The following is a 57,671-nucleotide window of genomic DNA, read 5'->3' on the forward strand; positions in this document are numbered from 1 at the left end:
TTCTTCAGCGGCTTCGTCTTTTCGGCGGCCTGCTGACGGCGCTGGGCGTCGTTGCGCTTTTGTTCGGGTGAGCGGTTGGGCTCGATGGCCTTTTTCCCTGCGGCCGGTGCCGCAGCGGCGGAGCTTGCGCTGGCAGCCGGGGCCCGGTTCTGCTCGCGCTGTTCCTGGCGCTGCGCCTCGCGCGATTGTTTGGCCATGTCCAGCAGATAGCGCTGGTAGTCGTCGAGGTCGCCGTCGAACGGTTCGATGCCGCCGCGCGAGACCAGCCAGAACTCGTCGCACACGGCACGCAGCAGGGACCGGTCGTGGCTGACCAGCATGACCGTGCCTTCGAATTCGTTGAGTGCCACCGACAAGGCCTCGCGCGTGGCGAGGTCCAGGTGGTTGGTGGGTTCGTCAAGCAGCAGCAGGTTGGGGCGCTGCCAGACGATCATGCACAGCACCAGGCGCGCTTTTTCACCGCCGCTCATGCTGCCCACGGCCTGCTTGACCTGGTCGCCGGTGAAGTTGAAGTTGCCGAGGAAACTGCGCAGATCCTGCTCGCGCGTGGGCTGGCCACTCAGGCGGCCTTGTGCGGTGCAGTCGCGCACCAGCTTGATCATGTGCTCCAGCGGCGTATCGGCAGGGCGCAGCACGTCGAGTTCCTGCTGCGCGAAGTAGCCGATGTTGAGGCCCTTGCCTTCGGTGATCTGGCCGGCAATCGGCTGCAGGTCGCGTGCGATGGTCTTGACCACGGTGGACTTGCCCTGGCCGTTGGCGCCCAGGATGCCGATGCGTTGCCCGGCGAGCACCGAGCGGCTGATGTTGCGCACGATCACGGTGGGCTCGTCGCCCTCAATGGCTGGCGGGTAGCCGAAGCTCGCATCGCTCATTGCCAGCATCGGGTTGGGCAGGTTCTGCGGCTCGGTGAACTCGAACGTGAACTCGGCGTCGGCCAGCACCGGGCCGATCTTCTCCATGCGCTCCAGCGCCTTCACGCGGCTCTGCGCCTGCTTGGCCTTGCTGGCCTTGGCCTTGAAGCGGTCGATGAACTTCTGCAGGTGCGCCATCTTGTCCTGCTGGCGCGCGTAGGCGGTGGCCTGCAGCGCCATCTGCTCGGCGCGCATGTCTTCGAAGCGGCTGTAGTTGCCGCCGTAGCGCGTGAGCTGGGCCGCGTGGATGTGGATGGTGACGTCGGTCACCGCATCCAGGAATTCGCGGTCGTGGCTGATCACGAGCATGGTGCCTTCGTAGCGCTTGAGCCAGGCTTCCAGCCAGACCAGGGCGTCCAGGTCCAAGTGGTTGGTGGGTTCGTCGAGCAGCAGCAGTTCGCTCGGGCACATGAGGGCGCGCGCGAGTTGCAGGCGCATGCGCCAGCCACCCGAGAAGCTGTTGACCGGGCGTTCGAGTTCGTCGGTGCGGAAACCCAGGCCCAGGATCAGCGCCTGCGCGCGCGCCGGTGCGTCGTGCGCGCCGGCATCGTGCAGGGCCATGTAGGCATGTGCCATGCGCTCGCCATCACCGCTGTCTTCCGAGGCGGTCACTTCCTGCTGGGCCGCCAGCAGGGTGACGTCGCCTTCGATCACGAACTGCGTGGCCGACATCTCGGTTTCCGGCATGTCCTGCGCGACCTGCGCCATGCGCCACTGGGCGGGCACATAAAAGTCGCCCTTGTCTTCGTGCAGGCTGTGGTCGAGCAGGCGGAACAGGCTGGATTTGCCGGCGCCGTTGCGGCCGACCAGGCCGACTTTTTCGCCGGGGTTGATGGTGCAGGAAGCGCCATCGAGCAAGACCTTCGCACCGCGGCGAAGGACAACATTCTTCAGAGTGATCATGGGGCGGACGCCTGCGAGGAGGGCAGCAGCGTCAAAAGGGATTCAAGGGTGAGCAGCAGAACCTGGTCGTCGCCCGCGCTGGTGTCGAGCCACACGGCTTCGAGTTGGGGGAACGCGGCTTCAAAGTGGGTGCGCTCGTTGCCGATTTCGAGCACCAGCACGCCGTCGGGCCGCAGGCAGGCGGGCGCGTCGCGCAGCAGGGCGCGCACAAAGTCCATGCCGTCGCTGCTGCCGGCGGTGTTGCCGTCCAGCGCCAGGCCGGGCTCGGCCCGGTATTCGGGCGGCAGGCTGGCCATGCTCTGCGCGTTCACATAAGGCGGGTTGCACAGGATCAGGTCCCAGGGGCCGGGGCAGGCCGCAAGGCCGTCCGACTCGACCAGCTTCACGCGGTCTTGCAGGCCGTGGCGATCGACGTTGATGCGCGCCACCGCCAGGGCATCGGGCGAGATGTCCGCGCCGGTCACCTGCACCTCGGGGTAGGCCATGGCGGCCAGCACGGCGAGGCTGCCGTTGCCGGTGCACAGGTCGAGCACGTCGCGCGAGGCTTCGTCCAGCCAGGGGTCGATGGAGCCGTCGGCCAGCAGTTCGGCGATGAAGCTGCGCGGCACGATGCTGCGGCGGTCCACGTAGAACGGCACGCCCTGCAACCAGGCTTCACCGGTCAGGTAGGCCGCGGGTTCTCGGGTGTCAATGCGGCGCTGCATCAGGGCCAGCACGGCGGCTTGCTCTTCGGGTGTGATGGCGCGTTCGGCGAGCGCGTCCAGGTCGCTGTCGAGCGGCAGGCCGAGCTGCCACAGCAGCAGCCAAGCGGCTTCGTCGCGCGCATTGTTGGTGCCGTGCCCGTACGCGAGTTGCGCGGCCTCCAGGCGTTGGCCGGCGTCGGCGAGCAGTTGTTGCAGGTTCACGGGGAAAGGGGTTCAGGTGTTGGCGCGCACCTGGGCAGCGAGCTGCTCCAGCGTGCGGCGGTAAATGTTCTTCAGCGGCTCGATGTCGGCCACGGCCACGTGTTCGTCGATCTTGTGGATGGTGGCGTTGGGCGGGCCGAGTTCGATCACCTGCGGGCAGACCTGGGCGATGAAGCGCCCGTCGCTGGTGCCGCCGGTGGTCGAGAGCGTGGTTTCCACGCCGGTCTCGTCGCGGATAGCGGCGCGCACCGCGTCCACCAGCGTGCCCGGCGGGGTGAGGAAGGGGCGGCCGCCCAGCGTCCAGGCCAGATCAAAGTCGGTCTCGGGCGACAGGCCGTGGCGCTGCAGCAGCGCCACCACCTGCTGTTGCAGGCCTTCGGGCGTGGACTCGGTGGAGAAGCGGAAGTTGAAGTCGATCACCACCGTGCCCGGGATGACGTTGCTCGCACCGGTGCCGCCGTGGATGTTGCTGACCTGCCAGCTGGTGGGCGGGAAGAAGGCGTTGCCTTCGTCCCACACCGTGGCCGCGAGTTCGGCCAGTGCCGGGGCAGCCAGGTGGATGGGGTTCTTTGCCAGGTGCGGGTAGGCGATGTGGCCCTGGATGCCCTTCACCGTGAGCTTGCCGCTCATGGTGCCGCGGCGGCCGTTCTTGATCATGTCGCCGGTGCGCTCGACCGAGGTCGGCTCACCGACGATGCACCAGTCCAGGCGTTCACCGCGTTGCTGCAAGGCGTTGCAGACCACCACCGTGCCGTCGAGTGCAGGGCCTTCTTCGTCGCTGGTGAGCAGGAAGGCGATGTCGATCTCGGGCGCCGGGTTCGCGGCGACGAATTCCTCGCAGGCCACCACCATGGCGGCCAGCGAGGTCTTCATGTCGGCGGCACCACGGCCGAACAGCTTGCCGTCGCGGTGGCTCGGCACGAAGGGGTCGCTGGCCCAGGCGTTCAGCGGGCCGGTGGGCACCACGTCGGTGTGGCCGGCGAACACCAGCGTGGGCCGCTGGCCGCTGCCGAGGCGCGCCCAGAGGTTGGTCACGCGGAAGTCGGCCGGGCCGCTTTCAATGGTTTCGCAGGCAAAGCCCAGCGGTGCCAGCCGCGCCACGAGCATCGCCTGGCAACCTTCATCGCGAGGGGTGACGGAGGGGCAGGCGATGAGGGCTTCGGCCAGGCGGAGGGTGTCGGTCATGCGGGGCGGCGGGTCGGAATCAGAATTTGACGTCGAGGGTGAACTCGGTGAAGGTGGCGTTGTCGCCGCCGTCCTCTTCCTGGCTCTGCGCCGCTTCGCTCGCCTTGCTGGCGTTGAAGTCGTTCTGCAGGCGCCACAACAGGTTGTTCGGCGAGTCGGCGTGGGCCAGGCCTTCGTTGCGCGTGACCAGGCCGTCGTTGATCAGGCGCGCCAGGTCCTGCTCGAAACTCTGCGAGCCTTCGGCCAGCGACTTTTCCATCGCCTCGCGCACACCCGAGAAGTCGGCCTTCTGGATCAGGTCGGCCACCAGCGCGGTGTTGAGCATGACCTCCATCGCCGGCACGCGGCTGCCGGTGTGCGTGCGCAGCAGGCGCTGCGAAACGATGGCGCGCAGCGCGGCCGCCAGGTCGCCCAGCATGGTGGGGCGCACCTCCACCGGGTAGAAGCTCAGGATGCGGTTGAGCGCCTGGTAGCTGTTGTTGGCGTGCAGCGTGGCCAGGCAGAGGTGGCCTGATTGCGCGTAGGCGATGGCGGCCGACATGGTTTCACGGTCGCGGATTTCGCCGATCAGGATCACGTCGGGCGCCTGGCGCAAGGCGTTCTTCAGGGCGACCTGCAACGAGGCGGTGTCGGGCCCGATCTCGCGCTGGTTCACCACCGATTTCTTGTTGCGGTAGACGTATTCGATCGGGTCTTCGATGGTCAGCACATGGCCGGTGGCTTGCTCGTTGCGGTGGTCGATCATGGCCGCCAGCGTGGTGCTCTTGCCCGCGCCGGTGGCGCCGACCATCAGCACCAGGCCGCGTTTTTCCATCACCAGGTCGGCCAGCACGGGCGCAACGTTGAGCGAGTCCAGCGGCGGGATGTCGCCCGGCACGAAACGGATCACCACCGCCACGTGGCCGCGCTGGTGGAAGGCGCTGACGCGGAAGTTGCCCAAGGCTTCGAGCGGCACCGCCATGTTGAGCTCGCCGGTTTCCTGCAACTCCTCCATGCGGGTCGGTGGCAGGATTTCGGCCAGCAGGTTGCGCGGCGCGTCCGGTGGCAGCACCTGGCTGTTGATCGGGATGGTCTGGCCGTTGATCTTGATCATCGCCGGCGCATGCGCCGTCAAGAACACGTCCGAGGCCTTCTTGTCAGCCATCAGGCGCAGGATGCGTTCCATTGTTCCGCTGCTCATACCGAACCTTTCATGCCATCAAGTCAGTAGATATTCAACGAAGGAAAACCGCTCGCCGCCGCACGATGACTGCCATCCAGGGCACTCAAGGAGCCGGCTCCGCCGGTCCCGGAGTGCACCCCCTTGAGGGGGGGCGCGCAGAGCGCAGCGGGGGTGCTCATTCAATCACGCAGCAGGTCGTTCAGGCTGGTCTTGGAACGCGTCTGCGCGTCCACCGTCTTCACGATGATGGCGGCGTAGCTGCTGTAGTCCTTGCCGCCGGCGGTCTTCTTCGGCAGGCTGCCGCTGATGACCACGCTGCCGGCCGGCACGCGGCCGAAGGTGGTTTCGCCGGTGTCGCGGTTGAAGATCGGGGTGCTCTGGCCCAGGTACACGCCCATGCCCAGCACCGAGTTCTCTTCCACGATCACGCCTTCCACCACCTCGGAGCGGGCGCCGATGAAGCAGTTGTCTTCGATGATGGTCGGGTTGGCCTGCAGGGGTTCAAGCACGCCGCCCAGACCGACGCCGCCGGAGAGGTGCACGTTCTTGCCGACCTGCGCGCAGCTGCCCACCGTGGCCCAGGTGTCGACCATGGAACCTTCGCCCACGTAGGCACCGATGTTCACGTAGCTGGGCATCAGGATCGCGCCCTTGGCGATGTAGCTGCCGCGGCGCGCCACGGCGGGGGGCACCACGCGCACGCCGGTGGCCTTCAGTTCGGTTTCGCTCAGGTGGGCGAACTTGGTCTTGACCTTGTCGAAGAAGCCGAGGTCGCCGGCGCGCATCATTTCGTTGTCCTGCAGGCGGAACGACAGCAGCACCGCCTTCTTGATCCACTGGTGCACCGTCCACTGGCCGATGGCCTCGCGCGTGGCCACACGCAGCGAGCCGTTGTTGAGCCCTTCAATCACGTGTTCCACCGCGTCCACGATTTCCTTGGGGGCGGAAGCGGGGGCGAGGTCGGCACGGTTTTCCCAGGCGTTGTCGATCAGGGTTTGCAGTTGTTGGCTCATGTGTCTCAGGGCAATGGTGAAGAAAAAGGGACGCGCGCCGCTTCAGGCGCGGCGCGAGAGGAACTGGTGGATGCGGCGCGCGGCTTCCAGGCATTCGGCGGATTCGGCCACCAGGGCCATGCGCACGCGCCCGGTGCCGGGGTTCACGCCGCCAGCTTCGCGGGCGAGGTAGCTGCCGGGCAGCACCGTGACATTGTATTGAGCCAGCAGCGCCCGGGCGAAGGCTTCGTCGGCGCTCAGGCCGGCCGCGGCGTCGGCAAACGAGGCCGGCACGCCCGCCCAGAGGTAGAACGAGGCGTCGGGCAGGGCCACATCCAGCACCTCGGCCAGCACCGGCGTGACCTGCTCGAATTTCTCGCGGTACTGGCGGCGGTTGTCCACCACGTGCTCTTCGTCGCTCCAGGCCGCCACGCTGGCGGCCTGCACCACCGGGCTCATGGCGCCGCCGTGGTAGGTGCGGTAGAGCAGGAAGGGCTTGATCAGCGAGGCGTCGCCGGCCACGAAGCCGCTGCGCAGGCCGGGCACGTTGCTGCGTTTGGACAGGCTGGTGAAGATCACCAGCCGGCGGAAATCGCTGCGGCCCAGGCGCTGCGCGGCTTCCAGGCCGCCCAGCGGCGCTTCGTCGCGGAAGTAGATCTCGCTGTAGCACTCGTCGGAGGCGATCACGAAGCCGTGCCGGTCGCTCAGCTCGAACAGCATGCGCCACTCGTCCAGCGGCATCACCGCGCCGGCCGGGTTGCCGGGTGAACACACGAACAGCAGCTGCGTGCGCGCCCAGACCGCTTCGGGCACGCTGTCCCAGGCGGGGGCGAAGTTGCGCGCCGGGTCGCTCGCCACGTAGTGCGGCTCGGCCCCGCCCAGCAGGGCCGCGCCTTCGTAGATTTGATAGAACGGGTTGGGCATCACCACCGTGGCGCCTGTGCGTGTCGGGTCGATCACCGTCTGCGCGAACGCAAACAGCGCCTCGCGCGAGCCGTTGACCGGCAGCACCTGGGTGGCCGCGTCCAGCGCCACGCCATAACGCCGCTGCACCCAGCCGGCACAGGCTTCGCGCAGGGCCGGGGTGCCGGTGGTGGCCGGGTAGGCGCTCAGGCCGGTGTCGAGCGCGCTGGCCAGGGCCTGTTTCAGGAAATCGGGGGCGGCGTGTTTGGGTTCGCCGATGCCCAGGCTGATGGGCCGCAGGTCGGGGTTGGGGGTGACGTCGGCAAAGAGCTTGCGCAGCCGTTCGAAGGGATACGGCTGCAGGCGCGAGAGCAGGGGGTTCATGGCCGAGGATTATCGGGCTTGGCGCCGCCGGCCCGCGGCGCTGGCGCGGGAGGCTGGTGCGGCGGCCCTGCGCAACGCCTCGTGCCGACACGGCATGCGCTCGATGGGGGTGCGTGCGCGTTATCATCAAGCCCGTTCCCACCGCGCTCCCCGCGGTGAAAATGCCTTTGAATTCAATCACTTGGGCTTCCCAGCGTGCGTCTCAACTCGATCAAGCTCTCCGGCTTCAAGTCCTTCGCCGAACCCACCAACTTCATGCTGCCCGGGCAACTGGTCGGTGTGGTCGGCCCCAACGGTTGCGGCAAGTCCAACATCATGGATGCGGTGCGCTGGGTGCTGGGCGAGTCCAAGGCCTCCGAGCTGCGCGGCGAGTCCATGCAGGACGTGATCTTCAACGGCACCACCTCGCGCAAGCCGGCCAGCCGTTCCAGCGTCGAGCTGGTGTTCGACAACAGCGACCACCGCGCCGGCGGCCAGTGGGGCCAGTTCGGTGAGATCGCCGTCAAGCGCGTGCTCACGCGCGACGGCACCAGCAGCTACTACATCAACAACCAGCCGGTGCGCCGCCGCGACGTGCAGGACGTATTCCTCGGCACCGGCCTGGGCCCGCGCGCCTACGCCATCATCGGCCAGGGCACCATCAGCCGCATCATCGAGAGCAAGCCCGAAGAGCTGCGTCTGTTCCTCGAAGAAGCGGCCGGCGTGTCCAAATACAAGGAGCGCCGCCGCGAGACCGCGCACCGCCTGGCCGACACGCGCGAGAACCTCACGCGGGTGGAAGACATCCTGCGCGAACTCAACGCCAACCTCGACAAGCTGGAAAAGCAGGCCGAGGTGGCGGCGCGCTACAACACGCTGCAGGCCAGCGCCTCGCTAAAGCAGCATCAGCTGTGGTTCCTCAAACGCAGCGAGGCCGAGTCCGACCAGGTGAAGGTGAAGACCGACGCCGCGCAGGCGGTGAACGACCTGGAGTCGCGCACCGCCGACCTGCGCCGCATCGAGTCCGAACTCGAAACCATCCGCCAGGCGCACTACGCCGCGGGCGACCAGGTCAACCAGGCGCAGGGCAAGCTGTACGAAGCCAGTGCCGAAGTCGGCAAGCTGGAGGCCGAGATCCGTTTCGTGGTCGAAGGCCGCCAGCGCGTGGAGCAGCGCCTGGTGCAGCTCAAGGAACAGATCGCCTCCTGGGGCACGCGCAGCCAGGACGCCGCGGTCGAGCTGGAACAACTCGCCGAGTCCATGCTGCAGGCCGAAGACCAGTCGGTGGTGCTGGCCGCCCAGGGCGAAGAACAACAAGGGGCGCTGCCCACGCTGGAAGACAACCTGCGCCAGGCGCAGACGCGCGCCAACGAGCAGCGCGGCAGCGTCACGCAGGTGCAGCAGCAGATCCAGGTGCTGGCCGCCGAACAGCGCAACGTGGAAGAACAGAGCCGCTCGCTCAACCAGCGCCGCGAGCGCCTGATGACCGACCGCAACGCCCTGGCCGCGCCCGACGAGGCGCGCCTGCTCGACGCCCAGGCCCAGCTGGCCAGCGCACAGGAAACCGCCGAACTCAACGACGCCGTGCTGCTTGAACTGCAGGACAGCGTGCCGCAACTGGACGAGGCGCGCCGCGGTGCGCAGCAGTCGGTGAACAGCGAATCCGCCAAGCAGGCCGACCTCTCGGCCCGCATGGAGGCTCTCAAGGCCTTGCAGGAAAAGGTCAAGACCGACGGCAAGCTCAAGCCCTGGCTGGCCAAACACGGCCTCGACGGATTGCAGGGCCTGTGGAGCCGCATCCACATTGAAACCGGCTGGGAAAACGCGCTCGAAGCGGCGCTGCGCGAACGCATGGGTGCGCTGGAGGTGTCCCGGCTCGACATGGTGCGCGCCTTCGGCAACGACGCGCCGCCCGCCAAGCTCTCGTTCTACAGCCCACCCGCTGCGGCCGCCGCGGCGGGCAGCGCCTCCGGCCTGAAGCCGCTGGTGCAATGGCTGCGCCTGAGCGACGCCGGCCTGCAGGCCCTGTTGGCCGAATGGCTGCACGGTTGCCTGACGGCCAGCAACCTGGAGGAAGCGCTGGCCCAGCGCGCGCAGTTGCAGCCGGGTGAGGTGATCTTTGTCGCCAGCGGCCACGCCGTCACCGCGCACAGCGTCAGCTTCTACGCGCCCGACAGCGAGCAGGCCGGTCTGCTGGCGCGGGCGCAGGAAATCGAGAACATCGACAAACAGCTCAAGGGGCAGGTGCTCATCGCCGAGCAGGCGCGCACCGCGCTGATCCGCGCCGAAGCCGCCTACAGCGACGCCTCGCAGCGCCTGGTGAGCGCGCGCCGCGAAGCCGCCGAGTCGCGCAGCCGCGCGCACGAACTGCAGGTGGAGGCGCTGCGCCTGACGCAGCTGGCCGAGCAGACGCGCGCGCGCAGCCAGCAGATCGGGGCCGACCTGGCCGAGGTGGACGCCCAGCTCGAAGAACTGCAGGAGCGCCGCGTGACCGCCGAGGCACGCTTCGAAGAACTCGACATGCAACTGGCCGACAGCCAGGAGCGCCACGCCCAGCTGGACGACAAGGTGATCGAGGCCGAGCGTGCCTTGAACCAGGCGCGCGAACAGCAGCGCTCGCTGGAACGCACCGCGCAAGAAGCGGTGTTCGCCCTGCGCAGCCTGCAGGCGCGCCAGAGCGAGTTGCAGCGCGCCATGGAAACCGCGGCCACGCAGGAAAAGTCGCTGGCCGAAGAAGAGCAGCGCGCCGCCGATGAACTGGCACGCCTGAACGACGCCGCCGCACAGGCCGGCCTGCAGAACGCCCTGGCCATGAAGCTCGAACGTGAGCAGGCCCTGGGTGCGCTACGCAGCCAGTACGACGAACTCACCGCCAAGCTGCGCGCCAGCGACGAACGCCGCCTGCAGCTGGAACGTGAACTGGAGCCGCTGCGCAACCGCATCACCGACTTCCAGCTCAAGGAACAGGCCGCGCGCCTGGGCGTGGAGCAATACAGCCAGCTGCTTGAAGAAGCCCAGGCCGATCTGGCGGCGGTGGCGCAAAGCGTCACCGAAGGCAATGTGCGCCTGACCGGCCTGCAGGGCGAGATCGACCGCCTGCACCGCGAGATCCAGGGCCTGGGCGCGGTCAACCTGGCCGCGCTGGACGAACTCACCGCCGCGCGCGAGCGCAAGACCTTCCTGGACGCGCAGTCGGCCGACCTGGTCGAGGCCATGAACACGCTGGAAGACGCGATCAAGAAGATCGACAACGAAACCCGAGAGCTGCTCGGCAGCACCTTCGAGACCGTCAACACGCACTTCGGCCGCATGTTTCCCGAGCTGTTCGGCGGCGGCAACGCCAAGCTGGTGATGACCGGCGAGGAAATCCTGGACGCCGGCGTGCAGGTGATGGCACAGCCACCCGGCAAGAAGAACCAGACCATCCACCTGCTCTCGGGCGGCGAGAAGGCGTTGACCGCCATCGCCCTCGTGTTCGCCATCTTCCAGCTCAACCCGGCGCCGTTCTGCCTGCTGGACGAGGTGGATGCGCCGCTGGACGACGCCAACACCGAACGCTATGCGAAACTCGTGACCGCCATGTCCAAGGAAACCCAGTTCCTGTTCATCAGCCACAACAAGATCGCCATGGAAATGGCCAAGCAGTTGATCGGCGTGACCATGCAGGAGCAGGGCGTCTCGCGCATCGTCGCGGTGGACATGGAATCGGCCGCCGGCATGCTTGAACCCACCTGATCAGAACCCTCTCCATGAGCACACTGCAAATCGGTCTGGCCATCATCGGAGGGCTCGTGCTGGCGGGCGTCGTGGCCTACAACGCCTGGGTCACCAACAAGAGCGCTCCGCGCACCGTGCGCGAACGTGAACGCGGTGGCGAACCGCGCGACGAGCACACGGGCGACGAAACCTTGCCCTACACGCCGGCCGATCTGGCCGAGCACGAAGTCCAGCGCATCGACCCGGTGCTGGACGATGGCGACGGCCTGCCGGGCACCCCGGTCGCCACGCCCTTGCAGCCCGATCCCGCCGCGGTGGCGGTGGCCGCTGCGGCCGTCAGCCTCAACCCCCTGATGGCCCAGCCGCCCGAAAAACGCCCGGGCCTGGACGCGCTGATCGACGTCATCGCCCCCCTGTTGCTGGAGCACGAGGTGTCGGGCGACGCGCTGCTGGCCGCCTTGCCGGGCACCCGTCGCGTGGGCAGCAAACCGTTTGCGGTGGAAGGCCAGAGCGAAACCACCGGCGAGTGGGAAGCCCCGCGCCTGGGCCAGCGTTACCGCGCGTTGCAGGCCGGCGTGCAGCTGGCCAACCGCTCGGGCGCGCTCAACGACATCGAATTCTCCGAGTTCGTGGTCAAGGCCCAGGCCTTTGCCGACGCGGTGGGCGCCTCGCCCGACTTCCCGGAGATGCGCACCGAGGTCTCGCGCGCCCGCGAACTCGACGCATTTGCCAGCGGCCACGACGCCCAGCTCGGCTTCACCATCCGCGCGCGCCGCACCGCCTGGAGCCCGGGTTATGTGTCGCAGCACGCCGCCAAGCTCGGTTTTGTGGCCGGGGCCTTGCCCGGGCGCATGGTGCTCTCCGGCAGCCAGAGCGGCCAGGCACCCATCCTCAGCCTGCTGTTCGACCCGCAGGCCGCCATGGCCGAAGACCCGGAGCAGAGCGCGCTGCGCGAAGTCGCGCTGTCGCTCGAAGTCACCCACGTGCCGCGCAGCGAACAACCGTTCTTGCGCCTGCGCCAGGCCGCCGAGGCGCTGGCCGAAGCCATGGAAGGCGTCGTCACCGACGACGGCGGCCAGCCCCTGTCGACCGAGACCATGGACCGCATCGGTGCCGACCTTGAAAGCCTGTACGACGCCCTCGACAGCCGTGACCTCTCGGCGGGTTCCCCGCAGGCACGCCGCCTTTTTTCCTGAATGACCGAAGACCTTTTCGCCCAGCCGTCGCCCGCGCCGGCCGAGCGTGCTGCCGAGCTGCGTGCTCAGCTGCACCACCACGCCCACCGTTACTACACGCTCGACGAGCCCGAGATTCCCGACGCCGAGTACGACCGGCTGTTCCGCGAGCTGCAGGCCATCGAGGCCGAGCACCCCGAACTGCTCACGGCCGATTCGCCGACGCAGCGCGTGGGCAGCGCGATCCTCAAGGAGCTGGAGCCGGTGCGCCATGCCGTGCCCATGCTCAGCATCCGCACCGAGACCGACACCGAAGCCACCGGTGCGGTGGCCTTCGATGCGCGCGTGCGGCGCGAGCTCAAGCTCGACGACACGGCGCCACCGGTGGACTACCTGGCCGAACTCAAGTTCGACGGCCTGGCCATGAGCCTGCGCTACGAACACGGTGTGCTGGTGCGCGCCGCCACCCGCGGTGACGGCGAGACCGGCGAGGACGTGACGCACAACGTGCGCACCATCCGGCAGATTCCGCTGCGGCTGCCGCAGGACGTCGGTGTGCCCGAGGTGCTGGAGGTGCGCGGCGAGGTTTACATGCGGCGCGACCAGTTCGAGCAGCTCAACGAGCGCCAGCGCGCCAGGATCGCCGCCGGTGCCAAAGGCGAAAAGACCTTCGTCAACCCGCGCAACGCCGCCGCCGGCGCGGTGCGCCAGCTCGATTCCAAGATCACCCGCGAGCGGCCCCTGAGCTTCTTCGCCTATTCCTGGGGCGAGGTGCTGGGCGACGCCGCACCGCCCGAAACCCAGTACGACTGGCTCATGCGCCTCAAAGCCTGGGGCTTTCCGGTGGCCGAGCAGACCACACGCTGCCGCGGTGCCGACGACCTGGTGGCCTTTCACCGCCGCATCGGTGCACTGCGCGACACCCTGCCGTTCGACATCGACGGCGTGGTCTACAAGGTGGACTCGCTGGCCTTGCAGAAGCAGATGGGTTTCGTCACCCGCGAGCCGCGCTGGGCGGTGGCACACAAGTACCCGGCGCAGGAGCAGCTCACCACGGTGCAGGCCATCGACGTGCAGGTCGGCCGCACCGGCAAGCTCACGCCGGTGGCCAAGCTGGCGCCCGTGTTCGTGGGCGGTGTGACGGTGACCAACGCCACGCTGCACAACGAACTGGAGGCGCGCCGCAAGGACGTGCGCGTGGGCGACACCGTGGTGGTGCGCCGCGCCGGTGACGTGATTCCCGAGGTGGTGTCGGTGCTGCTGGACAAACGCGAAGGCGATCCACCACCGTTCACCATGCCCAGCCACTGCCCGGTGTGCGGCAGCGAAGCCGTTCGCGAAGAGGGCGAGGCCGACCACCGCTGCACCGGCGGCCTGTTCTGCGCCGCGCAGCGCAAGGAGGCCATCCTGCACTTCGCGCACCGCCGCGCGGTGGAGATCGAAGGCCTGGGCGACAAGCTGGTGGAGCAACTGGTGGACAGCGGCCTCATCAAGACCCTGCCCGATCTGTACAAGCTCGGCTTCGCGTCGCTGGCCGGGCTGGACCGCATGGCCGAGAAGTCGGCCAACAACATCGTGGCCGCGCTGGAAAAATCCAAGCAGACCACGCTGCCGCGTTTCCTGTTCGGCCTGGGCATCCGCCACGTGGGCGAGGCCACGGCCAAGGCGCTGGCGCGCCACTTCGGCCAGCTCGACCGCGTGATGGACGCCAGCGTGGAAGCGCTGGCCGAAGTGGACGACGTCGGCCCGGTGGTGGCGCAGAGCATCCACACCTTCTTCGAGCAGCCGCACAACCGCGAGGTGGTCGAGCAACTGCGCGCCTGCGGCCTGACCTGGGAAGAGGGCGAGCCCGCGGCGCGCGCACCGCAACCCCTGGCCGGCAAGACCTTCGTTCTCACCGGCACCTTCCCCACCCTCAGCCGCGACCAGGCCAAAGACCTGCTCGAAGCCGCCGGCGCCAAGGTGGCCGGTTCGGTGAGCAAGAAGACCGACTATGTGGTAGCCGGCACCGAAGCCGGCAGCAAGCTGGAGAAGGCGCAGACCCTGGGTGTGGCGGTGATCGACGAAGCCGCCATGCTCGCCCTGCTGGACGGCGGCGCCGCGGACTGAACGCAGCATGTGGTTCTCGGTCGGGCTGCTCAGCCTGTGCGTGATCCTGGCGTTTCAGTTCCGTTACCGCTGGCATCGGCCGTGGTTGGGGGAGCAGGCGTCGACCACAAAAGGCGTGCGGCACCGCTACACGCTGCTGACCTACAAGGATTCGGTGCGGGGCATCCAGTTCGGCGTCGATGTGCCGGATTTCTTCCGCTTCGAACTCAAGCGCGAAACCGCAGCCGACCGATTCTTCAAATGGGTCGGCCTGTCGGTGGAGCAACAGTTCGGCCATGACGGCTTTGACAGCCTGGTCTACGTCGCCTCCAACGACCAACACCTGCTCAACCGCGTGGCCGACAGCCCGGCGCTGCGCGAGGCGGCCCTGAAGCTGTTCACCCGCATCGCCGGCGGCTGCCCGGTGCGGCGTGTGTGGTGCGCGCACGGGCAGCTGGTGGTGCAGTTGCGCCGCCCGGGCCTGTTCTCGCGGAAGAAAGACGAGCACCACCTGAACCTGGCGCGCACCTCGGCGCTGCCGTTTCTCGAGCAGATGGCAAAGGCCTTGCGCGGCAGCCGGCAGCCCGATGCACCGGTAGGCCAGCGCGACCCTTACCTGCTGCCCGCCGTGGTGCTGCTCTCGATTTCGACAGCGCTGGCCATCAACGGCGCGGTGTTCCTGTCGCGCCCCTTGCTGTTCGACAACGCCTTTCTGGTCGACACCGCACCCCTCGTGCGCCTGACGCTGTGGGCCGGCAGCCTGCTGCTGCTGGGCTTGCTGGCGGCCCATGTGCTGCTGCTGGCGCGCAGCGCGCGCGCCCACCTGTTCCTGCTGGAGCTGTTGCTGGTCGGCTCCTTCGGTGCCTACAGCACCGCCGCCAGCGAACTGCGCGAGGCCAACATCGAATGGGATGTGTCGGCACCCACGCTGCGCGAGGCGCCGGTGCTGCGCAAGTCCACCAGCCGTTCGCGCCGCAGCGGCACGAGCTACCACCTGCACGTGCGCGACTGGCGCGATGCCTCGGTCAGCCGCAACATCAAGGTGTCGCGCGCGTTCTACGAATCCATCAACCCGGGCCGGACGCTGGTGTTCGAAGAGCGCGCCGGCTACTTCGACGCCGCCTGGGCGCGCCTGGTCGGCGCCAAGGTTCAGGACCCGTCCAGCCGGTAGCTCAGCGTGATGTGGGCGCGCCAGTCGCGCTCGGGGTTTTGCGGCGTGCGGTCGCCCGTGGGTCTGGACAGCGCCAGGTCCAGGTTGTAGTGGCGCAGGTTGCTCAGCCGCAGGCCCAGGCTCACCGAACGCAGCCGCTCGGGCGCGGGTGTGCCGACGCGGGTGTGCACGCGCGCCGCCTCGAACAGCAGGTACGGCTGCCACTGGCGCAGCCAGGTGCTGTCCAGGGTGAAGGTGCGGTTGAGTTCGGCGCCCACGCCCCAGCCCGAATCGCCCACGGCCACGCCGGGTGCGTAGCCGCTGGCGAAGCGGTTGCCGCCGAAGGAAATGCGTTCGCTGCTCGGCAGGCTGTGCGGGCTGTATTGCGCGGCCGACGAGAGCGCGATGCCGAAGTGGTTGGCAAAACGCCGCTGGTAGGCAGCTTCGGCCTGCAGGCGCGCAAACGCCAGCTTGGCGGTGCCGGGCCCCGACAGGCCGGGCACGTTGCTGGTGACGGCGGCCGAGGCGCCCAGGCCCGACATGCCGTGGCTGAGTTTCAGGTTCAGTTGCAGGGCGTCGTCGCTGCCCTGGCCGTTGAAGGCCAGCTGGGCGAACACGGCGCGTACCCGCGTCTCGTCGGTCAGCTCGGCACCGTTGGCCGGGTTGTGGATGTTCTCGCGCGTGTTCACCCCGTACAGGCCGCCGCTGGCCACCCAGTTCGCTTCGCGCGAGAGGCGCAGCGGCAGGCTGGCGGTGATCTCGGCGCGCTCCACCTCGGTCTGGCGCTGCAGGCCGCTGCTGTTGCGGATGCCCAGCTGTTCGTCCGGGTCGCCCCGGTATTGCGACACCGAGCCCTTGACCGACCAGCCCTGGTCGCCCAGCGCCTGCTCGACGTGCAAGGCGTTGAAGTGGTCGTTCTTCGCGGTGGACAGCAGGGTGGACACGCCGATCTGGCTGCCGGGCAGCAACAGGTTGTTGGCCACACCGGTCAGCACCGCGCGGGGTGTCGGCTTGCGCGTCTCCAGGCCCATGCTCACATCAAAAGCCTGGTGCTGCGCCTGGATCACCAGGGTGGTGGCACCGTCGGTGCTGGTCGGCACCGGCACCTGGGCCTGCACCGCCACGCCGGGCAGCCGCCCGAGCAAGCCGGTGACGTGTTCAAAGGTGCGGGTGCGCAGCGGCTTTTCGCTGCGGATCTGTTCGGCTATCTCGCGCAGCTTCGCCTCGGCCGGACCGGCGTTGCCTTCGATGCGCACCGTCTGCACATGGCCTTCCACCGCCACGATGCGCACCACACCGTGCTGGAAATCCTGCAGCGGCACGAAGAAGAAGGACAGCGCGTAACCACGCTGCTGGTACAGCGCCGTGGCCTGCTGGCTGCGCTCGACGAGCTCGGCCACCGTGAGCGACTGGCCCACGAGCGGCGCGAACAGCGCCGCCACGGTCTCGAAGGGGATGGACTTCACGCCCTCGATGTCGAACTTGCCCGGAGTGATGCGCGAGGCCAGCACCGCGGCGGCGGGCGCTGCGGGCTGCTCCACGTTCACCTGCACACCGGGGAGGGCGGGCGCGGGCAGGGCCGGACGTGGCAGGTTGTCCAGCGGGCTGCCCACGGGTGCGGCGCCTTGAGCGTTCGCCGCCGTGGCCACCCACCAGGCGGCTCCACACAGCAGAACCTGGCGGGTGATCGGGTGTCGCGGCATGGGGCAGGGCGGGCTCAGGGGCGCGACGCGCCGTTCACACCAACGCCGGCACCCACGCCAACGCCGATGCCAAGGCCGCCCGTGAGGCCACCCAAGGTGTTGCTCAGCGTATTGGTCACCGGGGCCAGGGCACCGGCACCGGCCGGCGCAGAGCCACCGGTGAGGGCGCCGACCGTGTTGAGCACCGGGGTGAGCACGGGCGCCAGCACAGCACCCGCACCTGCGCCCGGCGTGCCACCACCGGCGTTGCCGAGGCCACTGACCGCGCCCACCACCGGAGCCAGCACGCCCGTGGCACCGGCGCCGCCGCCGAGGCCACCGTTGGTGAGGCCGCCTACCAGGCCGGTGACCGGGGCCAGCACGCCGCCGGCACCCGTGCCGCTGCCGCCGCTGTTGCTGCCACCCAGTGCCGTGCCCAGGTTGGTGACGACACCGCCAACCAGGTTGGTGGTGTCGCCCACCACGTTGCCCAGGGGCTGTGGCGCACCGCCGGAGAGGCCGGCGCCGACTTGCTGCACGCCCGTGCCGGTGTTCACCAGCAGGTTGCCCAGTGGTGTGCCGACGCCGGTGGCCTGGTTGACCGGGTTTGCCACCAGGGCCGTGGCCGTGGTGATCGGCACGATCAGGCTGTTGACGGTGCCCGTGATCTGCTGCACCGGGCTGCCGCTGGCAGGTGCGCTCACCAGATTGCCCGTGTGCCCGAGGGTGTTGGCGGTGTTGCCGAGAATCTGGCCGACGCCCTGGGCACCCGGCGCGTTGCTGGCCGTCACGCGTTCACCGGCCTGGCCCAGTGTCTGCGCCACCGGTGCGAGCACGCGCCCCACCGGCGCACCCAGGCCGGTGACCGAGCCCACGGTTTGTGTGGTGCCGACCACGCCACCCTGCACCGTGTCCACCACCTTGCTGGCCGCACCCAGCAGCTGGCCGGTGGGGCCGGTGCCGATCTGGCCTTCCAGGGTTTCGCCGACACGGCTGACGCCGCTGCCCACGCGGTCCACCAGCGCACCGGCCACGTCCGTCACCGGGCGCAGGGCCGCGGTGGCGGGGTTGTGGCCGAGGCCGCTGACCACGCCACCCACGCTCGACACCGTGTTGCCCAGGCTGTCCACCGCGCCACCCAGTTGCGCGGCGCTGACGCCCAGCGGGTTGTCCACATTGCCCATCTGGCCCAAGCCGTTGGCCAGTGCGCTGCCGACGGCGCCGACCACACCACCGGCGTTGTCAACCACGCCACCCAGGGCCTGTGCCGACTGGCTGCCCACCAGCGGGGTGGTGGCGCTCGTCACGGTGCCATTGAGGGAAGACACCGTCTGGCCCACGGCGGTGACGCTGTTGGCCTGTTCTCGCACCACGGCGATCAGTGGCGTACTGTTGTCTGCGGGCGGGTCGTTGACGCTGCCGACGCCGGTGGGCACATCGCCACCCCCGCCGCCGCCACCCGCCCCGCTGCTCAACGAGCCCGAGCCCGAGCAGCCACCCAATGTCAGCAAGGCCATTGTCAGTACCGTCAAACCGGCCCGCTTGGAGCCGTGTGAATGTTTCGTGCTTGTCCGGTTCATGAATAGCCTCCTGTGGAAATGGATCAATAGCAATCAAAAGTACCCCGGGTCATGCCGGGGGTTACATCAACCGACCCATTGATTGACCATGAAATGAAATCAATCGATTGAATGGGTTGACGTGCTCCCGTTGCACAAAGAATCAATTTGATAGCAATAAATCCCTTGCACATCAACAGTTTAGGCCTGTTTTCCGTGAATTTTTGCAAAGCCGGAATCACTGAGATGGCAATGTGTGCGGGTTCTGTTTGCAGCCGTTTGGCGAAGGGAATATCCGATTTCAATAGGAAAATGCAGTCTTTCGCATCACGCGGGTGGCGCCAATGGTTGACGCAATTGGTATGGCCTATGCAGGCCAATGCACACCATTTTGGGATAGGCGAAAACCCTATTTGTGATTTTTTTCACGGGCGCGCGCATGGCAAACTCGGCGCCCGCACCGCAATACCCAAGCCCATGAGCATCCAGACCATCCTCAAGATGGGCGACCCGCGCCTGCTGCGCCACGCCCAGCCCGTCACCGCCTTCGACACACCCGAGCTGCACCAGCTGGTGCTGGACCTGCAGGACACCATGACAGCGGCCAACGGCGCCGGCCTGGCGGCGCCGCAGATCGGGGTGGATCTGCAGGTGGTGCTGTTCGGCAGCGGCCTGCCCAACCCGCGTTACCCCGAGGCCCCGCCGGTGCCGCGCACCGTGTTGATCAACCCCGTCATCACCCCGTTGGGCGACGAGGAGGAAGAGGACTGGGAGGGCTGCCTCTCGGTGCCCGGCATGCGCGGTGTCGTGCCGCGCTGGCGGCGCATCCGCTACACCGGCTTTGACGCGGCGGGGCACGCCATTGACCGTGAGGCCGAGGGTTTTCATGCGCGCGTGGTGCAGCACGAATGCGACCACCTGTGGGGCACGCTGTACCCGATGCGCGTGCGCGACTTCCGCCGTTTCGGTTTCACTGAAGTCTTGTTCCCGGGCCTGGCCGCGGCCGAAGACGACTGAGTTGCGGCTCTTTGGCGGGCCGGGTCCATGCCGTTACAAACCGCCGTTCAGGCGAAACGTTTTGACATATTCGGACACTGAGATCGTCTAGAGTCGGTGCCCTTACAGACATCGAGCGGGGGAGCCCTTTCATGAAGCGAATGCTTGCCGTGACGGTCAGCGCGCTGGTCCTGAGTGCGTGCAGTGTGAACAAACCACCTGCCGAGATCGCGGTGGAACTGCCCGCCCAGTGGTACGCACCACCCATGGCACACCAGGGCAGCACCGAAGCCCTCACCACCTGGTGGAGCCGGTTCGACGACCCGGTATTGACCAACTGGATTTCACGCGCCCAGGCGCAGAGCCCCAGCGTGGCCCAGGCACGGGCCCAGGTGTTTGCCGCCCGTGCCGCCCGGCTCGGTGCGGACACGCAGTACGGCCCGCAGGTCAACGCCGTGGCCAATGCCAGCCGGGGCCGCACCGACCCCAACATGCCGCTGGGTACCACCCTGAGCGCCGGCTTGCAGGCCTCGTGGGCGGTCGCGCTCTGGGGTGAGGCCGCCGCGTCGCGCAACGCCGCACAGGCGCAGCAGGAAGCGGCCGCCGCCGGTTGGCACGACGCCCGTGTGCTGGTGGCGTCCGAACTGGCGCAGCTGTATTTCGCCCGGCGCCTGTGTGCCGAGCAACTGGCGGTGGCGGGGCGCGACCGCGATTCGCGCGCCATCACCGCCGAGAACAACGCGGTGTCCGAACGCGCCGGCCTCACCGCACCCGCGGTGGCCGCGCTGGCCCGCGCCAGCGGCGCCGAAAGCGCGGCGCGTTACCGGCAGCAGGAAGAAGCCTGCGAGCGGCAGGTGAAATCACTCACCGCGCTCACCGGCGTGCCGGAGCCCGAACTGCGCCAGCAGCTCGCCAGTGCACCGGCCTGGCCGGCGCTGCTGCAGTCCGGCCGGCTCGACGCCATGTTGTCGGTGAACGTGGTGCCGGCCGAGGTGATCCGCCAGCGGCCCGACGTGTACCGCACCCAGCGCGAACTGGTGGCGGCAAGTGACGACGTGGGCGTGGCGCGCGCTGCCTTGCTGCCCGGCCTGTCGCTCTCTGGCAGTGTGCTGCGCAACCGATTTTCCGGCGGCGGCAGGGAAGGCACGTTCAACACCTGGTCGGCAGGGCCTCTGTCATTGAGCCTGCCGCTGCTGGGCCGGGGTGCCCTGCACGCGAACACCGACAGCGCGCTGGCGCGCTACGACGCGGCCGCCGTGGCCTACGCGGCCACGCTGCGCCAGGCGGTGTCCGAGGTCGAGCAGTCGCTGGTCACGCTGTCGAGCCTGCGCGAACGCGTGAGTGCCACCGAGACCGCCGTGGCCGGTTACGCCCAGTCGTTGCAGGGCACCGAGGCGCGTTACCGCGTCGGCCTGGCCAGCCTGAACGAGCTGGAAGAGGCGCGCCGCCTCAAGCTCAACGCCGACAGCAGCGCCGTGGCCTTGCAGCAGGAACGCATCAACGCCTGGATCCAGCTCTACGTCGCCCTCGGCGGCGGTTTCGATCCCCTGAACCCTCCCAACGCTCTCAAGAATCCATCATGAACGACGCACCCGCCCAACCGCGCAAACGCCGTCTCTGGCTGGTCATCGGCATCGCGCTGGTGCTGGTCCTGCTGCTTGTCTTCTGGCTGGTGCTGCGCCCGCCGGCAGACATCAAAGACGATGCCGCTGAGGCCGCGCCCCGGCCCGCGCTCACCGTCACCGTGGCCAAGCCGGTGCGCAGTGCGCTGCCGATCCGCCTGCAGGCCAATGGCAACATCACCGCTTGGCAGGAGGCCAGCGTGGGCGCGGAAGTCAATGGCCTGCGGATGGCGTCGGTGAACGTGAACGTGGGCGACGTGGTGCGCAAGGGCCAGGTGCTGGCGGTGTTTGCCAGCGAGACCACCAAGGCCGACAGCCTGCAGAGCCGGGCCAGCCTGGCGCAGGCCGAAGCGAGCTTTGAAAATGCCAAGGCCGATGCCGACCGCGCGCGCTCCATCCAGGACAGCGGCGCGCTGTCGAAGTCGCAGGTGGCGCAGTACCTCACGCAGGAGCGGGTGGCCAAGGCGCAGTTCGAGGCCGCCAAAGCCGCGTTCGGCGCGACCGAGGTGCGCCTGGGCAACACCCGCGTGCTGGCACCGGACGACGGTGTGATCTCCGCGCGCGAAGCCACCGTGGGCGCGGTGGTGGGTGCCGGGCAGGAGCTGTTCCGCATGGTGCGCCAGAGCCGCCTGGAATGGCGCGGCGAGGTCACGCCCAACGAGGTTGGGCGGGTGCGCATCGGCCAGTCGGTGGAAGTCACGGCGGCCAGTGGCCTGCAGGTGGCGGGCAAGGTGCGCGCGATTGCGCCTGGTGCCGATCCGCAGACGCGCAACATCCTGGTGTTCGTGGACCTGCCGCGCAACCCCGAGCTGAAGGCCGGCACCTTTGCGCGGGGCTTCTTCGATCTCGGCCAGAGCGACGCGCTCACCGTGCCAAGCCAGTCCATCGTGGTGCGCGACGGCAGCAACTACGTGTTCATCGTCGACGATCAGAACAAGGTCAGCCAGCGCAAGGTGCAGACCGGGCGCCGGGTGGACGAGCGCGTCGAGCTGTTGGAAGGCCTGAAGCCCGAGGAGGCGGTGGCGGTGCAGGGCGCCGGGTTCCTTAACGAGGGTGACCTCGTCAAGGTCGTTGAGTGAGGGCGGCCAGATGAACGTTTCCGCCTGGTCCATCAAGAACCCGATTCCGGCGGCGATGCTGTTCGTCATGCTCACGCTCGCCGGCCTGTTCTCCTTCAAGCAGATGAAGGTGCAGAACTTCCCCGACCTCGACCTGCCCACCATCACCGTGGTGGCGGTCCTGCCGGGCGCCTCGCCCAACCAGCTCGAGAACGATGTCGCCCGCATCATCGAGAACAGCCTGGCTTCGCTGCAGGGCCTGAAGCACATCTACACCAAGGTGCAGGACGGCACGGTGTCGCTGACGGTTGAGTTCCGCATCGAGAAGAACACGCAGGAGGCGCTGGACGACGTGCGCTCGGCGGTGGCCAAGGTGCGCAGCGCGCTGCCCACCGACCTGCGCGATCCGATCGTCAACAAGGTGGAGCTGGCCGGTGGTGCCGTGCTGGCCTACACCGTGTCGTCCGACAAGATGGACGCCGAGGCCCTGTCCTGGTTCGTCGACAACGACGTGTCCAAACAATTGCTGTCGGTGAACGGCGTGGGCGCGGTCAGCCGGGTGGGGGGCTCGAACCGCGAGGTGCAGGTGCAACTCGACCCGCTCAAGCTGCAGGCCCTGGGCACCACCGCCACCGACGTCTCGCGCCAGCTCGCGCGGGTGCAGATCGAAAGCGCGGGCGGCCGGGTAGACCTCGGTGGCAGCCAACAACCGCTGCGCACGTTGTCTCAGCTGGCCTCGGCCGAGGCGCTGTCAAAGATGGAGATTGCGCTCTCCGATGGCCGCCATGTGCGGCTGGAGCAAATCGCCGAAGTGCGCGACACGGTGGCCGAACCCACTGCCGCCGCGTTCCTGGACGGCCAGCCGGTGGTGGGCTTCGAGGTGGCGCGCAGCCGCGGCGCGAGTGAAATCGAAGTGGGTGATGGCGTGCGCGCGCGCCTCAAGGAGCTGCAGGCGGAACGGCCCGACCTGCACATCACCGAATCCTTCGACTTCGTGACGCCGGTGAAGGAAGAGTTCGACGCCTCCATGACGCTGCTCTACGAAGGCGCCTTGCTCGCGGTGCTGGTGGTCTGGCTGTTCCTGCGCGACATCCGCGCCACCTTCGTGTCCGCCGTGGCGCTGCCGCTGTCGGCCATTCCGGCCTTCATCGGCATGTACTACATGGGCTTCACCATCAACGTGGTGACGCTGCTGGCGCTCTCGCTGGTGATCGGCATCCTGGTGGACGACGCCATCGTCGAGGTGGAAAACATCGTGCGCCACATGCGCATGGGCAAGTCGCCGTACCAGGCGGCGATGGAAGCGGCCGACGAGATTGGCCTGGCGGTGATCGCCACCACCTTCACGCTGATCGCGGTGTTCCTGCCCACGGCCTTCATGGCCGGCATTCCAGGCAAGTTCTTCAAGCAGTTCGGCTGGACGGCCGCGCTCGCCGTGTTCGCCTCGCTGGTGGTGGCGCGCGCGCTCACGCCCATGATGGCGGCCTACATCCTCAAGCCCTTCATCCAGAAGGACATGCCGCGCTGGGCCGCCTCCAACCCCGTCACACGCGGTTTCTGGCGCTGGTCGCACAACCAGGAAGAACCGGCCTGGCTGAACCGTTACCAGGACTGGGCGCGCTGGTGCATCCGCCACCGCTGGGTCACCAGCCTCGGCGCCGGTCTGTTCTTCTTTGGTTCGCTGATGCTGATTCCGCTGCTGCCGCAGGGCTTCATTCCAGCGGACGACAACTCGCAGACCCAGGTGTTCCTGGAACTCTCGCCCGGCGCCACGCTGGAGCAGACGGTGGCCACGGCCGAGCGCGCGCGCCTGCTGGTGGCGGCAGTGCCGCACGTCAAGTCGGTCTACACCACCATCGGCTCAGGCACGGCTGGCTCCGACCCGTTCGCACCGGAGGGCGCGGCGGAGTCGCGCAAGGCGGCGCTGACGATCCAGCTCGCGCCGCGTGGCGAGCGCCCACGCAAGCAGGGCATCGAGAACCATATCCGCGAGGCCATGTCGAACCTGCCGGGTGTGCGCAGCAAGGTGGGCCTGGGTGGTTCGGGTGAGAAGTACATCCTGACGCTGACCGGCGCCGACCCCCACGCGCTGAGCACCGCGGCGCGCGCCATCGAGCGCGACCTGCGCACGATCCACGGCGTCGGCAGCGTGCAGTCCACCGCCGCGCTGGTGCGCACCGAGATCATCGTCACGCCCAACCTGGCGCGTGCCGCCGAACTCGGGGTCACCAGTTCCGCGATTGCCGAAACGCTGCGCATCGCCACCGTGGGCGACTACGACAACGCCTTGCCCAAGATGAACCTGCCGGAGCGGCAGATCCCCATCGTGGTCAAGCTCGCCGAGGGCGCGCGCCACGACCTGGACGTGCTGGGCCGGCTGGCGGTGCCCGGCAGCCGTGGCCCGGTGATGCTCGGCCAGGTGGCCGACCTGAGCTTTGGCGGCGGCCCGGCGGTGATCGACCGCTACGACCGCGCACGCAACATCAACTTCGAGGTCGAACTCGCCGGCATCGCGCTGGGCGACATGAAGCTGGCGGTGGAGAAGCTGCCGAGCCTGCGCAACCTGCCAACCGGGGTCTCGGTGCTGGAGATCGGTGACGCGGAAGTGCAGGGCGAACTGTTTGCCAGTTTCGGCCTGGCCATGCTCACGGGTGTGCTGTGCATCTACATCGTGCTGGTGCTGCTGTTCAAGGCCTTCCTGCATCCGGTGACCATCCTGGCCGCCTTGCCGCTGTCGCTGGGTGGCGCTTTCGTGGCGCTGCTGCTCACCGGCAAGAGTTTCTCCATGCCTTCGCTGATCGGCCTGATCATGCTGATGGGTGTGGCGACGAAGAACTCGATCCTGCTGGTGGAGTACGCCATCGAAGCGCGCCGGGTGCACGGCCTGTCGCGGCTGGACGCCATCCTCGACGCCTGCCACAAGCGCGCACGCCCGATCGTGATGACCACCATCGCCATGGGCGCCGGCATGATGCCCATTGCCATCGGCTGGGGCGCAGCCGACGGCAGCTTCCGCTCACCGATGGCGGTGGCGGTGATCGGCGGCCTGATCACCTCGACCTTCCTGAGCCTGCTGGTGATTCCGGCGGTGTTCACCATCGTGGACGATGTGTCGATCTGGTTCTCGGGTCTGTTCCGCCGCAAGGTGGCTCACACGGAGCCAGCGGAAACGGTTCGGGCTTGAGGACGGCTGCGGCCATTGCAGCCGCACTCCAATAGCCAGTAGCCAGCGGTGCAACGGCACCGCTGGCGTCTCCGGCGCCGCCCTGGCGCCGGGACTGTCAGGTCGGGCCTGACATCACGCGGCTCGTTTCAACGCGCGTCGCGCTTGGCCTGCGTGGCGCGGGTGCGCGAGCGTGCCGACGCGTGGATCTTCTTGTTCACCGGTTTCGCTTTCAGGGGGTTCAAGCGCTCGGTGCGTGGCGTGGTGTCGGTCGACGCCGCCTCCAGTGCCGCGTTGGCTGCGGCCTCGCCGGCCTTCGATTTGGCACTGGGCTTCTTCTTGGCCTTGGCCTTGGCCGGCGGTGGTGTTTCGGCGACAGCCTTGCGCACCGCCTTGACGATGTTCTGCAAGCGCTTGATGCCGGCCGCCACTTTGGCCTCGGCCGATGTGGAGGCTGCTTTCTTCGCCGGTGCCTTTTTGGCCGCCACCTTCTTGACCGCCGCGCGAACGGCCGGGGCCTTCTCGCTGCTGCGGGCCTTCACCACGGCTTCACCGGCGGTCTGCACCTCGCGGGTCTGGCGAGCCCTCTTGCGGGGTGTGCTGGCCGAGGCGCCGCGCATGGGCAGGTCCACGCCTGCTGGCGACTTGGTGGTCTTGCGCCGGGTCGTGCCCGATGCGGCGGTTTTCTTGGCCGCGGCGGCAGGTGCCTGGGCGCTGCGTTTGCGGGCCGGCGACGCGGCGCTTTCCTGCTGACGTTGCAGCTTGGCCTGCTGGGCTTCAAAGCGCTTGAGCACCTCGTCCATGATGTCGGCCTTGGTCTGGGTGCGTGTGTTCTCTCCACCCATGGGCTTGCGGCCCTTGGCATCGCCGGCGCGTGTCTGCACGGTCTGGCGTTGGTACACGTCGCGGTACTTGTCACGCAGCGCGCGTGACCGCTGGATCTTGCCGGCCAGTCGCGCCAGCGTGAACTCTTTCACCGCGCCCGCGCGGCTGGTCTGGAACAGCTCGAGCTCGGGCTTGGTGAGCAGCGGTTGAACCTGTCGAAGTGTGTAGCTCATCGGATCTCCTGTCGTAGTCAAAGGGCAGGTGCCGGGCAGTGCCGGCCAAACGAGCCCCGATCCTAGTCAGGAAGTGCGCGACGCGCTGTCGGACAAACCCCCGAAAGCAGCCTGCTTGTGCGCACATCGCGTGCGCCACGTGCATCGCGTGAAGCGGGCCCGGCGAGGTTGCGCGGACCCTGGCTTCAGCCTTCGAGCGTTTCGAGCAGCTCGGTCTCGATCTCGATCTGGCGCTTGTTCACCTGCAGCTGCGGGCCGCTGATGAGGAAGGTGTCTTCCACGCGCTCGCCCAGCGTGGTCACCTTGGCCAGTTGCACGTTGATGTCGTAACGCGCCAGCACCCGCGTGATGCCGTAGAGCAGGCCGGCGCGGTCGCTGGCCGACACCGACAGCAGCCAGCGCTGCGCCTTCTCGTCGGGCCGCAGGTCCACACGTGGTGTGACCGGGAAACTCTTGACGCGGCGCGACAGCCGGCCCTTGACCGGTTCGGGCAGGGCGCCGCGTTCGTCGATGGTGCGCGCGAGCTTGTTTTCCACCATGGCGATCAGCTCGCGGTAGTGGTCCGACATGGTGGGCGCGACCACCTGGAAGGTGTCGAGCGCGTGGCCGGTCAAGGTGGTGTGCACGCGCGCGTCGAGGATGCTGAAGTGCGAGCTGTCGAAGTAACCGCAGATGCGCACGAACAGGTCGGGCTGGTCGGGTGCGTACACCAGCACCTGCAGGCCTTCGGCCTCGGGCGAGATGCGGGCGCGCACGATGCATTTGTCGAGGGCCGGCACGGCACCGTCGATGGCCTTGGGGGCTGCCTTGGCCGCGGCCTGCGCGATTTCGCGCGAGAGCACGCGCGTGTGCCAGGCGATCTCGTCGGGCTCGTGGCGCATGAAGTAACTCACGTCCAGCGTGTCCCACAGCACCTTGTGCGCCTGGTGGGGCAGGGCGTGCAGGGCCAGCATCGACAGGGCCTCGCGCTTGCGCGCTTCGATCACCGCGCCGGGGTCGGGGGCGCGGCCGCCGAGTGCGCGCAGCGTGTAGCGGTACAGGTCTTCCAGCAACTTGCCCTTCCAGGCGTTCCACACTTTCGGGCTGGTGCCGCGGATGTCGGCCACGGTGAGCAGGTAGAGCGCGGTGAGGTAACGCTCGTTGCCCACGCGTTTGGCGAAAGCGTCGATCACGTCCGGGTCGCTCAGGTCTTCCTTCTGCGCCATGCGGCTCATGGTCAGGTGTTCGGCCACCAGGAACTGGATCAGCCGGGTGTCTTCACGCGCAATGCCGTGCTGGTGGCAGAAGGTGCGCACGTCGCGCGCGCCGAGGTCGGAGTGGTCGCCGCCTCGGCCCTTGGCGATGTCGTGGAACAGGGCTGCGATGTAGAGGATCCAGGGCTTGTCCCAGCCGGCGGCGAGCTGCGAACAGAACGGGTACTCGTGCGAGTGCTCGGCGATGAAGAAGCGGCGCATGTTGCGCAGCACCATCAGGATGTGCTGGTCCACTGTGTAGACGTGGAACAGGTCGTGCTGCATCTGCCCGACGATGTTGCGGAACACCCAGAGGTAGCGCCCCAGCACCGAGGTCTGGTTCATCAGCCGCATGGCGTGCGTGATGCCTTCGGGCGCCTGCAGCATCTGCAGGAACTGCGCACGGTTGACCGGGTCGGCGCGAAAGCGCGCGTTCATCACCGGCCGGGCGTTGTAGAGCGCACGCAGCGTGCGCGCCGACAGGCCCTTGATGCCGGTGGTGGTCTGGTAAAGGTGGAAGGTCTCCAGGATGGCGTGCGGCTGCTGGAAGTACAGGTTGTCGCTCGCCACCTCCAGCATGCCGCCCTTGTCGAAGAAACGTTCGTTGAGCGGGCGCAGCCGGTCCACGCCGGCCTCGTCGCTCTGCAGGCGTTCGTGGATGTTGAGCAGCAGGATCTGGTTGAGCTGGGTCACGGCCTTGGCGGCCCAGTAATAGCGCTTCATCAGCGCTTCGCTGGCGCGGCGTGTGCCCTTGGCGCCACCGCCAACCGGCGGCTGCGCCTTGAAGCCGAAGGACTCGGCCACGGCGGTCTGCAGGTCGAACACCAGGCGGTCTTCGCGCCGGTGGGCCAACAGGTGCAGGCGGGCGCGGATCAGGCTCAGCAGGGCCTCGTTGGCCTTGATCTGGCGCGCCTCCAGCGGCGTGGCCAGGCCCTTGCGGGCCAGCTCGTCCCAGCTGCGGCCCAGGCCGGCGGCCTTGGCCACCCACAGGATGATCTGCAGGTCGCGCAGCCCGCCGGGCGATTCCTTGCAGTTGGGTTCGAGCGAGTAGGGCGTGTTCTCGAACTTGGTGTGGCGCTGGCGCATCTCCAGCGTCTTGGCGACGAAGAAGGCCTTGGGGTCCATCGCCTCGCTGAGCTGGCTGACCAGGTTGGCAAAGGCCTTCTTGCTGCCGGCGATGAGGCGGCATTCGAGCAGCGAGGTCTGCACCGTGACGTCTTTCGCCGCCTCGTCCACGCAGTCGGTGATGGTGCGCACGCTGGAGCCGATCTCCAGGCCCACGTCCCAGCAGGCGCCGATGAAGCCTTCGAGCCGGGCCTTGAGCGCGGCATCGTCGTCGGGCCGGCTGCCGTCGGGCAGCAGCACCAGCACGTCAACGTCGGAATAGGGAAAGAGTTCACCGCGGCCGTAACCACCCACCGCCGCCAGCGAACATTCGCCACCAAAACCGGCGTTGGCCCAGAGTGCACGCAGGGTCTGGTCGGTCAGGCGCGAGAGCTGCTGCAGCGCCTTGCGCACGCCGCGCGTGGACGAACCCTGCACGCCAAGCTCTTCGAGCAGGCGGGCCTTGTGTTCGCGGTACTGGGTCCTCAGGCTGCCGAGGTCTTGCCCGGCGGCCAATGGCACGGGCGTGGTCACCTCAGGCCAACGCGGGCGCGGACGCGGTCACGAAGGCCGGTGCCGGCAGGCTGCCCGCCGACAGCGTGAGCACTTCGTAGCCTGTGTCGGTCACCAGCACCGTGTGCTCCCATTGCGCCGACAGGGAGCGGTCGCGCGTGACGATGGTCCAGCCGTCGCCCATCTCCTTGATGTCGCGCTTGCCGGCGTTGATCATGGGTTCGATGGTGAAGGTCATGCCGGGCTTGAGTTCTTCCAGCGTGCCCGGGCGGCCGTAGTGCAGCACCTGCGGGTCTTCGTGGAAACGCTGGCCGATGCCGTGGCCGCAGAACTCGCGCACCACCGAGAAACCATTGCCTTCGGCAAAGGTCTGGATCGCGTGGCCGATGTCACCCAGGCGGATGCCGGGGCGCACCATCACGATGCCTTTCCACATGGCTTCGTAGGTGACCTGCGTCAGCCGGCGCGCCTGCACCGAGCAGGCGGCTTCGCCACCGATCAGGAACATGCGGCTGTTGTCGCCGAACCAGCCGTCCTTGATCACCGTCACGTCCACGTTGAGGATGTCGCCCTTCTTGAGCGGTTTCTCGTTCGGGATGCCGTGGCAGACCACGTGGTTGATGGAGGTGCAGAGGTGGCCGGGGTAGGGCGGGTAACCGCTGGGCTGGTAGCCGATGGTGGCCGAGACCGTGCCCTGTTGTTTCATGTACTCGGCCGCGAGGCGGTCGATCTCCAGCGTGGTCACGCCCGGCTGGATCAATGGGGTGAGGTAGTCCAGCACTTCGGACGCAAGGCGGCACGCCGTGCGCATGCCCGCGATGCCGGCCTCGTCTTTGTAGGTGATGCTCATGGGGCGCAATTATCCCACCACGCCCCACCGGGGTGGCACCGCCTGCGGCCAATGCCATGGGGGCGGCCGGGTAAAATCCACGCTTTTCCACCCGGGCTTCCGGGTCAACGCACCTCAGGCTCCCAACGTGTCCCTGCACCTGCGCTTTTTTGAAGGCGGCAACGCCGTCAGCGACTTCAAAGTCCAGCAGCTCCTGCCCCGTCTCGCGGGCATTTCCGACAAGATCACCGGCCTCTCGGCCCGCTTCGTGCACCTCGCCGGCTTCGATGGCGAACCCGACGCGGCCACCGTGCAGCGCGTGGGTGAACTTCTGACTTACGGTGAACCCGCCAGCGCGGCCCATCTCAAACTGGATGAAGCCGGTGCGCCGGCCCTGCTGGTGATGCCGCGCCTGGGCACGGTCTCGCCCTGGGCCTCCAAGGCCACCGACATCGCCCACAACTGCGGCCTGGCCCTGCACCGGGTCGAGCGCCTGGTCGAGTTCCGCCTCGGCCTCAAGACGGGCCTGCTGGGCAAGAAGGCCAGCCTGTCCGAAGAGCAGTTGCGCGCCGTGGCCGAGCTGCTGCACGACCGCATGACGGAAAACGTCAGCCTCGACCGCAGCCAGGCACAGGCCCTGTTCACCGAACTGCACCCGGCTCCGATGGAGCAGGTTGACGTGCTGGGCGGCGGGCGCGCGGCGCTGGAGCAGGCCAACACCGCCTGGGGCCTGGCGCTGGCCGACGACGAAATCGACTACCTGGTGACCGCCTTCAACGGCCTGCAGCGCAACCCGACCGACGTCGAGCTGATGATGTTCGCGCAGGCCAACAGCGAACACTGCCGCCACAAGATATTCAACGCGCAGTTCACCATCGACGGCGTGGCGCAGGACAAAAGCCTGTTCGGCATGATCCGCCACACCCATCAGCAGGCCCCGCAACACACCGTGGTGGCCTACTCGGACAACGCCTCCATCATGGAAGGCAGCGTGGTGCAGCGCTTCGTGGCGCGCGCCGGTGGCGAAACCTCGCCGGCCTACAGCAGCGAAACCGCCACCCACCACGTGTTGATGAAGGTGGAAACGCACAACCACCCGACCGCCATCTCGCCGTTCCCCGGTGCCTCCACCGGTGCCGGTGGCGAAATCCGCGACGAGGGCGCCACCGGCCGCGGCTCCAAGCCCAAGGCGGGCCTCACCGGCTTCACCGTCGGCAAACTCTGGGGCGGCCTGAGCGACCAGCCGGGCGGCAAGCCCGAACACATCGCCAGCCCGCTGCAGATCATGACCGAGGGCCCGCTCGGTGGTGCGGCCTTCAACAACGAGTTCGGCCGGCCCAACCTGCTGGGTTACTTCCGCGAATACGAACTGGCGGTGGACGGCGTGCAACGCGGTTACCACAAGCCCATCATGATCGCCGGCGGTGTCGGCGTGATCGACGCCACGCAGACCCAGAAGATCCTGTTCCCGGCCGGCTCGTTGCTGATCCAGCTCGGTGGCCCGGGCATGAAGATCGGCATGGGCGGCAGCGCCGCCAGCTCGATGGCGACAGGCACCAACGCCGCCTCGCTCGACTTCGACTCCGTGCAGCGTGGCAACCCCGAGATCGAACGCCGCGCGCAAGAGGTCATCAACCACTGCTGGCAGCAGGGCGAGAACAACCCCATCCTGGCGATCCACGATGTGGGTGCCGGGGGCCTCTCGAACGCCTTCCCCGAACTCACCAACGACGCCGGCCGTGGCGCCCGTTTTGACCTGCGCGCCGTGCCGCTGGAAGAAAGCGGCCTGGCCCCGAAGGAAATCTGGTGCAACGAAAGCCAGGAGCGTTACGTGCTGGCCATCGCGCCCGAATCGCTGGCCACCTTCAAGGCCTTCTGCGAGCGCGAGCGTTGCCCGTTTGCGGTGATCGGTGTGGCCACTGAAGAACGCCAGCTGGTGCTGGCCGACGAGGGGGCGCAGAGCCCGGTCGACATGCCGATGAACGTGCTGCTGGGCAAACCGCCCAAGATGCACCGCGACGTGAAGACCGTGGCGCGCACCCCCGCCGCGCTGGAACTCACTGGCGTGAACCTGCAACAGGCCGTGATCGACGTGCTGAGCCACCCGACCGTGGCCTCCAAACGTTTCCTCATCACCATCGGTGACCGCACCGTGGGCGGCCTGTCGCACCGCGACCAGATGGTGGGCCCCTGGCAGGTGCCGGTGGCCGATTGCGCCGTGACCCTGGCCGATTTCCAGGGCTTCGCGGGCGAGGCCATGAGCATGGGCGAGCGCACGCCGCTGGCCGCGCTCGACGCCGCCGCCTCCGGCCGCATGGCGGTGGCCGAGGCCATCACCAACCTGCTGGCCGCGCCGATCGAACTGCCACGCGTCAAGCTCTCCGCCAACTGGATGGCCGCTTGCGGCGAACCCGGCGAAGACGCCGCGCTGTACGACACGGTGAAGGCCGTGGGCATGGAGCTCTGCCCGGCGCTGGGCATTTCCATCCCCGTCGGCAAGGACAGCCTGTCCATGCGCACGCAGTGGAAAGAAGGCGGCGAGACGAAGAAGGTGACCTCGCCGGTCAGCCTGATCGTGAGCGCCTTCGCCACGTTGTCCGACGTGCGCGGCACGCTCACGCCGCAACTCAACCACACGCTGGACGACACCACGCTGGTGCTGATCGACCTCGGCAAGGGCCGACACCGCATGGGCGGCAGCGTGCTGGCGCAGGTGCTGGGGCAGGGCGGTGGTGAAGCGCCCGATCTCGACGCCGCGCAAGACCTCATCAGCCTGGTGAACGCCGTCAACGCACTGCGCGCGCAGGGCCAGATCCTGGCCTACCACGACCGCAGCGACGGTGGCCTGCTGGCCGCCGCCGCCGAAATGGCCTTTGCAGGCCAGGTCGGAGTGGCGCTCAACGTCGATCTGCTGGTCACCGAAGGCGACGGCATCAGCGACAGCCGCATGGAAATGGGCGACGCCAAGAATTGGGCCAACCAGGTCAGCGCGCGGCGCGAAGAGCTCACGCTCAAGGCGCTGTTCAGCGAAGAGCTGGGCGTGCTGCTGCAGGTGCGCACCGAAGACCGCAACGCGGTGATGCAGACCCTGCGCGAGCATGGCTTGAGCAAACACAGCCACTTCGTCGGCAAGACCCGCCCGGCCAGCTCCGTGATGGACGCGGGCAAGGGCCAGCTGCAGGTCTGGCGCGACACCAAGGCGGTGTTCTCGGCCAGCCTGTTCGACCTGCAGCAGGTCTGGGACAGCGTGAGCTGGAAGATCAACCAGCAGCGCGACAACCCCGCTTGCGCCGACGCCGAGCACTCGGCCGCCGGCCAGCCAGGCGATGCCGGCCTGCACACGCAGCTGAGCTTCGACGCCAACGACAACGTGGCCGCGCCGTTCCTGAACCTGGCACGCCCCAAGGTCGCGATCCTGCGCGAGCAGGGCGTGAACTCGCACGTGGAGATGGCCTACGCCTTCACCCAGGCCGGCTTCGAAGCCTTCGACGTGCACATGACCGACCTGCAAAGCGGCCGCGCCAAGCTGGCCGACTTCAAGGGCGTGGTGGCCTGCGGTGGTTTCAGCTACGGCGACACGCTGGGAGCCGGCATCGGCTGGGCGCGCAGCGTCACCTTCAACCCGGCACTGTCGGCGCAGTTCCAGAGCTTCTTCGCACGCCAGGACACCTTTGGCCTGGGCGTGTGCAACGGCTGCCAGATGTTTGCCGAACTGGCCGACATCATTCCCGGTGCCGAAGCCTGGCCGCGTTTCACCACCAACCAGAGCGAGCGTTTCGAGGCCCGCCTGTCCATGGTGGAGGTGCTCGAATCGCCCAGCCTGTTCCTGCAGGGCATGGCCGGCAGTCGCCTGCCGATTGCGGTGGCGCACGGCGAGGGTTACGCCAACTTCCACCACCGGGGCGATGCGGCCAGGGCGATTGCCGCCATGCGCTTCACCGACCACAGCGGTGCCGCCACCGAGGCCTACCCGTTCAACCCGAACGGCAGCCCGGGTGGCCTCACGGCCGTGACCACGGCCGACGGCCGTTTCACGGCCATGATGCCGCACCCCGAGCGCGTGTTCCGCAACATCCAGATGAGCTGGACCGACCAGAATCCGTCCGAGTACAGCGCCTGGATGCGCATCTGGCGCAACGCGCGCAAGTGGGTGGGCTGAGCAGCATGGCCATCGAGCTGCCCAAAGGCACGCGGGACGAGGCCATCGCCTCGATCCAGCGTTACTTCGAGGCGAACATGGACGAGCGCATTGGCAATATCGCCGCCGGCGGCCTGCTGGGCTTCTTCCTGGAAGAGATCGCGCCCGTGGTCTACAACCAGGCGGTGGCCGACGTGCAGGAGCGCCTGCAGGCCCGCGTGTCGGAACTCGACATCGAGGTGCACGAAGACACCTTCACCTACTGGCGCAAGCGGGAGAAACCCGCCAAGGGGAGATAAGGCATGGCTCGCGAATTCGATCTGCCGGCAGGCACCGCAACCGATTTCGCGAACAATGGAGCCGTGGTGCTGCGGGGCGTTTTGAATGCGGCCGATCTGGCCCTGCTGGAACGCGGCATTGAACACAACCTCGCGCACCTGAGCCCACTCGCCCTGGTGGCCAGCGAGCCGGACGACCCGGGCCGCTTCGTCGAAGACTTCTGCACCTGGCAGGACAACCCGGCCTACCGGGAAGTGCTGTGCGACTCGGCCTTGCCCCACATCGCCACGCAGCTCATGGGCAGCCGCACCGCGCGGCTCTACCACGACCACCTGCTGGTGAAGGAGCCGGGCACGCGCCAGCCCACGCCCTGGCACCAGGACCAGCCCTACTACAACGTGAGCGGACGCCAGAACGTGAGCTTCTGGATTCCGGTGGACCCGGTGCCGCTGGCCAGCACGCTGCGTTTCGTGGCCGGTTCACACGCCGGCACCTGGTTCATGCCACGCACCTTCCGCGACCAGCAGGCGAAATGGTTTCCCGAAGGCACGCTGGCCGAGCTGCCCGCCATCGACGCCGAACCCGCGCGTTTCCGCCAACTGGCCTGGGCGCTGGAGCCGGGCGACTGCGTGGCCTTCCACATGCTCAGCCTGCACGCCTCCAGCGGCGTCGGCCCGGGGCAGCGGCGGCGTGTGTTCTCGGCCCGCTACCTGGGCGAAGACGCGCGCCACGCACCGCGCCGCTGGCGCACCTCGCCGCCGTTTGCCGGACTGAGCGAGCGCCTGGCCGACGGCGCCGAACTCGACGATCCCCTGTTCCCCCACGTCTGGCCGCCGGCCCACCACACCGTTTCTTCACGCTGAAAGAACACCACCATGGCCGGAGCCAGTCTGCTGACATTGCTCGACGACATCGCCACCATCCTCGACGATGTGGCGCTCATGACCAAGGTGGCAGCGAAAAAAACCGCTGGCGTGCTCGGTGACGACCTCGCGCTCAACGCCCAGCAGGTCACCGGCGTGCGCGCCGAGCGTGAGCTGCCCGTGGTCTGGGCGGTGGCCAAGGGCTCGTTCACGAACAAGGCCATCCTGGTGCCGGCGGCGCTGCTCATCAGCGCCTTCATTCCCTGGGCCATCACGCCGCTGCTCATGCTCGGCGGCCTGTTCCTCTGCTTCGAGGGGGCCGAGAAGCTGTGGCACCACTTCGGCCCGCACAAGGCGGAAGACCAGGCGCAGAAGGCGCAGGTCAAAGCGCAACGCGTGGCCGCAGTGGCCGACGAGCAGGTGGATCTGGTGGTGTTCGAGAAAGAGAAGATCAAGGGCGCGGTGCGCACCGATTTCATCCTCTCGGCCGAAATCATCGTCATCACGCTGGGCACCGTGGCCGCAGCCAGCATGGGCCAGCGCGTGGCCGTGCTGGCCAGCATCGCGGTGATCATGACCATCGGCGTGTACGGCCTGGTGGCCGGCATCGTCAAACTGGACGACCTGGGCCTCTGGCTCAACCAGCAGGCGGCGGCCTGGAAGCAGGCCGTGGGCCGCGGCATCCTGGCGGCCGCGCCCTGGCTCATGAAAACCCTGTCGGTGGTCGGCACCGTCGCCATGTTTCTGGTGGGGGCGGCATCCTGCTGCACGGCATTCCGGCGCTGGGCCATGGCATCGAGGCTTTCGCCGCCACGCTGGGCTGGCTCGGCTCGGTGGCCTCCAGCCTGGCCGGCGCGGTGGCCGGCCTGCTCGCCGGGGCTGCCGTGCTGCTGGTGGTGAGCCTGTTCCAGCGCGTGCGCGGTGGCGGCGGCGCGGCGTCTGCCTGAGGGCCTTCGCATCCCCCTGCGGTCCCCTTTGAGGGATGGCGCCACACCCGGAGCGAGCCGTAGGCTGACCCAGCCACCCCCGGGTGGCACGAAGGGGGGCAGGGTCGCATGGATGGCATCTTCATCAGCGACCGGCGTGACGACTCGGCAGGTTATGCCGGGCTCCTGCCGCGTGCTCATGGTCATCATCGGAGACGAGTGGCTGAGCACCAGCGACGGCGCCGGCTCGACGACCCGCACGACTTCCTCCGCATCGACACCGTGACCGCGCCGCACCAGCCGACCGGCGGATACGCCGGTGGCGGCAGCGCGCCCGTCCAGCGAAGCCACGCGCACCGAGCCGGGCAGTGAGCGGAGCAGCGTGCCACCGGCGGGCCGACGCAGGCCAGCACCGAGCCGGTGCGCATCCAGTACCTGATCTGGTACGCGCCAGACGCCAAGCGCTACGTGAAGATGCAGCGCCGCGTGCTCAGTGCCTCGGGCGCCGAGAGCGAGCGCGACGTGTTCGAGCTGGTGGCGCACCGCCGAAAAACGCGGGCTTGACGTGCATCAAGGGCACCGGGCCATGCCCTGCCTAGACTGGCCGCACCATGAACACCACAAGCCTTTCCAACCCCACCGCACTCGTGGACGCTGCACCGCTGGACGGTTTTGCCGACTGCCACGTCGGCATCATGAAACGCCTCAACGTGCTGGACCAGCTGCCGGAGCTGCTGGAGCCGGCCGCCCGCGCCCGCCGCATCGCCACCGACTCGCTGGCCTTCTTCAGCGAGGCCATCTTCGCGCACCACCTCGACGAGGAGAAAGAGCTGTTTCCTGCCGTGCTGGCCAGCGCGCAGCCGGGCGAAGAGCGCATGCGCGTGCAGGCCATGGTGGAGCGCCTGACCCGCGAGCACCGCATTCTTGAAGGCCTGTGGAAGGTGCTGGAGAAAGACCTCAAGCGCGTGGCGCGTGGGCAAGATGCCGACCTCGACGTGGAAGAAGTGCGCGCCCTGGTGGCGGCCTACGCCAGCCACGCCACCTATGAAGAGGTGGATTTCCTGCCGCTGAGCGAAACCATCCTCGGGCGCAACGGCAACCACATGGCCGCGCTCGGCCTGTCGCTGCACCTGCGCCACGCGCCGCAGATCGCGGCGCACGTCTGACGGGAGCGCGTCAGCTGGCGGTGGCGGGGCTCGGCCGCGTGCGGTAGAACTTCAGCGGGCTGGCCGGCACCGCCTGCATCACGGTGGGCTTGATGCGGCCGACCACGTGCATCTCGCAGGGCTTGCAGTCAAAACGCAGCGTGAGCTTTTCGTTGCCGTGCGTGATGCTCATGGGTTCGGCGCGGATGGTGCCCTGAACCCCGGTGACGCCCTTGGCCTGCTTGGGGCAGAGGCTGAGCGAGAAACGCACGCAGTGCTTGGTGATCATCAGGCTCACTTCGCCTTCTTCCTCGTGGCTCTCGTAGGCCGAGGCGATCACCTTCACGCCGTGTTTCGCATAGAAGTCGCGCGCCTTGTGGTTGAACACGTTGGCCAGGTAGGTGAGCGTGTCTTCCGGGTAGGCCACCGGCGGGTCCACCGGCACGGCGCGCGGCAGGCGCTGCCAGGCCGATGCGCGCGCGGCTTCGAGCGCAGCGATGGCGTCGCGCCGCAACGGGTTGAGCAGTGAGGCCGGCACGAACCAGGGCTGCGAGAGCTGCAGCGACACGTCGATGGGCTCGAACACCGTCTCGCCCAGGCGCGACAGTGCTTCGCGCAGCCGCGCCTCGGCCTGCGCCGGGTCCTTCGCCGGCTCCAGTGCGCAGGGCAGGGTGGCGGCGGCGCAGTGGCCGTCTTCGTCGGTCGCGGTGAGCGTCAGGCCCTCGGCGGTGTCTTCGAGCCGCAGCCAGGCGCCGATGCGCCGGTCGGCCGACTTTTTCTCCAGCGAGCGCACCCAGTCCATGTCGCGGTTGCGGTTGACCACCGTGCCGGCCTTGAGGTGGCGCAGGCCGGCGAGTTCGTCCTTGGGGAACACGCGCCACTGACCGGCGCGGCCCGCCGGTTCGGCGCGGTTGATCTGCAGGCCAACGAGTTCCTTGTGCAGGTCGAGGTAACAGAGGCCGTCGCCGTTGTGGATCACGGTCGCGCGGTCGTCGGTTTCCAGTTCGACGAAGTTCGGTCCGACCTTGGTCACCCAGCCGATCGGGCGGCCCGGGTTCTTCGGTGTGTCGAAGGCGCCGATGTCTTCCTTTCGGCCCTGCACGAAATAGTCGGTGAACTCGCGGTTGAAGTTCTGGTCCGGGTCGGGCGAAAAACCGAACGTGCAGCGCCCGCTGGAGGCACGGGCCAGCTCGGGCCGCTCGTCCAGGATCTCGTCGAACAGGCGGCGGTAATGCGCCGTGATGTTCTTGACGTAGCCCATGTCCTTGTAGCGGCCTTCGATCTTGAAGCTGCGCGCGCCGGCGTCGATGAGCTCGCGCAGGTTGTCGCTCTGGTTGTTGTCCTTCATCGACAGCACGTGCTTGTCGTGCGCGACGATGCGGCCCTGGCTGTCCTTCACCTCGTAGGGCAGGCGGCAGGCCTGCGAGCAGTCGCCCCGGTTCGCGCTGCGGCCGGTCTGCGCATGGCTCACGTAACACTGGCCGCTGTAGGCCACGCACAGGGCACCGTGGATGAAGAACTCGATCAGGCAGCGGTCGGCGTCCAGCGTGTCGCGGATGGCGGCGATCTGCGGCAGCGTGAGCTCGCGCGCCAGCACCAGCTTGGACAGGCCGGCATCCTGCAGGAAGCGGGCTTTCTCGGGCGTGCGGATGTCGGTCTGCGTGCTGGCGTGCAGCTGGATCGGCGGCAGGCCGGCCTCCAGCAGGCCCATGTCCTGGATGATCAGCGCGTCCACGCCGGCGTCGTACAGCTGCCAGGCCAGCTTGCGCGCGGGCTCGAGCTCGTCGTCGCGCAGGATGGTGTTCATGGTCGTGTAGATGCGGCTGCCGAAGCGGTGCGCGTGCTTCACCAGGCGGGCGATGTCCTGCACCCGGTTGTCTGCGCTGGTGCGCGCGCCGAACGACGGGCCGCCGATGTAGACCGCGTCGGCGCCGTGGTTCACCGCCTCGATGCCGATCTCGGCGTCGCGGGCGGGGGAGAGCAATTCAATCTGGTGGGGCAGCATGGCGTGGGCGGTCGGTGAGGGTGCAGAATCGGGCCGGAAAGCAACCCGACATTGTCCCGGAGAACGCCCATGCGCCCAAGCCCCGACACCGCAAAACCCGCCATCGTGCTTGTGCACGGCGCCTGGCACGGCGCCTGGTGCTGGCGCCGTGTGCTGCCACTGCTGCGCAACGAAGGGGTGGAGGTCCACGCCGTCACGCTCACCGGCGTGGGCGAGCGCGCCCACCTGCTGTCGCATGACATCGACCTGCAGACCCACATCCAGGACGTGCTGGGCCTGATCAAGGCCGAGGAGCTGCAGCGTGTGCTGCTGGTCGGCCACAGCTACGCGGGCATGGTGGTCACTGGCGCGGCCGACCGCCTGCAGCAGGCACACCCGGGCACCCTCGCCGGCCTGGTTTACCTCGACGCGGTGGTGCCGCAACCGGGCGAGAGCTGGAGCAGCCCGCACACGGAAGAAACGCGCCAGGGCCGCATCGACGCGGCGCGGGCCAGCGCCGGCCTGAGTTTTCCGCCGCCCGACGCCAAGGTGTTCGGGCTGGAGGGTGCCGACCGCGACTGGGTCAACCGCCGCCAGACGCCGCAGCCCTTCAAGGTCTACCAGCAGCCGCTGCAGTTCGATGCCGCGCGCGTGGCCGCCGTGCCGCGCAGCTTCATCGACTGCACCTCGCCCGCGCTGGCCACCATCGCCGCCTCGCGCACGCGCGTGCGCAGCGAGCCGGGCTGGCGCGTGCTGGAGCTGGCCACCGGCCACGACCCGATGGTGAGCGAACCCCAGGCCCTGGCGAAGCTGCTGCTGGACCTGCAGCGCGCGCCGGCATGAAGGCGGTGGCCGCCCCCCAACGGCTGGACCGCATCGACCTGCTGCGCGCGGTGGCCATGTTGTGGATGACCGCCTTCCACCTGTGTTTTGACCTCGACTTCTTCGGCTTCATCAACCAGGACTTCTACCGCGACCCACTCTGGACAGGGCAGCGCACCGCCATCGTGAGCCTGTTCCTCTTCACCGCCGGGCTGTCGCAGGCGGTGGCGGTGCACCAGGGACAGAGCTGGGCGCGCTTCTGGAAACGCTGGTGCCAGGTAGCCGCTGCGGCGCTGCTGGTGACGGCTGGCTCGGTTGTCATGTTTCCCCACAGCTTCATCTACTTCGGGGTGCTGCACGGCATCGCGGTGATGCTGATCCTGGTGCGCCTCACGGCCGGCTGGGGTGTTGCCCTGTGGTGGCTGGGTGCCGCGGCCATCGCGCTGAAGTTCGCCGCGCCCTTGGCCATTGCGGCCTGGCCGGTGCTGGAGGTGTTGAACACGCCCGTGCTCAACTGGCTGGGCCTGATCAGCGTGAAGCCGATCACCGAAGACTATGTGCCGCTGCTGCCCTGGCTGGGGGTGATGTGGTGGGGCATGGCCGCCGGGCAATGGGCGCTGCGCCACCGGCCCCGCTGGCTGGGCACCGCCGACGCGCCGGCCCGCGGCCTGCGGCGTGGGCTGGTGACGCTGGGGCGTTGGAGCTTGTTGTATTACCTGCTGCACCAGCCGGTGCTGATCGGCCTGGTGGGGCTGGCTGCCATGCTGCGCTGAGCCGCAACCGCTCGACAGACAGACGAAAAAAAGCGCGGTCGGGCCGCGCTTTTTTGTGGGCGAACAAGCCGGGTGGCTTATTGCACCTTGGCCTTGTCGCGCAGTTGCTGCTGGTATTCCTGCATCTTCTGCTGTTGCATCTGTTGCGCGATCTGCGGCTGGATGTCTTCGAACTTGGGCAGCTCGGCGGTGCGCACGTCATCGACGCGGATCACGTGCCAGCCGAACTGGCTCTTCACCGGTTCTTGGGTCAGCTGGCCTTTTTCCAGCTTGACCATGGCGGCGGAGAACTCCGGCACGTAGCTGCCAGCGGCGGCCCAGTCGAGGTCACCACCGTTGGCGCCGGAGCCCGGGTCCTTCGATTGTTTCTTGGCGATCTCGTCGAACTTGCCACCCTTCTTGAGGCTGGCGATGATGGCCTTGGCTTCATCTTCCGATTCCACCAGGATGTGGCGCGCACGGTATTCCTTGCCACCGTTGGCCGCCACGAACTTGTCGTACTCGGCGCGGATGTCGGCTTCGGTCACCGGGTTCTTTTTCTGCTGGTCGGCGAACAGGGCGCGGATCATGATGGTCTGGCGCGCCAGCTCCATCTGCTGCTTGTATTCCTCGGTGGCGCCGATGCCGCGCTTTTGCGCTTCCTGCATGAAGATCTCGCGCAGGATGGCTTCTTCCTTGAGTTGTGCACGCACGGCTTCGTCAACCGGGCGGCCGGTGGCAGCGATCTGCTGTTCCAGCGCGGCAACGCGCGAGGCCGGCACGGGCTTGCCGTTCACGATGGCCACGTTCTGGGCCATGGCCCAGGGAGCGGTGGTGATGAGCACTGCCGCAGTGAGGGCCGTCAGGGAAAATTTCATGTTGATCCTCGGATGGAAAAAAATTTGGAGCCGCCGCCAGGGGCAGGGTTTCCTTGAACAGGTATCAGAACGTAGGCCGGGCGTCGGGACAAGGGCGGTTGGTGCTGCCATCAAGCCTTGATTTCGATCGCCAATGCGTGCAGCCCCGCATCGGTGAATTTTTGCAGCGCATCATACACAAGGCGGTGCTGCGCCACCCGGCTGCGGCCGGCAAACGCCGGCCCGCCAATGCGCACGCGAAAGTGCGTGCCGTAGCCCAGGCCGTTGGCACCCGCGTGGCCGGAGTGCGCCGCGCTTTCGTCGAGCACTTCCAGCTGCGTGGGCGCCAGCGCTTTGCGCAGGCGTGCTTCGATGGCGGCCGCGGTGGGGATCACGGAGGCTTCGCTCATGGTTTTTTCTCCACTGCGTCATCGTCGTCCTTGATGAAACGCGCGATGTACAGCCCCTGGCCGACGATGAAGACTACCGGGAACACATAGCCCCAGAGCTTGAAGTTGACCCAGTCTTCGGTCGAGTAATAGGCCGCCACGTAGGCGTTGATGCCGGCCATGAACAGGAAGTAGGCAATCCAGGCGATGGTGAGGCGGGCCCAGACCGGGGCCGGCAGGTTGAGCTGGCTGCCGAGCAGGATCTGCAGGAAGTTCTTCTTCCAGATCCACAGGGCCGCGGCAAGCGCAATCGCCATGCTCGCGTAGAGCACGGTGGGCTTCCATTTGATGAAGCGCTCGTCCTGCAGGAACAGCGTGAGCGCGCCGAACACCAGCACCAGCAGCAAGGTGACCTTGTGCAAGGTCTGCAGTTTGCGGTCGCGGGCGTAGATCAGGCCGGTCTGCACGATGGTGGCGGCCATCAGCACCGCGGTGGCGGTGTAGATGTCGGCCATCTTGTAGGCCAGCACGAAGAGGGCAATCGGGAAAAAGTCGATGAGGAAACGCATCGCGCGATTATCGGCCTTGGCGCACAGGCTTCCTGATGCAGGGCTTAGGACGCCGCTGCGGAACTTGCGCCTTGTCACAAACTCTTTAGAGCAGCTCACCAAACCCCGCTTTCCCAACAGGAGTCCCCCGCGAATGACCGCCCAGGAACACCAGTCGATTCTCAGCATTGCCATGTTGGCGGCGTTTGCCGACGGCCACAAGGCCGACACCGAGCGCGAGGCGATCCGGCGCATGGCCGAAAGCCTGCCGCGCGAGGCCGGTGGCACCGAGCTGGTGCGCCTGTACCAGGACGTGCTGCTCAAGCGCGTGTCCCTGGCCGAGGCCGAGGCCGGCCTCACCGACGCCGGGCAGCGGCAACTGGCCTATGAAATGGCGGTCTGCGTGTGTGATGCCGACGGCCGCCAGAGCCCGGCCGAAGCCGCGTTCCTGGCCGACCTGAAAACCCGCCTGAAGCTCGACGGCCAGGAGGCCGCGGCCTTCGAGCGCGAAGCCGATGCGGTGCTGGACGCGGCCGACGAGGCGGTGCCCGCGGCGGCCACGGCCGCTGCGGCGCCCGTGGTAGCGTCCAGCGCGGCGCCCGGGGTGGACCTGGACAAATCCATCCTGAATTACGCGCTGCTCAATGGCGCGCTGGAACTGCTGCCGCAGTCCTGGGCCTCGATGGCCATCATTCCGCTGCAGGTGAAGATGGTCTACGCCATCGGCAAGGCGCACGGTGTGGAGCTGGACCAGGGCCACATCCGCGAGTTCATCGCGGCGGCGGGCGTGGGCCTGACCTCGCAGTACCTGGAGCAGTTCGGCCGCAAGCTGCTGGGTGGCCTGCTGGGCAAGGCGGCGGGGCGCAGCATCGGCCGCATCGGTGGCGCGGCCACCGGCATGGCGTTTTCGTTTGCCACCACCTATGCCCTGGGCCAGGTAGCCAAGCGGTACTACGCGGGTGGCCGGACGATGAGCACCGAGCTGCTCAAGCAGAGCTTCCAGGACCTGCTGGGCCCGGCCAAGCAGATGCAGGCGCAGTACCTGCCGCAGATCCAGCAGAAGGCCGCCACGCTGGACGTGGCGCAGGTGATGCAGATGGTGCGCGGCGGCGTCTGAGCGCCTCAGGGGCACCGTGGGCCCATCAGGGCGTGCTGCCCCAGCCACCGCCGAGCGCGGCGATCAGTGCCATGCTGGCGAGCAGCCGGTCGGCCTGGGTTTCCAGTGCGGCGCGCCGGCTGTTCAGCGCCAGGTTCTGCGCCGTGGCCACTTCCAGGTAACTCACCACGCCGGCGGCGTAACGGTTGTTGACCACGCGCAGGTTTTCTTCGGCCAGCGCGGCCAGCGTGGCCTGTTGTCCGGTCTGCTCGGCCAGCAGCGCGAGCGAGGACAACGCGTCTTCGGTTTCGCGCACCGCCTGCAATACGCTGGCGCGCCAGCCCGCGGCCAGCGCGTCGTAACCCGCTTCGGACTGCGCCAGCGCGGCACGCCGTGCGCCGCCGTCGAACAAGGTGGCCGCCAGCCGCGGGCCGAGGGACCAGGCGCGCACCGGTGCCTGCAGCCACTGCGACCAGCTGCCGCTCTGCAGCCCGGCGCTCAGGCCCAGGTTCAGGTCGGGCAGCCAGGCGGTTTGCGCCACACCCACGCGGGCATTGGCCGCCGCCAGCTGGTGCTGCGCCGCTGCCAGATCGGGCCGGCGCACCAGCAGCGCGGTCGGCAGTTGTGCCGGCACCGCAGGCAGGCCGGGCAGGGCGGCGGCCTGCGGCAACGAGAGTTCACCCGGCGTGCGGCCGGTCAGTTCGGCCAGGGCGTTGCGCTCCAGCGCGTGCTGGCGCTGGTTGCCCAGCACCTGGGTGCGCACCGACTGCCACTGGGTTTCGGCCAGGATCACGTCGGCCCGCGCGATCAGGCCGGCGGCGTACTGGTTGCGTGTGAGCTGCAGCGAGCGCTCGAAGGCCTGCAGGGTTTGCGCCAGCAGCACCTGCTGCAGCTCCAGCGAGCGCAGGCGCACGTAATGCTGGGCGGCACGCAACTGCAGCGCCAGGCGCAGCGCGCGGTGGTCGGCCTCGCTGGCGCTGGCGTCGGACTGCGCGGCCTGTTGCTGCAGGCCGATGCGGCCCCACAGGTCGGGCTCCCAGCCGATGTCCAGCCCGGCAGCAAACCGGTTCACCGTGGGCGTGCCGTCGGAACCGCCCGAGCGGGTGGCCGAGCCGGACACACCCACCTGCGGTGCGGCGGCGGCACCGGCGGCGTCCACCGCGGCCTGTGCCTGGCGCAGCCGCGCCAGGGCCTGCGCCAGGTTGGGGTTGGCGGCGGTCACGTCGGCCAGCAACTGGCTCAGCACAGGGTCCTGGAACGCCGTCCACCAGGTTGCGTTCTGCGCCGCCGCCGGGCCATCCGGCAGCGCCGCCACCGCGAGCCAGCCGGCCTGGTGGTGGAACTGTGCGGGCAAGGTGGTCTCGGGTGCCGGGTGCGGCAGGCTGCGGCTGGCGCAGGCGCTCAGCAGCAGGCCGCAGGCGGCCGCGGTCGCCAGGCGTTGCAGGGTGGGAGCGAAGGAACGGGTCATGGCGCAGCGGGCGAGGAAGACGGCGAAGACGATGGGGTGGCGCGTCGCGACCATTGCCGCAGGCGCTCCAGGTAGAGGTAAACCACCGGCGTGGTGTAGAGCGTGAGCAACTGGCTCACCGCCAGCCCGCCGATGATGGCCACGCCCAGCGGGCGCCGCATCTCCGAGCCTTCGCCGAAGCCCAGCACCAGCGGCACCGCGCCCAGCAGCGCGGCGAGGTTGGTCATGAGGATCGGGCGCAGGCGCAGGCGCGCCGCTTCGCGCACGGCGGCCAGCGGCATCAGGCCGCCACGGCGTTGGGCGTCGAGCGCGAAGTCGATCAGCAGGATGGCGTTCTTCATCACCACGCCGATCAGCAGGAACAGGCCGAGCAGCGCGATCAGACTGAACTCCATCTGCGCCAGCCGCAGCGCCAGCAGCGCACCGACGCCGGCCGAGGGCAGGGTGGAGAGGATGGTGAGCGGGTGCAGCGTGCTCTCGTACAACACGCCGAGCACCAGGTACACCGCGACCAGCACGCCCAGGATCAGCCAGGGTTGGCGCGCCAGCGTGGCCTTCAGGCCGTTGCGGTCTTCCTTGCGCTCGCCGGCGTAGATGTTGGAGGGCAGCATGAGCAGATCCAGCGCGCGCTCGATCGCCTGTTGTGCCTGCGGCAGCGTGACGCCGGGCGCCAGGCCGTAGTCGACTCCGATGGAGGCGAACTGCGCGTCGTGCTGTACGCGGTCTTGCGACAGGCCGTACTGCCATTGGGCAAATGCGCTCAGCGGCACCGGCTGCGCGTTGTGGTTCATCACCTGCACCTGGGCCAGTGCCGACGGGTCGCTGCCGAACAGCGGGTCGAGCTCCATCACCACGCGGTACTGGTTGAGGTCGTCGTACAGCGTGGCCACCTGGCGCTGCGAGAAGGCGTTGTTCAAGGCCGAGGCCACGCTGGCCATTTCCACGCCGTAGCGGCGCGCGGCTTCGCGGTCGATGGTGAGTTCGACCTGCTGTGCGTCTTCGCCGCCGGGCACGTTCACGTCCACCAGCTCGGGCAGGCGCTGCAGCGCATCGCCCACCGGGCGTGCCCACTGGCGCAGGGTCTGCAGCGAGTCCGAGCGCAGCACCAGGGTCTGCTCGCCGTCGCCGCCACCGTGTGCCTGCAGGCGGATGTCCTGCTCGACGTTGACGAACAGCATGGCGCCGGGCTGCAGCGGCGCGGTGCTGCGCAGGCGCTGCGCCACGACGGGCGCGGGGTCGCGTTCGGCCAGGGGTTTGAGGCGGACGCGGAACGCGGCGTTGCTGATGCCGGTGCGCGCGCCGGCCGTGCCGGTGACGTCGGCCACCGCCGGGTCGGCCAGGAGGTACTGGCGGTAGGCCTCGACCTTGGGCTGCATCACCTGGTACGAGAAGCCGTCGTCGCCGCGCACGAACGCGCTGAGCTGGCCGGTGTCCTGCGTCGGCAGCATGCCCTTGGGGCTGATGTTGTAGAGCCAGACGTTGAGCGCCACCACACCGGCCAACACCAGCAGGGCCACCACGCCGTGGCGCAGCACCCAGTCGAGCGAGCGCAGGTAACCCCGTTGTAGCGAGGCGAAGAACTCGCGCCCGGCCAGTGCCAGCCGGCCCGGCGCGCGGTCTTGCGCCGGCAGGGTGTGGGCGCACAACGCCGGGGTGAGCGAGAGCGAGACCGCCAGCGAGATCAGGATGGCCGCCGCCAGCGTGAGCGAGAACTCGCGGAACAGGCGCTCGATCACGCCGCCCATGAACAGGATGGCGACGAACACCACCACCAGCGCGAGGTTCATCGCCAGCAGGGTGAAGCCGACTTCACCCGCGCCGCGCATGGCCGCGCGCCAGACGCCGAAACGGGTCTGGCCGGTGCCGCCTGCGTGGCGCTGGCGTTCGATGTGGCGTTGCACGTTTTCCAGCACCACGATGGCGTCGTCCACCACCAGGCCGGCGGCCACGATCAGCGCCATCAGGCTCAGGTTGTTGAGCGAGAAGCCGAGCCACCACATCACCGTGAAGGTGCCGACCAGCGACACCGGCAGCGCCAGCGCGGGAATGAGCGCGGTGCGCGCCCGACCCAGGAAGGCCCAGACCACCAGCATCACCAGTACGCAGGCGATCAGCAGCGTCCACTGCGCTTCGGCCAGGGTGGCGCGGATGCCGGGCGAGCGGTCCATCACCACCGAGAGCTGGGTGTCGGCCGGCAGCAGCGCGCGCAGTTGCGGCATTTGTTCGTAGATCGCGTCCAGCGTCTGCACGATGTTGGCGTCGGCGCGGCGGCTGACCAGCAGCACGACGGCGGTGCGCTGATTGTGGTACCCGCTGGTGTAGCGGTTCTCCACCGAGTCGGTGACACGCGCCACGTCGGACAGCCGCACCAGCGCGCCCTGGTCGTGGCGCACCACCAGTTGGGCGAAGTCGGCCGCGCTGCGCATCGGCTGCGACAGCGCGATCTGCCAGCGCTGTGCGCCGTGTTCGATGGCGCCCAACGGCCGCCAGGCATTGGCCTCGCCAATCGCGCGGCGCACGTCTTCCATAGACAGGCCCAGGTGGGTGAGCGCGGCGCCGTCGAGTTGCACGCGTACCGCCGGCAGCGACGCGCCGTCCACCCGCACCTCGCCCACACCGACGATCTGTGACAGCTTCTGCGCCAGCACGGTGGAGGCGTTGTCGTACAGCACCGAGGGCGGCAGCTGTGGCGAACTCAGCGCCAGCGCCATGATGGGCGCCTGCGAGGGGTTGACCTTGCGGAACGAGGGATTGCCGCTCATGCCCGAGGGCAGTTGCCCCCGCGCCGCGTTGATGGCGGCCTGCACCTCGCGCGCGGCCTCGTCGATGTTGCGGCCGAGTTCGAAGTCCAGGTTGACGCGCGTGGCGCCCTGGTTGCTGCTGGAGGCGATGCGCGCCACGCCGGCGATGCTGCCGAGCGCGCGCTCCAGCGGCGCGGCCACCGTGGCGGCCATGCTCTCGGGGCTGGCACCGGGCAGGTTGGCGCTGATCTCGATGGCCGGAAAGTCCACCTGCGGCAGCGGCGCCACCGGCAGCAGACGCCAAGCCAGCGCACCGGCGAGCAGCACCGCCACCGCCAGCATGATGCTGGCGACAGGGCGGCGGATGAAGTAACGAGCGACCGCGTCCATGCGCGCTTCAGCTGGCTTGGGCCGCGCCGGTGGGGGCGCGGCGCCGGCCCCAGCGGTCGAACGCGAGGTACACCACCGGCGTGGTGAACAGGGTCAGCAGCTGGCTCATGATGAGCCCGCCGACCATCACGATGCCCAGCGGCTGGCGCAGCTCGGCACCCGAGCCGCTGGCCAGCATGAGCGGCACGGCACCGAACAACGCGGCCAGCGTGGTCATGAGGATCGGGCGGAAACGCAGCAGCGCGGCGCGGCGGATCGCTTCGCTCGGCGACAGGCCGAGACGGCGCTGCGCGTCGAGCGCGAAGTCGACCATCATGATGCCGTTCTTCTTCACCAGCCCAATCAGCAACACGATGCCGATGATGGCGATCAGGTCGAGCGGGCGGCCGGTGAGCAGCAGCGCCAGCAGCGCGCCCACCGTGGCCGAGGGCAGGGTGGAGAGGATGGTCAGCGGGTGCACCGCGCTCTCGTACAACATGCCCAGCACCAGGTACATCACCACCACCGCCGCCAGCACCAGCCACAGGGTGTTGCCGAGCGAGGCGCGGAAGGCCTGCGCCGCGCCCTGGAACGCCAGCTCCACCGACGCCGGCATGCCCAGGCGGGCGCGCGCGCCTTCGATGGCGGCCACGGCCTCGCCCAGCGAATGCCCGGGCGCGAGGTTGAACGACAGCGTGGCGGCCGGGAACTGGCCCAGGTGCTCCACCGACAGCGGCGCCAGCCGCTGCGACACGCGCACCACCGAAGACAGCGGCACCAGCGTGCCGCCGCCGGTGGGCGACACGTAAACCCGACTCAGCGCCGCCAGCCCTTCCTGCGCATTCACGTCGGCCTGCAGCACCACGCGGTACTGGCTGGCGTGGGTGAACAGGGTGCTGATCTGGCGTTGGCCAAAGGCGTTCTGCAATGCGGTGGCCACGTCGCCCACGCGCACGCCGAGGCGGGCGGCGGCGTCGCGGTCGATGTCCAGGTAGGCCTGCAGGCCTTCGCTCTGCAGGTCGCTGGCCACGTCCTGCAGCGCGGGTTGCTCGCGCAGTTCGGCCAGCAGGCGGCCGTTCCACTCGCGCAGCAGCGCACGGTCGGGCGAGCTGAGGGTGAGCTGGTACTGGGTGCGGCTCACGCGGTCTTCCAGGCCCAGTTCCTGCACCGGCTGGAACCAGCCGGTGATGCCCTGCACCCCGGCCGCGCGTTCGCGCAGGCGGTCAATGACCACCGCCGCGCCATCGCGTTCGCCGTGTGGCAGCAGGTTGACCAGCATGCGGCCGCTGCCCAGCGTGCTGTTGCCGCCATCGACGCCGATGGACGAGGACAGGCTGGCGACCGCCGGGTCTTGCAACAGCGCATCGGCCAGGCGCTGCTGGCGTTCGCTCATGGCGGCGAAGGAAATGCTCTGCGGCCCTTCGGTCACCACCTGGATCACGCCCGCGTCCTGCTGCGGGAAGAAACCCTTGGGCACCGCGAAGTAGAGCAGGGCGGTGGCGGCCAGGGTGGCGGCCAGCACCACCAGCGCCAGGGGCTGGCGGGCCAGCACCCAGTCGAGCCCACGCGCGTAGGCGGCAATGGTGCTGTCGAGCCAGTCGCCGCGGGCGTGTCCGTGCTCATCGCCGTGGCCCTGCGGCATGGCGCCCAGCATGCGCGCCGACATCATGGGCGTGAGCGTGAGCGAGACCACCAGCGAGATGGTGATGGCCACCGCCAGCGTGACGGCGAACTCGTGGAACAGGCGGCCGACCACATCGCCCATGAACAGCAGCGGGATCAGCACCGCCACCAGCGAGACGGTGAGCGAGACGAGCGTGAAGCCGATCTCTTTCGCACCCTTGAGCGCCGCCTCCATGGGCGAGGCGCCCATCTCGCGGTGGCGCGCGATGTTCTCCAGCATCACGATGGCATCGTCCACCACGAAGCCGGTGGCAATCGTCAGCGCCATCAGGCTGAGGTTGTTGAGCGAGAAGCCCAGCCAGGCCATCACTGCGAACGTGCCCACCAGCGACAGCGGCACCGCCACGCTGGGGATCAGCGTGGCGCCGGCCGTGCGCAGGAACGCAAAGGTGACCGCCACCACGAGGGCAATGGCGAACAACAACTCCATCTGCACGCCGCGGATCGAGGCGCGGATGCTCTCGGTGCGGTCGGTCAACACCTGCACCTGCACCGCGGCCGGCAGGGCGGCGGTGAGTTCGGGCATGAGCGCGCGCACGCGGTCGGCCACCTCGATCACGTTGGCGCCGGGCTGGCGCTGGATGTTGACCAGCACCGCCGGCTGGGCCGCGCATTCGCGCCCGATGCCGGGTTCGGCGTGAGCCGCGGGCGCCTGGCAACCCAGGCCCGACCAGGCGGCGAGGAAGCGGTCTTCCGCGCCCTGTTCCACCTTGGCCACGTCGGCCAGGCGCAGCGGTGCGCCGTCGGCAAAGGCCACGATCAGCTGGCGGTACTCGTCCACGGTGCGGATCTGGTCGTTCGCGTCCAGCATGGTCGAGCGCGTGGGGCCGTCGAAGCTGCCCTTGGGCTGGTTCACGTTGGCCGCGGTGATGGCGCTGCGCAGGTTTTCCAGGCTCAGCCCGTGGCGCGCCAGGGCGCCCATGTCGGCGCTGATGCGGATCGCCGGGCGCTGGCCGCCGGCCAGGCTCACCATGCCGACGCCGGGCAGGCGGGCGATCTTCTGCGCCATGCGCGTGTCCACGAGGTCCACCACCTCGGGCAGCGCCAGCGTGCTGGAGCTCACGGCCAGGGTGAGGATGGGCGTGTCGGCCGGGTTCACCTTGCGGTAGATCGGCGGCGCCGGCAGATCGGACGGCAGCAGGTTGGACGCGGTATTGAGCGCGGCCTGCACCTCCTGCTCGGCCACGCCCATGTCCACTTCGAGTGCGAAGCGCAGCGTGAGCACCGAGGCGCCGGCCGAGCTGGTGGAGGCCATCTGCTGCAGGCCGGGAATCTGGCCCAGGCTGCGTTCCAGCGGCGCGGTGACGGTGCGCGCCGTCACGTCCGGGCTGGCGCCAGGGTGGAAGGTATAGACCTGGATGACCGGGTAGTCCACCTGCGGCAGCGCGGCCACGGGCAACTGCCGCCAGGACAACAGGCCGGCGATCAGCACCGCCAGCATGAGCAGCGACGTGGCGACCGGGCGCAGGATGAAAGGGCGCGAGAGCTGCATGACGGCGGCGCCCGCTCAGGCGCCGGCGGCAGGTGCGGCGGGCGCGGCAGCGGGGGCGGTTTTGCCCTCCACGATGGTGGCGGCGCGTCCTTCGCGCAGCCGGTCCAGGCCTTCCAGCACCACGGCTTCGCCGGCCTTCAGGCCGTCGAGCACCACGGTGCGGCCTTCGCTGGTCGGGCCCAGCTTCAACACGCGCACCGTGGCTTTGCCGTCCACGATCACGTACACATAACTGCCACGCGAGCCGTGTTGCACCGCATCGGCCGGAATCGTCATGGCGTCCGGCAGGGTTTGCAGTGCCAGGCGCAGGTTGACGAACTGGTTCGGGAACAGGGCGTCGTCGGTGTTGTCGAAGCGCGCCTTCAGGCGCAGCGTGCCGGTGGCGGCGTCGATCTGGTTGTCGAGCGTGTCGAGCACGCCGGTGGCCAGGCGCTGGCGGCCGTCGCGGTCCCAGACCTCGGCCACCGCGGCCGGCTTGGCGCCGTGCGCGGCGCGCACCGCCGCCACCTGCGGCTCGGGCACGGTGAACAGCACGGTGATGGGCCGCGTCTGCAGCACGGTGAACAGGCCGTCGGCGGCGTTCTCGGCCACCAGGTTGCCCACGTCGACACGGCGCAGGCCGACGCGGCCGGAGATCGGCGCGGTGATGCGCGCGTAAGAAAGTTGCAGCCGGGCGTCGTCCACCTGCGCCTGGTCGGCCTGCTGCGTGCCCTGCATCTGCTGCACCAGGGCTTCCTGGCGCTCCAGCTCGAGGCGGGCGATGGAGTCCTGCTTGAACAGCTCGCGGTAACGCGCCAGCTCGCTCTGCGCGTGCTTGAGCTGCGCCGCGTTCTGCTGCTGCTGGCCCTGGGCTTGCGCCAGGCGCACGCGCAGCGGCTCCGGGTCCACCTCGGCCAGCAACTGGCCCTTTTCGACGAAGTCACCTTCGCGCACCGCCACCCGCATCAACTGCCCGGCCACGCGGCCACGCACGGTGACGGCGTTGTAGGGCGACACCGTGCCGATGGACTGCACCTGCACCGTGAACGGTCCCTGGCGCGTGGCCTCCACCAGCACCGGCACCGGTTGCGACCAGGCGCCGGGCCCGGCGGGTGGCGTGTTGCCGGCCGGGCGCAACAGGAAGTACCAGACCGCGACCGCGATCAGCAAGACCAGCAGCAACAACGCCAGCAGGCGCGGTGTGAAGAAAGAGGAGCGGGCGGGCGAAGGGTCTGCGGAAGGGATATTGGACGGCATGGACAACAGCGAAAAAAAGGGCATCCGCCCGTGGGCGGCGCTGGCCATGCCCGCGCCAGCGCAGACGGCTGGATCGGGAGGCTATGAATGATAACGATTCTCAAAGACAGGGCGTGGCGCGCACCTGTGGCTGGCAGGGCCGTGGTGGTCCTGCGGGCTGGTGTTCAGGCGGGAAAGCGCGGCGGCACCTGCAAGGCGCCGTGGCTTCTGTTGCCCATGTGCCGGTCGGTCAAGGTGAGGGCCTGGCCCGCCTGTTCGGGCGGCGGCCCATCGTGCGCGCCGCGCAAGAACACGCGGGGCGGCACCGTCCGGCAACGCAGCGAATGTAAATCAGCGCACGCAAACGCTTCCGTTTGTGAAGCAATATCGCCAGAACTTGCGGGGTCTATCTGGTGCCGCCATGCCCTCGCCGCGGCATCGCGACGGCCCTTGACGGCACAACGGGAGGCGCTGGCCTCCCGTTGTTGATGGCATTCGTGCGCCCCGCCATGGCAGCGGGGCGTGCCGTCACTGCGTCATGGCATTCAGGGTGCTGGCTTCGGCCGCTGCCGTGTCCGGCGCCATCGCGGCGGCGGCCAGGCTCATGGAGCGCAGGCGCAGATCGGCGTCGAACAGGTCGCTGACGATCATGAATTCGTCGGCCTCGGTCGCGTCGGCCACCTGCTGCAGGCCTTCGCGCACCGTCTTCGGGCCGCCGATCACGGCCACCGCCAGGAAGTCGGCAATGGCCGCGCGTTCCTGCGCGTGCAGGCTCTGCATGAAGCCCTGCACCGGCGGTGGCAGCTGGCCGCGTTTGCCGGTGAGGATGCTGAGCACCCGCTGGTAGGTGCTGCTGGCAAGGAACTCCGCTTCCTCGTCGGTCTCGGCCGCGATCAGCGGCACACCCACGATGGCATAGGGCTTGGCCAGCGTGGCCGAGGGTTTGAAGTGGGTGCGGTACACGTCCAGCGCCTGCAGCAGCAGGCGTGGCGCGAAGTGCGAGGCAAAGGCATAGGGCAGGCCACGCTCGGCCGCGAGCTGGGCCGAGAACAGGCTGGAGCCGAGCAGCCAGATCGGCACGTTGGTGCCGGCGCCGGGGTTGGCGATGAGGCGCTGGCCGGGCGTGGCCGGGCCCAGCAGGCGCTGCAACTCGGCGACGTCGCGCGGGAAATCGGCCTCGGTCTCCACCCGGTCGCGCCGCAGCGCACGCATGGTGTGCGGGTCGGTGCCGGGCGCGCGGCCCAGACCCAGGTCGATGCGGCCGGGGTACAGCTCGGCCAGCGTGCCGAAGGCCTCGGCCACCACCAGCGGCGCGTGGTTGGGCAGCATCACGCCGCCGGAGCCGACGCGCATGGTCCTGGTGCCACCGGCGATGTGGCCGATCAGCACGGCGGTGGCCGAACTGGCGATGCCGCTCATGTTGTGGTGCTCGGCCAGCCAGTAGCGCGTGAAGCCGAGCGACTCGGCGTGCTGCGCGGTGCGCAAGGCGATGGCCAGCGCGTCGGCCACGGTGCCGCCTTCGCGCACGGCCACGAGGTCGAGCATGGAGAGGCGGATGTCGGAGAGTGTTGTCATGGAATCTTTCAACGCGTTTCAAGAGGCCTGCGCCGTGCGAAGTGCTGCCCTCCAGGGACGGCGAGGGTCCGGCTCCGCCAGCCCCAGCCGTCGTCCCCCTCCCGCCGCAGGCGAGAGAGGGGGAAGGCGCCACAGGCGCCACAGGGGGTGGCGTCAAGCCTGCGGCAGGAAGCCCTCCACCGACAGGTAACGTTCGCCGGTGTCGTAGTTGAAGCCCAGCACCACCGCGTTGGCCGGCAGCTCGGGCAGTTTCTGCGCGATGGCCGCCAGCGTGGCGCCGGACGAAATGCCGACCAGCAGGCCTTCTTCGCGTGCGCTGCGGCGCGCCATCTCGCGCGCCGGCTCGGCCTCGACCTGGATCACGCCGTCGAGCAGGCTGGTGTCGAGGTTGTTCGGGACGAAGCCCGCGCCGATGCCCTGGATCGGGTGGGGCGAGGGCTGGCCGCCGGAGATGACGGGCGAGGCCGTGGGCTCGACCGCGAACACCTTGAGCCTGGGCCAGCGCGCCTTGAGCACACGCGCCACGCCGGTGATGTGGCCGCCGGTGCCCACGCCGGTGATGATGGCGTCGAGGCCCTCGGGGAAATCGGCGGCGATCTCTTCCGCCGTGGTGCGCACGTGCACCTCCACGTTGGCCGGGTTGTTGAACTGCTGCGGCATCCAGGCACCGGGGGTGCTGGCGACGATTTCTTCGGCACGCGCAATCGAGCCCTTCATGCCTTTCTCGCGCGGCGTGAGGTCGAAGCTGGCGCCGTAGGCCAGCATCAGGCGGCGGCGCTCGACCGACATGCTGTCGGGCATCACCAGCACCAGCTTGTACCCCTTGACCGCGGCCACCATGGCCAGGCCGATGCCGGTGTTGCCCGAGGTCGGCTCGACGATGGTGCCGCCGGGCTTGAGCGCACCCGAGCGCTCGGCGTCTTCCACCATGGACAGCGCGATGCGGTCCTTGATCGAGCCACCCGGGTTGCTGCGCTCGGACTTGATCCAGACCTGCTGGCTGGCACCGGCGAACAGGCGTTGCAGGCGGATATGCGGCGTGCCGCCGATGGTCTCGAGTACGTTCCGGGCTTTCATGGTGTGTCCTTCGTCGGTTGCAGTTCCAGGGAGGCGGAGTTCATGCAGTAGCGCAGGCCGGTGGGCGTGGGGCCGTCCTCGAACACGTGGCCCAGGTGCGCACCGCACTGGCTGCACACGGTTTCCACGCGCACCATGCCGTGGCTGCGGTCGGTGATTTCGGTGATGGCGCCGGGCACGGCTTGCGAGAAGCTGGGCCAGCCGCAGCCGGCGTCGAACTTGGTGTGCGAGTCGAACAAGGTGTTGCCGCAGCAGATGCAGTGGTAGCTGCCGTCGGCCCAGACCTGCTCGTACTTGCCGGTGTAGGGGCGCTCGGTGTGGGCGTGGCGCGTGACGTCAAACGCGCGTGGCTCGGCGCCCTTGGCGGCCAGCACGTCGCGCCATTCGGCTTCGGATTTCTGCACGGGATAGGTCATGGGGTCTCCTTCAAAGGTTCAGATGCCGGCGCACCCTCCAGAGGTGCCGCGGAACCGGCTTCGCCGGGCCGCAGGCGTCACCCAGGAGGGGGGGCGCGTGCAGCGCGGCGGGGTGACTCAGGATGAACAGCTGATCTCGATCTGGCTGGCCCAGTCGGGCGGGAAGGCGGCCAGGTCTTCCTGGCCCGCGAGCGCTTCAAATGGGTGCTCCAGCGCATTTTGCAAGCGCGCGAGTTCGCTGAAATCGCCTTGCCTGGCGCGCTGGATCGCCAGCTCGCCGAGGTGGTTGCGCAGCACCACCTGCGGGTTGGTGGCCAGCATCTGGGCCTGGGTGGTGGCGGCGTCGAAGCCGGCTTGCGCCTGCAGCCGTGCCTGCCAGCGCCCAGCCCAGGTGTCGAAGGCCTCGCGCTGCAGGAACAGGTCTCGCACCGGTTCCAGCGGGCCGTTCGCGGCATGGCTGAGGCGGCGCCAGAAGATGGTGAAGTCCACCGCGTCGGTGGCCATCAGCTTCATCAGCGTTTCGGTGAGATCGGCGTCGCCGTCCTGCACCTCGCTCAGGCCCAGTTTGGCGTTCATGCGGCGCTGCAGGGCGGCCGGCATCAGCGCCTTGTAGGGCTCCAGCGCATCCAGCGCCTGCTGCTGGTCGTCCATCAGCGGCAGCAGCGCCTGGCCGAGTGCGAACAGGTTCCAGTAGGCGATGTTGGGCTGGCGGTTGTAGGCGTAACGCCCGCCGGTGTCCGAGTGGTTGCAGATGTGGCCGGGGTTGAAGGCGTCGAGGAACTGGAACGGACCGTAGTCGATGGTCAGGCCCAGGATGCTCATGTTGTCGGTGTTCATCACGCCATGACAGAAACCCACGGCCTGCCATTGCGCCACCATTTCGGCGGTGCGTGCGGCCACGGCTTCGAGCAGGGCCGCGTAGGGGTTGCCGGGCTGCTGGCGGCATGCCGGGTAGAAGTTGTCCACCACGAAGTCGGCCAGCTGGCGCAACTCGTCGTGCATGCCGTTGTGCGAGAAATGCTCGAAGTGGCCGAAGCGGATGAAGCTGGGCGCCACGCGCGTGACCACCGCGGCGGTCTCGATCTCTTCGCGCCGCACCGGGGCGTGCGAGCCGGTCACGCACAGGGCGCGGCTGGTCGGGATGCCGAGCGCGTGCATGGCTTCGCTGCAGAGGAATTCGCGGATGGAGCTGCGCAGCACGGCGCGGCCGTCGCCCATGCGCGAGTAGGGCGTGAGCCCGGCGCCCTTGAGCTGCACCTCCTGCAGGCCGGCGGCGGCATCCACCTCGCCGAGCAGGATGGCGCGGCCATCGCCGAGCTGGCCCGCCCAGTGACCGAACTGGTGGCCGCTGTAGACGCTGGCCAGCGGTTGCGTGCCGGCAATGGCAAGGTTGCCGGTGAAGGCATCGAGCGCGGCGGGCGAGGCGAGCCAGGCGCGGTCCAGCCCGATCAGGTCGGCCACGGCCGGACTGGTGCCCACCCATTCGGGTGCGGGCAGCGGGGTGGGGGAGCGCAGGGTGTAGAAGGCTTCGCCCAGGCCGGCGAAGCGGTTGCGCCAGGGCAGGCC

At 68.6% G+C, this 57,671-nt stretch carries 41 protein-coding genes and 1 pseudogene (2 of these 42 running past the window's edge); 18 read left to right on the top strand and 24 right to left on the bottom strand.

Annotated elements, in window-relative coordinates; genetic code table 11:
• The 6 genes from HPA01S_RS00835 to dapC all read right to left on the bottom strand — a co-directional run.
• Positions 1–1,814, bottom strand: partial view of an ABC-F family ATP-binding cassette domain-containing protein gene (locus HPA01S_RS00835; protein ID WP_066265427.1) — the 5' portion only. It extends 199 nt beyond the left edge of the window; the window shows 1,814 of its 2,013 coding nt (coding positions 1–1,814); it begins with the start codon at positions 1,812–1,814; the stop codon falls past the left edge of the window.
• Positions 1,811–2,719, bottom strand: coding sequence for a 50S ribosomal protein L3 N(5)-glutamine methyltransferase (gene prmB / locus HPA01S_RS00840; RefSeq protein WP_066265432.1), 909 nt, complete (start codon positions 2,717–2,719; stop codon positions 1,811–1,813). Before prmB ends, HPA01S_RS00835 begins: the two co-directional genes overlap by 4 nt.
• Before the next feature lie 12 nt (positions 2,720–2,731).
• The gene (gene dapE, locus HPA01S_RS00845; protein WP_066265434.1) at positions 2,732–3,904 is read right to left on the bottom strand and encodes a succinyl-diaminopimelate desuccinylase; all 1,173 of its coding nucleotides are present in this window, start codon (positions 3,902–3,904) and stop codon (positions 2,732–2,734) included.
• 19 nt (positions 3,905–3,923) lie between these two features.
• A complete protein-coding gene (locus HPA01S_RS00850) occupies positions 3,924–5,084 on the bottom strand; it encodes a PilT/PilU family type 4a pilus ATPase (protein WP_066265437.1) in 1,161 nt (386 codons plus the stop codon).
• Between the two features lie 161 nt (positions 5,085–5,245).
• The gene (gene dapD, locus HPA01S_RS00855; RefSeq protein ID WP_066265439.1) at positions 5,246–6,079 is read right to left on the bottom strand and encodes a 2,3,4,5-tetrahydropyridine-2,6-dicarboxylate N-succinyltransferase; all 834 of its coding nucleotides are present in this window, start codon (positions 6,077–6,079) and stop codon (positions 5,246–5,248) included.
• A gap of 42 nt (positions 6,080–6,121) precedes the next feature.
• Positions 6,122–7,345 carry a succinyldiaminopimelate transaminase gene (gene dapC, locus HPA01S_RS00860; RefSeq protein WP_066265441.1) on the bottom strand — a complete coding sequence of 408 codons (1,224 nt, stop codon included), beginning with the start codon at positions 7,343–7,345 and terminating at the stop codon, positions 6,122–6,124.
• A 195-nt stretch (positions 7,346–7,540) separates the two neighbouring features.
• Here dapC and smc point away from each other — a divergent pair, with 195 nt between their 5' ends.
• The 4 genes from smc to HPA01S_RS00880 are packed head-to-tail and all read left to right on the top strand — an operon-like array spanning position 7,541 to position 15,475.
• Complete coding sequence (smc, locus tag HPA01S_RS00865; RefSeq protein WP_066265446.1) at positions 7,541–11,059, top strand: chromosome segregation protein SMC; 3,519 nt, start codon at positions 7,541–7,543, stop codon at positions 11,057–11,059.
• 14 nt (positions 11,060–11,073) lie between these two features.
• Positions 11,074–12,237 carry a cell division protein ZipA C-terminal FtsZ-binding domain-containing protein gene (locus HPA01S_RS00870; RefSeq protein WP_066265447.1) on the top strand — a complete coding sequence of 388 codons (1,164 nt, stop codon included), beginning with the start codon at positions 11,074–11,076 and terminating at the stop codon, positions 12,235–12,237.
• Positions 12,238–14,325 (top strand): NAD-dependent DNA ligase LigA, encoded by a 2,088-nt coding sequence (ligA, locus tag HPA01S_RS00875; RefSeq protein WP_066265450.1) that lies wholly within the window; start codon positions 12,238–12,240, stop codon positions 14,323–14,325.
• Between the two features lie 7 nt (positions 14,326–14,332).
• Positions 14,333–15,475 carry a hypothetical protein gene (locus HPA01S_RS00880; protein ID WP_066265456.1) on the top strand — a complete coding sequence of 381 codons (1,143 nt, stop codon included), beginning with the start codon at positions 14,333–14,335 and terminating at the stop codon, positions 15,473–15,475.
• Here HPA01S_RS00880 and HPA01S_RS00885 read toward each other — a convergent pair.
• From HPA01S_RS00885 to HPA01S_RS22925, 3 genes are read right to left on the bottom strand one after another with little or no spacing between them, the layout of a single operon-like run.
• Complete coding sequence (locus HPA01S_RS00885; RefSeq protein WP_066265458.1) at positions 15,454–17,157, bottom strand: ShlB/FhaC/HecB family hemolysin secretion/activation protein; 1,704 nt, start codon at positions 17,155–17,157, stop codon at positions 15,454–15,456. The two genes, HPA01S_RS00880 and HPA01S_RS00885, sit on opposite strands and share 22 nt — an antisense overlap.
• Positions 17,158–17,171: 14 nt before the next feature.
• A complete protein-coding gene (locus tag HPA01S_RS00890) occupies positions 17,172–18,716 on the bottom strand; it encodes a collagen-like triple helix repeat-containing protein (protein ID WP_084360372.1) in 1,545 nt (514 codons plus the stop codon).
• Positions 18,717–18,739: 23 nt separating this feature from the next.
• Positions 18,740–19,000 carry a hypothetical protein gene (locus HPA01S_RS22925; protein ID WP_157084851.1) on the bottom strand — a complete coding sequence of 87 codons (261 nt, stop codon included), beginning with the start codon at positions 18,998–19,000 and terminating at the stop codon, positions 18,740–18,742.
• Between the two features lie 172 nt (positions 19,001–19,172).
• Between HPA01S_RS22925 and def the strand changes: the two genes are divergently transcribed.
• The 4 genes from def (at position 19,173) to HPA01S_RS00910 (ending at position 25,555) form a co-directional block, all read left to right on the top strand.
• Positions 19,173–19,712, top strand: coding sequence for a peptide deformylase (gene def / locus HPA01S_RS00895; RefSeq protein ID WP_066265462.1), 540 nt, complete (start codon positions 19,173–19,175; stop codon positions 19,710–19,712).
• A 131-nt stretch (positions 19,713–19,843) separates the two neighbouring features.
• On the top strand, positions 19,844–21,274 hold the full coding sequence (locus HPA01S_RS00900) for an efflux transporter outer membrane subunit (RefSeq protein WP_066265465.1): 1,431 nt from the start codon (positions 19,844–19,846) through the stop codon (positions 21,272–21,274).
• Entirely contained in the window at positions 21,271–22,392 is a 1,122-nt protein-coding gene (locus HPA01S_RS00905; protein ID WP_066265468.1) for an efflux RND transporter periplasmic adaptor subunit, read from the top strand. The genes HPA01S_RS00900 and HPA01S_RS00905 overlap by 4 nt, the downstream gene beginning before the upstream one ends.
• 10 nt (positions 22,393–22,402) lie before the next feature.
• Positions 22,403–25,555 (top strand): efflux RND transporter permease subunit, encoded by a 3,153-nt coding sequence (locus HPA01S_RS00910; protein ID WP_066265470.1) that lies wholly within the window; start codon positions 22,403–22,405, stop codon positions 25,553–25,555.
• Between the two features lie 128 nt (positions 25,556–25,683).
• On the opposite strand, the gene HPA01S_RS00915 is transcribed toward HPA01S_RS00910, so the two are convergent.
• The 3 genes from HPA01S_RS00915 to map all read right to left on the bottom strand — a co-directional run bounded on the left by HPA01S_RS00915 (position 25,684) and on the right by map (position 30,291).
• A complete protein-coding gene (locus HPA01S_RS00915; protein ID WP_066265471.1) occupies positions 25,684–26,592 on the bottom strand; it encodes a hypothetical protein in 909 nt (302 codons plus the stop codon).
• A 185-nt stretch (positions 26,593–26,777) separates the two neighbouring features.
• Positions 26,778–29,450 (bottom strand): [protein-PII] uridylyltransferase, encoded by a 2,673-nt coding sequence (locus HPA01S_RS00920; RefSeq protein WP_066266164.1) that lies wholly within the window; start codon positions 29,448–29,450, stop codon positions 26,778–26,780.
• Between the two features lie 13 nt (positions 29,451–29,463).
• Positions 29,464–30,291 (bottom strand): type I methionyl aminopeptidase, encoded by an 828-nt coding sequence (gene map / locus HPA01S_RS00925; RefSeq protein WP_066265472.1) that lies wholly within the window; start codon positions 30,289–30,291, stop codon positions 29,464–29,466.
• A gap of 127 nt (positions 30,292–30,418) precedes the next feature.
• Between map and purL the strand changes: the two genes are divergently transcribed.
• From purL to HPA01S_RS00950, 7 genes and pseudogenes are all read left to right on the top strand, one after another.
• Positions 30,419–34,429: a phosphoribosylformylglycinamidine synthase gene (purL, locus tag HPA01S_RS00930; RefSeq protein ID WP_066265473.1), complete on the top strand. Its 4,011-nt coding sequence runs from the start codon at positions 30,419–30,421 to the stop codon at positions 34,427–34,429.
• Positions 34,430–34,434: 5 nt separating this feature from the next.
• Positions 34,435–34,707: a DUF2164 domain-containing protein gene (locus HPA01S_RS00935; RefSeq protein ID WP_066266166.1), complete on the top strand. Its 273-nt coding sequence runs from the start codon at positions 34,435–34,437 to the stop codon at positions 34,705–34,707.
• Positions 34,708–34,710: 3 nt separating this feature from the next.
• On the top strand, positions 34,711–35,550 hold the full coding sequence (locus HPA01S_RS00940; protein WP_066265476.1) for a phytanoyl-CoA dioxygenase family protein: 840 nt from the start codon (positions 34,711–34,713) through the stop codon (positions 35,548–35,550).
• 12 nt (positions 35,551–35,562) lie between these two features.
• Positions 35,563–36,497 (top strand): annotated as a pseudogene (locus HPA01S_RS00945) (DUF808 domain-containing protein).
• A gap of 108 nt (positions 36,498–36,605) precedes the next feature.
• Complete coding sequence (locus tag HPA01S_RS22930) at positions 36,606–36,848, top strand: hypothetical protein (protein ID WP_157084852.1); 243 nt, start codon at positions 36,606–36,608, stop codon at positions 36,846–36,848.
• 48 nt (positions 36,849–36,896) lie between these two features.
• Positions 36,897–37,040, top strand: coding sequence for a hypothetical protein (locus HPA01S_RS22935; protein ID WP_157084853.1), 144 nt, complete (start codon positions 36,897–36,899; stop codon positions 37,038–37,040).
• 47 nt (positions 37,041–37,087) lie between these two features.
• Complete coding sequence (locus HPA01S_RS00950) at positions 37,088–37,642, top strand: hemerythrin domain-containing protein (RefSeq protein ID WP_066265478.1); 555 nt, start codon at positions 37,088–37,090, stop codon at positions 37,640–37,642.
• Positions 37,643–37,652: 10 nt separating this feature from the next.
• Here the strand turns inward: HPA01S_RS00950 and HPA01S_RS00955 are convergent, their stop codons facing one another.
• Positions 37,653–39,626: a peptidase U32 family protein gene (locus HPA01S_RS00955; RefSeq protein WP_066265482.1), complete on the bottom strand. Its 1,974-nt coding sequence runs from the start codon at positions 39,624–39,626 to the stop codon at positions 37,653–37,655.
• 69 nt (positions 39,627–39,695) lie between these two features.
• Here HPA01S_RS00955 and HPA01S_RS00960 point away from each other — a divergent pair, with 69 nt between their 5' ends.
• Both HPA01S_RS00960 and HPA01S_RS00965 read left to right on the top strand, forming a co-directional pair.
• The gene (locus tag HPA01S_RS00960; RefSeq protein WP_066265485.1) at positions 39,696–40,448 is read left to right on the top strand and encodes an alpha/beta fold hydrolase; all 753 of its coding nucleotides are present in this window, start codon (positions 39,696–39,698) and stop codon (positions 40,446–40,448) included.
• A complete protein-coding gene (locus HPA01S_RS00965; protein WP_066265487.1) occupies positions 40,445–41,200 on the top strand; it encodes a heparan-alpha-glucosaminide N-acetyltransferase in 756 nt (251 codons plus the stop codon). The genes HPA01S_RS00960 and HPA01S_RS00965 overlap by 4 nt, the downstream gene beginning before the upstream one ends.
• Before the next feature lie 77 nt (positions 41,201–41,277).
• Here the strand turns inward: HPA01S_RS00965 and HPA01S_RS00970 are convergent, their stop codons facing one another.
• The 3 genes from HPA01S_RS00970 to HPA01S_RS00980 all read right to left on the bottom strand — a co-directional run bounded on the left by HPA01S_RS00970 (position 41,278) and on the right by HPA01S_RS00980 (position 42,994).
• On the bottom strand, positions 41,278–42,057 hold the full coding sequence (locus HPA01S_RS00970) for a foldase protein PrsA (protein WP_066265491.1): 780 nt from the start codon (positions 42,055–42,057) through the stop codon (positions 41,278–41,280).
• Positions 42,058–42,167: 110 nt separating this feature from the next.
• Positions 42,168–42,446: a BolA family protein gene (locus tag HPA01S_RS00975; RefSeq protein ID WP_066265493.1), complete on the bottom strand. Its 279-nt coding sequence runs from the start codon at positions 42,444–42,446 to the stop codon at positions 42,168–42,170.
• The gene (locus HPA01S_RS00980) at positions 42,443–42,994 is read right to left on the bottom strand and encodes a septation protein A (protein ID WP_066265494.1); all 552 of its coding nucleotides are present in this window, start codon (positions 42,992–42,994) and stop codon (positions 42,443–42,445) included. The genes HPA01S_RS00975 and HPA01S_RS00980 overlap by 4 nt, the downstream gene beginning before the upstream one ends.
• A gap of 133 nt (positions 42,995–43,127) precedes the next feature.
• On the opposite strand from HPA01S_RS00980, the gene HPA01S_RS00985 reads away from it, so the two are divergent.
• Entirely contained in the window at positions 43,128–44,090 is a 963-nt protein-coding gene (locus tag HPA01S_RS00985; RefSeq protein WP_066265497.1) for a YcjF family protein, read from the top strand.
• A 25-nt stretch (positions 44,091–44,115) separates the two neighbouring features.
• Here the strand turns inward: HPA01S_RS00985 and HPA01S_RS00990 are convergent, their stop codons facing one another.
• The 8 genes from HPA01S_RS00990 to HPA01S_RS01025 form a co-directional block, all read right to left on the bottom strand.
• Positions 44,116–45,537 (bottom strand): efflux transporter outer membrane subunit, encoded by a 1,422-nt coding sequence (locus HPA01S_RS00990; protein ID WP_169801485.1) that lies wholly within the window; start codon positions 45,535–45,537, stop codon positions 44,116–44,118.
• The gene (locus HPA01S_RS00995; RefSeq protein WP_066265501.1) at positions 45,534–48,668 is read right to left on the bottom strand and encodes an efflux RND transporter permease subunit; all 3,135 of its coding nucleotides are present in this window, start codon (positions 48,666–48,668) and stop codon (positions 45,534–45,536) included. Before HPA01S_RS00995 ends, HPA01S_RS00990 begins: the two co-directional genes overlap by 4 nt.
• Before the next feature lie 7 nt (positions 48,669–48,675).
• Entirely contained in the window at positions 48,676–51,822 is a 3,147-nt protein-coding gene (locus tag HPA01S_RS01000; protein ID WP_066265503.1) for an efflux RND transporter permease subunit, read from the bottom strand.
• Positions 51,823–51,837: 15 nt separating this feature from the next.
• Entirely contained in the window at positions 51,838–53,058 is a 1,221-nt protein-coding gene (locus tag HPA01S_RS01005) for an efflux RND transporter periplasmic adaptor subunit (protein WP_084360401.1), read from the bottom strand.
• A 507-nt stretch (positions 53,059–53,565) separates the two neighbouring features.
• Positions 53,566–54,612: an LLM class flavin-dependent oxidoreductase gene (locus HPA01S_RS01010; RefSeq protein ID WP_066265506.1), complete on the bottom strand. Its 1,047-nt coding sequence runs from the start codon at positions 54,610–54,612 to the stop codon at positions 53,566–53,568.
• A 153-nt stretch (positions 54,613–54,765) separates the two neighbouring features.
• The gene (cysK, locus tag HPA01S_RS01015) at positions 54,766–55,689 is read right to left on the bottom strand and encodes a cysteine synthase A (protein ID WP_066265508.1); all 924 of its coding nucleotides are present in this window, start codon (positions 55,687–55,689) and stop codon (positions 54,766–54,768) included.
• Entirely contained in the window at positions 55,686–56,105 is a 420-nt protein-coding gene (gene msrB / locus HPA01S_RS01020) for a peptide-methionine (R)-S-oxide reductase MsrB (protein ID WP_066265509.1), read from the bottom strand. The genes cysK and msrB overlap by 4 nt, the downstream gene beginning before the upstream one ends.
• 117 nt (positions 56,106–56,222) lie before the next feature.
• On the bottom strand, positions 56,223–57,671 hold the 3' portion of the coding sequence (locus tag HPA01S_RS01025) for a protein adenylyltransferase SelO (RefSeq protein ID WP_370670973.1). 69 nt of this gene lie beyond the right edge of the window; only the last 1,449 of its 1,518 coding nucleotides appear in the window; its start codon lies off the right edge, out of view — the gene reads right to left on this strand; its stop codon occupies positions 56,223–56,225.

It is taken from the genome of Hydrogenophaga palleronii NBRC 102513, assembly GCF_001571225.1.
Classification (GTDB): domain Bacteria; phylum Pseudomonadota; class Gammaproteobacteria; order Burkholderiales; family Burkholderiaceae_C; genus Hydrogenophaga; species Hydrogenophaga palleronii.

Bases quoted from the DNA above. Each gene is read 5' to 3' on its own strand.
- dapE (WP_066265434.1), bottom strand. From the start codon at position 3,904: ATGACCGACACCCTCCGCCTGGCCGAAGCCCTCATCGCCTGCCCCTCC.
- HPA01S_RS00850 (WP_066265437.1), bottom strand. From the start codon at position 5,084: ATGAGCAGCGGAACAATGGAACGCATCCTGCGCCTGATGGCTGACAAG.
- dapD (WP_066265439.1), bottom strand. From the start codon at position 6,079: ATGAGCCAACAACTGCAAACCCTGATCGACAACGCCTGGGAAAACCGT.
- dapC (WP_066265441.1), bottom strand. From the start codon at position 7,345: ATGAACCCCCTGCTCTCGCGCCTGCAGCCGTATCCCTTCGAACGGCTG.
- HPA01S_RS00870 (WP_066265447.1), top strand. From the start codon at position 11,074: ATGAGCACACTGCAAATCGGTCTGGCCATCATCGGAGGGCTCGTGCTG.
- ligA (WP_066265450.1), top strand. From the start codon at position 12,238: ATGACCGAAGACCTTTTCGCCCAGCCGTCGCCCGCGCCGGCCGAGCGT.
- HPA01S_RS00880 (WP_066265456.1), top strand. From the start codon at position 14,333: ATGTGGTTCTCGGTCGGGCTGCTCAGCCTGTGCGTGATCCTGGCGTTT.
- HPA01S_RS00885 (WP_066265458.1), bottom strand. From the start codon at position 17,157: ATGCCGCGACACCCGATCACCCGCCAGGTTCTGCTGTGTGGAGCCGCC.
- HPA01S_RS00890 (WP_084360372.1), bottom strand. From the start codon at position 18,716: ATGAACCGGACAAGCACGAAACATTCACACGGCTCCAAGCGGGCCGGT.
- def (WP_066265462.1), top strand. From the start codon at position 19,173: ATGAGCATCCAGACCATCCTCAAGATGGGCGACCCGCGCCTGCTGCGC.
- HPA01S_RS00900 (WP_066265465.1), top strand. From the start codon at position 19,844: ATGAAGCGAATGCTTGCCGTGACGGTCAGCGCGCTGGTCCTGAGTGCG.
- HPA01S_RS00905 (WP_066265468.1), top strand. From the start codon at position 21,271: ATGAACGACGCACCCGCCCAACCGCGCAAACGCCGTCTCTGGCTGGTC.
- HPA01S_RS00910 (WP_066265470.1), top strand. From the start codon at position 22,403: ATGAACGTTTCCGCCTGGTCCATCAAGAACCCGATTCCGGCGGCGATG.
- HPA01S_RS00915 (WP_066265471.1), bottom strand. From the start codon at position 26,592: ATGAGCTACACACTTCGACAGGTTCAACCGCTGCTCACCAAGCCCGAG.
- map (WP_066265472.1), bottom strand. From the start codon at position 30,291: ATGAGCATCACCTACAAAGACGAGGCCGGCATCGCGGGCATGCGCACG.
- HPA01S_RS00935 (WP_066266166.1), top strand. From the start codon at position 34,435: ATGGCCATCGAGCTGCCCAAAGGCACGCGGGACGAGGCCATCGCCTCG.
- HPA01S_RS00940 (WP_066265476.1), top strand. From the start codon at position 34,711: ATGGCTCGCGAATTCGATCTGCCGGCAGGCACCGCAACCGATTTCGCG.
- HPA01S_RS22930 (WP_157084852.1), top strand. From the start codon at position 36,606: ATGGATGGCATCTTCATCAGCGACCGGCGTGACGACTCGGCAGGTTAT.
- HPA01S_RS00950 (WP_066265478.1), top strand. From the start codon at position 37,088: ATGAACACCACAAGCCTTTCCAACCCCACCGCACTCGTGGACGCTGCA.
- HPA01S_RS00955 (WP_066265482.1), bottom strand. From the start codon at position 39,626: ATGCTGCCCCACCAGATTGAATTGCTCTCCCCCGCCCGCGACGCCGAG.
- HPA01S_RS00960 (WP_066265485.1), top strand. From the start codon at position 39,696: ATGCGCCCAAGCCCCGACACCGCAAAACCCGCCATCGTGCTTGTGCAC.
- HPA01S_RS00965 (WP_066265487.1), top strand. From the start codon at position 40,445: ATGAAGGCGGTGGCCGCCCCCCAACGGCTGGACCGCATCGACCTGCTG.
- HPA01S_RS00970 (WP_066265491.1), bottom strand. From the start codon at position 42,057: ATGAAATTTTCCCTGACGGCCCTCACTGCGGCAGTGCTCATCACCACC.
- HPA01S_RS00975 (WP_066265493.1), bottom strand. From the start codon at position 42,446: ATGAGCGAAGCCTCCGTGATCCCCACCGCGGCCGCCATCGAAGCACGC.
- HPA01S_RS00980 (WP_066265494.1), bottom strand. From the start codon at position 42,994: ATGCGTTTCCTCATCGACTTTTTCCCGATTGCCCTCTTCGTGCTGGCC.
- HPA01S_RS00985 (WP_066265497.1), top strand. From the start codon at position 43,128: ATGACCGCCCAGGAACACCAGTCGATTCTCAGCATTGCCATGTTGGCG.
- HPA01S_RS00990 (WP_169801485.1), bottom strand. From the start codon at position 45,537: ATGACCCGTTCCTTCGCTCCCACCCTGCAACGCCTGGCGACCGCGGCC.
- HPA01S_RS00995 (WP_066265501.1), bottom strand. From the start codon at position 48,668: ATGGACGCGGTCGCTCGTTACTTCATCCGCCGCCCTGTCGCCAGCATC.
- HPA01S_RS01000 (WP_066265503.1), bottom strand. From the start codon at position 51,822: ATGCAGCTCTCGCGCCCTTTCATCCTGCGCCCGGTCGCCACGTCGCTG.
- HPA01S_RS01005 (WP_084360401.1), bottom strand. From the start codon at position 53,058: ATGCCGTCCAATATCCCTTCCGCAGACCCTTCGCCCGCCCGCTCCTCT.
- HPA01S_RS01010 (WP_066265506.1), bottom strand. From the start codon at position 54,612: ATGACAACACTCTCCGACATCCGCCTCTCCATGCTCGACCTCGTGGCC.
- cysK (WP_066265508.1), bottom strand. From the start codon at position 55,689: ATGAAAGCCCGGAACGTACTCGAGACCATCGGCGGCACGCCGCATATC.
- msrB (WP_066265509.1), bottom strand. From the start codon at position 56,105: ATGACCTATCCCGTGCAGAAATCCGAAGCCGAATGGCGCGACGTGCTG.